General features: G+C 56.6%; 55 protein-coding genes, 3 tRNA genes, 1 pseudogene and 1 other annotated feature (2 of these 60 only partly in view). Of the genes and pseudogenes, 35 read left to right on the forward strand and 24 right to left on the reverse strand.

The features are described from left to right. Positions 1-917: the 3' portion of a methyl-accepting chemotaxis protein gene (tsr, locus tag C2U54_RS08020; RefSeq protein ID WP_103178149.1), read on the forward strand. Its footprint begins 748 nt before the window's first position; the window shows 917 of its 1,665 coding nt (coding positions 749-1,665); its start codon lies beyond the left edge, outside the window; its stop codon occupies positions 915-917. A 112-nt stretch (positions 918-1,029) separates the two neighbouring features. On the opposite strand, the gene C2U54_RS08025 is transcribed toward tsr, so the two are convergent. Together C2U54_RS08025 and C2U54_RS08030 are read right to left on the reverse strand one after the other, a co-directional pair. Next, a complete protein-coding gene (locus C2U54_RS08025; protein ID WP_103178150.1) occupies positions 1,030-2,391 on the reverse strand; it encodes an MFS transporter in 1,362 nt (453 codons plus the stop codon). 207 nt (positions 2,392-2,598) lie between these two features. Then, positions 2,599-3,513, reverse strand: coding sequence for a GntR family transcriptional regulator (locus C2U54_RS08030; RefSeq protein WP_103178151.1), 915 nt, complete (start codon positions 3,511-3,513; stop codon positions 2,599-2,601). Positions 3,514-3,661: 148 nt separating this feature from the next. Here C2U54_RS08030 and C2U54_RS08035 point away from each other — a divergent pair. Further along, positions 3,662-4,684: pseudogene (locus C2U54_RS08035) on the forward strand (zinc-binding alcohol dehydrogenase family protein). Positions 4,685-4,763: 79 nt separating this feature from the next. Here C2U54_RS08035 and opgB read toward each other — a convergent pair. From opgB to C2U54_RS08075, 8 genes are all read right to left on the reverse strand, one after another. Then, positions 4,764-7,055, reverse strand: a complete 2,292-nt coding sequence (opgB, locus tag C2U54_RS08040; RefSeq protein ID WP_103181024.1) for a phosphatidylglycerol--membrane-oligosaccharide glycerophosphotransferase — start codon at positions 7,053-7,055, stop codon at positions 4,764-4,766. Between the two features lie 215 nt (positions 7,056-7,270). Next, the gene (locus C2U54_RS08045; RefSeq protein ID WP_103178152.1) at positions 7,271-7,777 is read right to left on the reverse strand and encodes a DUF2501 domain-containing protein; all 507 of its coding nucleotides are present in this window, start codon (positions 7,775-7,777) and stop codon (positions 7,271-7,273) included. A gap of 83 nt (positions 7,778-7,860) precedes the next feature. Next, positions 7,861-8,598: a DNA replication protein DnaC gene (gene dnaC, locus C2U54_RS08050; protein WP_103178153.1), complete on the reverse strand. Its 738-nt coding sequence runs from the start codon at positions 8,596-8,598 to the stop codon at positions 7,861-7,863. Further along, positions 8,595-9,140, reverse strand: coding sequence for a primosomal protein DnaT (gene dnaT / locus C2U54_RS08055; protein WP_103178154.1), 546 nt, complete (start codon positions 9,138-9,140; stop codon positions 8,595-8,597). Before dnaT ends, dnaC begins: the two co-directional genes overlap by 4 nt. A gap of 105 nt (positions 9,141-9,245) precedes the next feature. Continuing rightward, positions 9,246-9,674, reverse strand: coding sequence for an organic hydroperoxide resistance protein (locus tag C2U54_RS08060; protein WP_103178155.1), 429 nt, complete (start codon positions 9,672-9,674; stop codon positions 9,246-9,248). A gap of 30 nt (positions 9,675-9,704) precedes the next feature. Further along, positions 9,705-10,346 (reverse strand): TetR family transcriptional regulator, encoded by a 642-nt coding sequence (locus C2U54_RS08065; RefSeq protein ID WP_103178156.1) that lies wholly within the window; start codon positions 10,344-10,346, stop codon positions 9,705-9,707. A gap of 66 nt (positions 10,347-10,412) precedes the next feature. Further along, positions 10,413-10,886 carry a threonine/serine exporter gene (locus C2U54_RS08070; protein WP_103178157.1) on the reverse strand — a complete coding sequence of 158 codons (474 nt, stop codon included), beginning with the start codon at positions 10,884-10,886 and terminating at the stop codon, positions 10,413-10,415. Continuing rightward, the gene (locus C2U54_RS08075) at positions 10,877-11,653 is read right to left on the reverse strand and encodes a threonine/serine ThrE exporter family protein (protein WP_103178158.1); all 777 of its coding nucleotides are present in this window, start codon (positions 11,651-11,653) and stop codon (positions 10,877-10,879) included. Before C2U54_RS08075 ends, C2U54_RS08070 begins: the two co-directional genes overlap by 10 nt. A gap of 435 nt (positions 11,654-12,088) precedes the next feature. Between C2U54_RS08075 and C2U54_RS08080 the strand changes: the two genes are divergently transcribed. Both C2U54_RS08080 and bglJ read left to right on the forward strand, forming a co-directional pair. Beyond that, positions 12,089-12,820, forward strand: coding sequence for a helix-turn-helix transcriptional regulator (locus C2U54_RS08080; RefSeq protein ID WP_103181025.1), 732 nt, complete (start codon positions 12,089-12,091; stop codon positions 12,818-12,820). Next, entirely contained in the window at positions 12,820-13,455 is a 636-nt protein-coding gene (bglJ, locus tag C2U54_RS08085; protein WP_103178159.1) for a DNA-binding transcriptional activator BglJ, read from the forward strand. Before C2U54_RS08080 ends, bglJ begins: the two co-directional genes overlap by 1 nt. 41 nt (positions 13,456-13,496) lie before the next feature. Here bglJ and C2U54_RS08090 read toward each other — a convergent pair whose 3' ends face one another. After that, on the reverse strand, positions 13,497-13,955 hold the full coding sequence (locus tag C2U54_RS08090) for a YbaK/EbsC family protein (protein WP_103178160.1): 459 nt from the start codon (positions 13,953-13,955) through the stop codon (positions 13,497-13,499). A 328-nt stretch (positions 13,956-14,283) separates the two neighbouring features. Here C2U54_RS08090 and C2U54_RS08095 point away from each other — a divergent pair, with 328 nt between their 5' ends. After that, the gene (locus C2U54_RS08095) at positions 14,284-15,627 is read left to right on the forward strand and encodes a PTS sugar transporter subunit IIC (protein WP_103178161.1); all 1,344 of its coding nucleotides are present in this window, start codon (positions 14,284-14,286) and stop codon (positions 15,625-15,627) included. A 55-nt stretch (positions 15,628-15,682) separates the two neighbouring features. On the opposite strand, the gene fhuF is transcribed toward C2U54_RS08095, so the two are convergent. After that, positions 15,683-16,471, reverse strand: coding sequence for a siderophore-iron reductase FhuF (gene fhuF, locus C2U54_RS08100; protein ID WP_103178162.1), 789 nt, complete (start codon positions 16,469-16,471; stop codon positions 15,683-15,685). A gap of 156 nt (positions 16,472-16,627) precedes the next feature. On the opposite strand from fhuF, the gene C2U54_RS08105 reads away from it, so the two are divergent. Then, positions 16,628-16,858 carry a DUF1435 domain-containing protein gene (locus tag C2U54_RS08105; RefSeq protein WP_103178163.1) on the forward strand — a complete coding sequence of 77 codons (231 nt, stop codon included), beginning with the start codon at positions 16,628-16,630 and terminating at the stop codon, positions 16,856-16,858. A gap of 39 nt (positions 16,859-16,897) precedes the next feature. On the opposite strand, the gene C2U54_RS08110 is transcribed toward C2U54_RS08105, so the two are convergent. From C2U54_RS08110 to rsmC, 4 genes are all read right to left on the reverse strand, one after another. After that, a tRNA-Leu gene (locus C2U54_RS08110) sits at positions 16,898-16,983 on the reverse strand. Between the two features lie 31 nt (positions 16,984-17,014). After that, positions 17,015-17,101: transfer RNA gene (locus C2U54_RS08115), tRNA-Leu, on the reverse strand. 29 nt (positions 17,102-17,130) lie between these two features. Further along, a tRNA-Leu gene (locus tag C2U54_RS08120) sits at positions 17,131-17,217 on the reverse strand. A 141-nt stretch (positions 17,218-17,358) separates the two neighbouring features. Next, positions 17,359-18,387: a 16S rRNA (guanine(1207)-N(2))-methyltransferase RsmC gene (rsmC, locus tag C2U54_RS08125; protein WP_103178164.1), complete on the reverse strand. Its 1,029-nt coding sequence runs from the start codon at positions 18,385-18,387 to the stop codon at positions 17,359-17,361. A gap of 102 nt (positions 18,388-18,489) precedes the next feature. On the opposite strand from rsmC, the gene C2U54_RS08130 reads away from it, so the two are divergent. From C2U54_RS08130 to C2U54_RS08165, 8 genes are all read left to right on the forward strand, one after another. Continuing rightward, positions 18,490-18,903 carry a DNA polymerase III subunit psi gene (locus C2U54_RS08130; RefSeq protein ID WP_103178165.1) on the forward strand — a complete coding sequence of 138 codons (414 nt, stop codon included), beginning with the start codon at positions 18,490-18,492 and terminating at the stop codon, positions 18,901-18,903. Then, the gene (gene rimI, locus C2U54_RS08135; protein WP_103178166.1) at positions 18,872-19,315 is read left to right on the forward strand and encodes a ribosomal protein S18-alanine N-acetyltransferase; all 444 of its coding nucleotides are present in this window, start codon (positions 18,872-18,874) and stop codon (positions 19,313-19,315) included. The genes C2U54_RS08130 and rimI overlap by 32 nt, the downstream gene beginning before the upstream one ends. 18 nt (positions 19,316-19,333) lie before the next feature. Beyond that, positions 19,334-20,011 carry a pyrimidine 5'-nucleotidase gene (gene yjjG, locus C2U54_RS08140; RefSeq protein WP_103178167.1) on the forward strand — a complete coding sequence of 226 codons (678 nt, stop codon included), beginning with the start codon at positions 19,334-19,336 and terminating at the stop codon, positions 20,009-20,011. A 90-nt stretch (positions 20,012-20,101) separates the two neighbouring features. Continuing rightward, the gene (gene prfC, locus C2U54_RS08145; RefSeq protein ID WP_103178168.1) at positions 20,102-21,691 is read left to right on the forward strand and encodes a peptide chain release factor 3; all 1,590 of its coding nucleotides are present in this window, start codon (positions 20,102-20,104) and stop codon (positions 21,689-21,691) included. A gap of 304 nt (positions 21,692-21,995) precedes the next feature. After that, positions 21,996-22,613 (forward strand): molecular chaperone OsmY, encoded by a 618-nt coding sequence (gene osmY, locus C2U54_RS08150; RefSeq protein ID WP_103178169.1) that lies wholly within the window; start codon positions 21,996-21,998, stop codon positions 22,611-22,613. Between the two features lie 126 nt (positions 22,614-22,739). After that, entirely contained in the window at positions 22,740-22,901 is a 162-nt protein-coding gene (locus C2U54_RS08155) for a DUF1328 domain-containing protein (RefSeq protein ID WP_002887716.1), read from the forward strand. A gap of 147 nt (positions 22,902-23,048) precedes the next feature. Beyond that, positions 23,049-24,119, forward strand: a complete 1,071-nt coding sequence (locus tag C2U54_RS08160) for a patatin-like phospholipase family protein (protein ID WP_103178171.1) — start codon at positions 23,049-23,051, stop codon at positions 24,117-24,119. Continuing rightward, on the forward strand, positions 24,116-24,898 hold the full coding sequence (locus tag C2U54_RS08165; RefSeq protein WP_103178172.1) for a TatD family hydrolase: 783 nt from the start codon (positions 24,116-24,118) through the stop codon (positions 24,896-24,898). Before C2U54_RS08160 ends, C2U54_RS08165 begins: the two co-directional genes overlap by 4 nt. Here the strand turns inward: C2U54_RS08165 and C2U54_RS08170 are convergent. Beyond that, the gene (locus C2U54_RS08170) at positions 24,893-25,753 is read right to left on the reverse strand and encodes a YjjW family glycine radical enzyme activase (RefSeq protein WP_103178173.1); all 861 of its coding nucleotides are present in this window, start codon (positions 25,751-25,753) and stop codon (positions 24,893-24,895) included. The two genes, C2U54_RS08165 and C2U54_RS08170, sit on opposite strands and share 6 nt — an antisense overlap. Beyond that, the gene (locus C2U54_RS08175) at positions 25,725-27,275 is read right to left on the reverse strand and encodes a YjjI family glycine radical enzyme (RefSeq protein WP_103178174.1); all 1,551 of its coding nucleotides are present in this window, start codon (positions 27,273-27,275) and stop codon (positions 25,725-25,727) included. The genes C2U54_RS08170 and C2U54_RS08175 overlap by 29 nt, the downstream gene beginning before the upstream one ends. A gap of 261 nt (positions 27,276-27,536) precedes the next feature. Between C2U54_RS08175 and deoC the strand changes: the two genes are divergently transcribed. The 5 genes from deoC to yjjJ all read left to right on the forward strand — a co-directional run bounded on the left by deoC (position 27,537) and on the right by yjjJ (position 33,331). Then, positions 27,537-28,316, forward strand: coding sequence for a deoxyribose-phosphate aldolase (gene deoC / locus C2U54_RS08180; RefSeq protein WP_168192000.1), 780 nt, complete (start codon positions 27,537-27,539; stop codon positions 28,314-28,316). Positions 28,317-28,440: 124 nt separating this feature from the next. Then, positions 28,441-29,763, forward strand: coding sequence for a thymidine phosphorylase (gene deoA, locus C2U54_RS08185; RefSeq protein ID WP_103178176.1), 1,323 nt, complete (start codon positions 28,441-28,443; stop codon positions 29,761-29,763). Between the two features lie 51 nt (positions 29,764-29,814). Continuing rightward, entirely contained in the window at positions 29,815-31,038 is a 1,224-nt protein-coding gene (gene deoB / locus C2U54_RS08190) for a phosphopentomutase (RefSeq protein WP_103178177.1), read from the forward strand. A 105-nt stretch (positions 31,039-31,143) separates the two neighbouring features. Beyond that, the gene (gene deoD, locus C2U54_RS08200; protein ID WP_103178178.1) at positions 31,144-31,866 is read left to right on the forward strand and encodes a purine-nucleoside phosphorylase; all 723 of its coding nucleotides are present in this window, start codon (positions 31,144-31,146) and stop codon (positions 31,864-31,866) included. Between the two features lie 136 nt (positions 31,867-32,002). Further along, entirely contained in the window at positions 32,003-33,331 is a 1,329-nt protein-coding gene (gene yjjJ, locus C2U54_RS08205) for a type II toxin-antitoxin system HipA family toxin YjjJ (RefSeq protein WP_103178179.1), read from the forward strand. A 70-nt stretch (positions 33,332-33,401) separates the two neighbouring features. Here the strand turns inward: yjjJ and lplA are convergent, their stop codons facing one another. Both lplA and C2U54_RS08215 read right to left on the reverse strand, forming a co-directional pair. Next, positions 33,402-34,418: a lipoate--protein ligase LplA gene (gene lplA / locus C2U54_RS08210; RefSeq protein WP_103178180.1), complete on the reverse strand. Its 1,017-nt coding sequence runs from the start codon at positions 34,416-34,418 to the stop codon at positions 33,402-33,404. A gap of 35 nt (positions 34,419-34,453) precedes the next feature. Further along, entirely contained in the window at positions 34,454-35,101 is a 648-nt protein-coding gene (locus C2U54_RS08215; protein WP_103178181.1) for a YtjB family periplasmic protein, read from the reverse strand. Between the two features lie 122 nt (positions 35,102-35,223). On the opposite strand from C2U54_RS08215, the gene serB reads away from it, so the two are divergent. From serB to nadR, 3 genes are read left to right on the forward strand one after another with little or no spacing between them, the layout of a single operon-like run. After that, the gene (gene serB, locus C2U54_RS08225) at positions 35,224-36,192 is read left to right on the forward strand and encodes a phosphoserine phosphatase (RefSeq protein ID WP_103178182.1); all 969 of its coding nucleotides are present in this window, start codon (positions 35,224-35,226) and stop codon (positions 36,190-36,192) included. An 11-nt stretch (positions 36,193-36,203) separates the two neighbouring features. After that, entirely contained in the window at positions 36,204-37,589 is a 1,386-nt protein-coding gene (radA, locus tag C2U54_RS08230) for a DNA repair protein RadA (protein ID WP_103178183.1), read from the forward strand. Between the two features lie 35 nt (positions 37,590-37,624). After that, a complete protein-coding gene (gene nadR, locus C2U54_RS08235) occupies positions 37,625-38,857 on the forward strand; it encodes a multifunctional transcriptional regulator/nicotinamide-nucleotide adenylyltransferase/ribosylnicotinamide kinase NadR (protein WP_103178184.1) in 1,233 nt (410 codons plus the stop codon). 107 nt (positions 38,858-38,964) lie between these two features. On the opposite strand, the gene ettA is transcribed toward nadR, so the two are convergent. Continuing rightward, entirely contained in the window at positions 38,965-40,632 is a 1,668-nt protein-coding gene (ettA, locus tag C2U54_RS08240; protein WP_103178185.1) for an energy-dependent translational throttle protein EttA, read from the reverse strand. Between the two features lie 220 nt (positions 40,633-40,852). On the opposite strand from ettA, the gene sltY reads away from it, so the two are divergent. Together sltY and trpR are read left to right on the forward strand one after the other, a co-directional pair. After that, positions 40,853-42,790, forward strand: a complete 1,938-nt coding sequence (sltY, locus tag C2U54_RS08250; RefSeq protein ID WP_103178186.1) for a murein transglycosylase — start codon at positions 40,853-40,855, stop codon at positions 42,788-42,790. Positions 42,791-42,845: 55 nt separating this feature from the next. Then, a complete protein-coding gene (gene trpR, locus C2U54_RS08255; protein ID WP_103178187.1) occupies positions 42,846-43,172 on the forward strand; it encodes a trp operon repressor in 327 nt (108 codons plus the stop codon). Between the two features lie 60 nt (positions 43,173-43,232). Here trpR and yjjX read toward each other — a convergent pair whose 3' ends face one another. Further along, complete coding sequence (gene yjjX, locus C2U54_RS08260) at positions 43,233-43,748, reverse strand: inosine/xanthosine triphosphatase (RefSeq protein WP_103181026.1); 516 nt, start codon at positions 43,746-43,748, stop codon at positions 43,233-43,235. Between the two features lie 49 nt (positions 43,749-43,797). On the opposite strand from yjjX, the gene gpmB reads away from it, so the two are divergent. Further along, positions 43,798-44,445, forward strand: coding sequence for a 2,3-diphosphoglycerate-dependent phosphoglycerate mutase GpmB (gene gpmB / locus C2U54_RS08265; RefSeq protein WP_103178188.1), 648 nt, complete (start codon positions 43,798-43,800; stop codon positions 44,443-44,445). Here the strand turns inward: gpmB and robA are convergent. Next, the gene (gene robA / locus C2U54_RS08270; RefSeq protein ID WP_103178189.1) at positions 44,442-45,311 is read right to left on the reverse strand and encodes an MDR efflux pump AcrAB transcriptional activator RobA; all 870 of its coding nucleotides are present in this window, start codon (positions 45,309-45,311) and stop codon (positions 44,442-44,444) included. The two genes, gpmB and robA, sit on opposite strands and share 4 nt — an antisense overlap. 212 nt (positions 45,312-45,523) lie before the next feature. Between robA and creA the strand changes: the two genes are divergently transcribed. The 4 genes from creA to creD are packed head-to-tail and all read left to right on the forward strand — an operon-like array spanning position 45,524 to position 49,530. Beyond that, a complete protein-coding gene (creA, locus tag C2U54_RS08275) occupies positions 45,524-45,994 on the forward strand; it encodes a protein CreA (protein WP_103178190.1) in 471 nt (156 codons plus the stop codon). Positions 45,995-46,008: 14 nt separating this feature from the next. Beyond that, entirely contained in the window at positions 46,009-46,698 is a 690-nt protein-coding gene (gene creB / locus C2U54_RS08280; protein WP_103178191.1) for a two-component system response regulator CreB, read from the forward strand. Then, positions 46,698-48,122 carry a two-component system sensor histidine kinase CreC gene (gene creC, locus C2U54_RS08285; RefSeq protein ID WP_103178192.1) on the forward strand — a complete coding sequence of 475 codons (1,425 nt, stop codon included), beginning with the start codon at positions 46,698-46,700 and terminating at the stop codon, positions 48,120-48,122. Before creB ends, creC begins: the two co-directional genes overlap by 1 nt. A gap of 58 nt (positions 48,123-48,180) precedes the next feature. Next, the gene (creD, locus tag C2U54_RS08290; protein ID WP_103178193.1) at positions 48,181-49,530 is read left to right on the forward strand and encodes a cell envelope integrity protein CreD; all 1,350 of its coding nucleotides are present in this window, start codon (positions 48,181-48,183) and stop codon (positions 49,528-49,530) included. Positions 49,531-49,575: 45 nt separating this feature from the next. Here the strand turns inward: creD and arcA are convergent, their stop codons facing one another. Next, positions 49,576-50,292: a two-component system response regulator ArcA gene (gene arcA, locus C2U54_RS08295; RefSeq protein WP_039030451.1), complete on the reverse strand. Its 717-nt coding sequence runs from the start codon at positions 50,290-50,292 to the stop codon at positions 49,576-49,578. A gap of 95 nt (positions 50,293-50,387) precedes the next feature. On the opposite strand from arcA, the gene yjjY reads away from it, so the two are divergent. From yjjY to thrC, 6 genes are all read left to right on the forward strand, one after another. Further along, on the forward strand, positions 50,388-50,528 hold the full coding sequence (gene yjjY / locus C2U54_RS08300; protein WP_001541509.1) for a protein YjjY: 141 nt from the start codon (positions 50,388-50,390) through the stop codon (positions 50,526-50,528). Positions 50,529-50,927: 399 nt separating this feature from the next. Beyond that, positions 50,928-51,614 carry a tRNA/rRNA methyltransferase gene (locus tag C2U54_RS08305; RefSeq protein WP_103178194.1) on the forward strand — a complete coding sequence of 229 codons (687 nt, stop codon included), beginning with the start codon at positions 50,928-50,930 and terminating at the stop codon, positions 51,612-51,614. A gap of 212 nt (positions 51,615-51,826) precedes the next feature. Next, positions 51,827-51,895, forward strand: a complete 69-nt coding sequence (gene thrL / locus C2U54_RS08310; protein ID WP_103181027.1) for a thr operon leader peptide — start codon at positions 51,827-51,829, stop codon at positions 51,893-51,895. Next, positions 51,834-51,952 (forward strand) — a sequence feature (Thr leader region). It overlaps the preceding gene by 62 nt. Before the next feature lie 25 nt (positions 51,953-51,977). Then, positions 51,978-54,440, forward strand: coding sequence for a bifunctional aspartate kinase/homoserine dehydrogenase I (gene thrA, locus C2U54_RS08315; protein WP_103178195.1), 2,463 nt, complete (start codon positions 51,978-51,980; stop codon positions 54,438-54,440). A 1-nt stretch (position 54,441) separates the two neighbouring features. After that, positions 54,442-55,371: a homoserine kinase gene (thrB, locus tag C2U54_RS08320; protein WP_103178196.1), complete on the forward strand. Its 930-nt coding sequence runs from the start codon at positions 54,442-54,444 to the stop codon at positions 55,369-55,371. A gap of 3 nt (positions 55,372-55,374) precedes the next feature. Beyond that, on the forward strand, positions 55,375-56,435 hold the 5' portion of the coding sequence (gene thrC / locus C2U54_RS08325; RefSeq protein ID WP_103178197.1) for a threonine synthase. 226 nt of this gene lie beyond the right edge of the window; 1,061 of the gene's 1,287 nt are visible here — the first part of the coding sequence; it begins with the start codon at positions 55,375-55,377; its stop codon lies off the right edge, out of view.

Below are 56,435 nucleotides of genomic sequence, written 5' to 3' on the forward strand. Positions count from 1 at the left end.
GGCAGCTGGCCGATACGCTGCGTCACATGCAGGCTGAACTGATGCGTACCGTCGGCGACGTGCGTAATGGCGCTAACGCCATCTACAGCGGCGCGAGCGAAATCTCCATGGGTAACAACGATCTCTCCTCCCGTACCGAGCAGCAGGCGGCCTCGCTGGAAGAGACCGCAGCCAGCATGGAAGAGCTGACCGCCACCGTGAAGCAGAACGCCGAGAACGCCCGTCAGGCGAGCCATCTGGCGCTGAGCGCATCCGAAACCGCGCAGAAAGGCGGCAAAGTGGTGGATAACGTGGTGCAAACCATGCGTGACATCGCCGGAAGTTCGCAGAAGATTGCTGACATCATCAGCGTCATCGACGGTATTGCCTTCCAGACCAACATCCTGGCGCTGAACGCGGCGGTAGAAGCGGCGCGTGCCGGTGAGCAGGGGCGTGGTTTTGCGGTGGTCGCGGGTGAAGTCCGTAACCTGGCCCAGCGCAGCGCCCAGGCCGCACGCGAGATCAAGAGCCTGATTGAGGACTCCGTGGGTCGCGTCGAAGTGGGTTCCACGCTGGTGGAAAGCGCCGGTGAGACCATGGGTGAAATCGTCAGCGCGGTGACCCGCGTAACCGACATTATGGGTGAGATCGCCTCTGCCTCTGATGAGCAGAGCCGCGGGATCGACCAGGTGGGTCTGGCGGTGGCCGAGATGGATCGCGTCACCCAGCAGAACGCCTCGCTGGTGCAGGAATCTGCGGCTGCGGCAGCGGCACTGGAAGAGCAGGCGAGCCGTCTGACTCAGGCAGTGGCGGTGTTCCGCATTCAGCAGGAGCAGCAGAAAGCCCATGCACACGCGGCGGTGAAAACCGTGACGTCGCCGGTAACGACGCGCAAAGCGGCGGTTACCGACAGCGGTGACAACTGGGAAACCTTCTGATGTGAATAGCGCCCTGTTCAGGCAGGGCGCTGTTTTTGTGCCCGGCGGCGCTGCGCTTGCACGGGCCTACGATTTTGTAGGCCGGGTAAGGCGAAGCCGCCACCCGGCACTATTACTGCTGATGCGGATCGCTGATCGGCTGACGCACCAGGAAGATATAGGCTAACGCCCCCAGCGCCGTGACGCAGCCGCAGATGATCAGCGCCAGGCGGAACGAGTGGGTGGTGTCGACGATAAACCCGGTGACAATCGGGGCAAACGAGGCGCAGATGAAACTGGCGAAGTTTTGAATGCTGCCCACCGAGGCGGTCATTCGTGATGCCACGGCCACATGGATCAATCCCCAGCACGACGTGCCCGCAAAGTGGATGCAGAACAGCGCCATCCCAATCAGCAGTACCGCACTCATCGCCGTGGTCGCTTCCGGTACCACGAAGGTGAAGGCCGCCGAACAGAGCATCCCGCTGATAATGCACAGCTTACGGCTGCGTACCGGCGCCATGCCGCGTTTCACCAGCGCATCGGTGGTGAAGCCATTGACTAACATCCCCGCCGCACCAAACAGGAATGGAATGGCCGCCATCAGGCCGGTGCTTTTCAGATCCAGGTTATAGGCCGTTTGCAGATAGCCCGGCAGCCAGGCCAGATAGAGCCAGGCGGTATAGTTGATGCCGCTAAAGCCCAGCATCATTCCCCACATGGTGCGGTTGCGGAACAGGCTGCGCCATTCAGCAAAGCTTAAGGGATCGCGACGGGTGTTAACGCTACCGGCGTTGAGGTACGCCTGCTCGACGCCGCTCAGCTCGAGCTCCTCGCGGTTGCGATAGAGCATGTACCAGCCAATAGCGAGGAAAATACCCAATACGCCGATGGTGATAAACATCCCGCGCCAGCCCATCACCAGCATCATTGCCGCCAGCAGCGGCGGGCTGATGGCCACGCCGATGGTCGAGGCGGCGTTGAAAAAGCCCATCGGACGGCCACGCTCTTTGATGTTGAACCAGTCGTTAATTACCTTTACGCCACAGGGGTTCATCGGCGCTTCGCCAATCCCCATCCCGATGCGCACCAGCACGAACTGGGTAAAGCTGTGAACCATTCCGGACATCGCCTGGAACAGCGACCAGAAGAACATTCCCAGCCCCAGCATCAGGCGCGGGCCTTTGCGGTCCAGCAGCGGGCCGCAGGGCAGCTGGGCGATACCATACGCCAGCGAGAACACCGATAGCAGGGCGCCGATCTCGGTGGCGCTGAGACCCAGCTCCTCGCGAATGGTAAGATTTGCCACCGACAGCGAGCTGCGATCGAGATAATTAATGACCGCGGCAAAAAACAATAACAGCATCGCTGTCGTCTGGATGCGCTTTATTCGCGCGCTACGCTGAATAGCACCTGTTGGCGGCAGAGAAATATCTGTTGTCTTTTCTTTGTCAAAGGTGGTCTGCGGGTCGAGAGTTATATTGCTTTTTTCCACGCCGGACTCCTGAATTATTGTAGGGGTATTCTCTGATCTTTTATTAGAGAAATATCTATAACGATAAGTGATGGAATATCCGCATTCCTCACCGCGCAATAAAAAATTAAGTCGACTCCCGGTGAGCATAGGCAGCCGTTATTTTCCCGCGTGTGTCCGATCGCGGAAGCGTGCTGTCCGTAAAGATTTGCTGTTTTTAATCGGTACTTAATAAAAGACCGTCGCGCTCTGGTTAATGGAGCGGATCATCGACTGTTTCGCGGTATGCAGGTGATTACGCATCGCCAGATTGGCATCCAGATCGTTGCGGCAGATAAGCGCGCTAAGGATGGTCATATGCTCATCGATGGCGATGATATTGCGCTGCTTCAGGTCGCTCTCATCCCACTGGTAGTGGAAATGGAAGATGAATGAGATGATCTCCAGCGACTGGTTGAAAAAGATGTTGTTGGCGGCGGAGAGCAGCAGGGAGTGGAAGTCGCGATCCAGCCGGGAGAACTGGCGAAAGCTGTCGCCGATGCTGTCGCGCAGGGCGCGGTGCTCCTCCAGCAGGGTGCGGGCCTGGAGCCAGCGCGGGTCGCTGTCGGGCAGATTGAGGAAATGCTGCAGAGCGTGGGTTTCGAGCATTTCGCGCAGCTCGAATAGCTGCTCAGCCCACGACTGATCAAACTGCTTCATTCGCCACTGGCCGCGCTTTTCGCTCTCGATCAGGTTGTAGCGGCTAAATTTAAGTAAGTACTCCCTTACCACCACCGGGCTGACGCCTGCGCTACGCGCCAGCGCCAGCTCCGAAAAGGCCTCTCCGGCACGCAGAATGCGCTGGTTGATCATCGACAAAAAGCTCTGCTCAAAAAGCCGGGTCTGCTCGGCCAGCGGCGCGATCTCGCAGCTGAAGCCATCGCTGGCGTCGGGCTTGCGGGCAATCACGTAGTCATTGTTCACCCGCGTCAGTACGCCGCAGTCGCAGAGATGGGCCTGGATGTGGCGCACGGTGGTGCGACTGATGTTGTACATCTCCGCCAGCGCGCTTTGTGAGGGCAGCGGTGACGGAATGTGGCCCCTCGCCATGTCGTCGATCACCTGGTTAATCACGTTATGACGCAAATTTTGCGAACGGCTCATGAAAGATTCCTTCTGGCAGAAAAGGGGGCATTAAAACCCTATTTAAAACGGCTTTATGCGCGGCAATTCACAAATCCCTTTATTGCCCACCCGTTATTTTGCGTTTTCATCAATATCTGAAACCACGACAGAACGGGAGAAACAAAAAATGATGACGATGAATACGCTGGTATGTCAGGAACCGAAAAAATTACTCTGGACGCAGCGGGAAGTGCCCGTTCCCGGCGATGATGAGGCGCTGATAAAAATAAAAACGGTGGGCATTTGCGGGACCGATATACATGCCTGGGGCGGCAATCAACCCTTTTTTAATTATCCCCGCGTGCTTGGGCATGAAATATGTGGCGAGGTGGTAGGGATCGGCAAAAATATTCGCACGCTGCATCAAGGCCAGCAGGTAGCCGTCATTCCTTACGTCGCCTGCCAGCAGTGTCCGGCCTGCCTGAGCGGCAAAACCAACTGCTGCGAAGCTATCTCGGTGATCGGCGTACATCAGGACGGCGGTTTTAGTGAGTATCTGTCGGTGCCGGTGAGCAACCTGCTGCCCGCAGACGGGATCGACCCCGAGGCGGCGGCCCTGATCGAGCCGTTTGCGATAAGCGCCCATGCGGTACGCCGCGCAGCCATTCAGCCGTGAGAGCACCTGCTGGTTGTGGGGGCCGGACCGATTGGCCTGGGGGCGGCGGCGATTGCGCATGCGGATGGCGCGCAGGTGGTGGTCGCCGATACCAGTCCCGCCCGGCGAGAACATGTGCAGCGCTCTCTGGGCGTAGCGGCGCTCGATCCCTCGGCAGCCGATTTTACCGATCGGCTGCGGGCGCAATACGACGGGGCCCTGGCGCAGAAGGTAATTGATGCTACCGGTAATCCGCAGGCGATGAACAATACCGTCAATTTGATCCGCCACGGCGGCACCATCGTCTTTGTCGGGCTGCACAAGGGCGATCTGCAATTCTCCGACCCGGAGTTTCATAAGAAAGAGACCACCATGATGGGGAGCCGCAACGCCACCGGGGAGGATTTCGCCAAAGTGGGACGGCTGATGGCTGAAGGCAAATTGACGGCAGAGATGATGCTGACCCACCGCTACGCGTTTCGTGAGCTGGCGGAAGTGTATGAGGCGGAGGTGATTAATAATCGCGGTCTGATTAAGGGCGTGATTGGCTTTTAACGGTTGCCATGCAGCGCCCGGGGAGGTGTTGGGCGCTGTTTTTTTCTTGCGAAGCGGGAGAGGCGAGCCTCTCCCGGGTTTACCCTTCCGCGTTAACCACTTTGATCTCCACCATCCCGATCCCCAGCTGGCGCGGAGAGTGGCCGAGAATATTCCCCTCGTTAGTGGACTCCGGTGCAGGCGGAACAATCACCAGCGTGCTGCTGTGCGACGGGTTGTCGAAATGCAGCGTCGTGGTGGTGACCTCGTTCCCCAGCGTCAGGGTCTGCTCTTTATCGCCAATACGTACCGGAATCGGTTTGTTAGCGTTTGGTCCCCAGGCTTTGGCGGTGATCACCAGGTCGAATTTCGCCGGCAGCGGCTGGTTATATTCGATCTTCACCTCATCACCCAGTTGGGCGTTAGACCAGCGTCCCCAGGATTCCGGACGCGAGATCCCGCTGAACTGCTTCACCTCTTCGGGCGCCCCGGCCACGTTAAAGACAAAGCTGTCAGCCTTGTAGCGGATGTCGTTGTCGGACACCTTGAGCATGTCGACGTTGCGCTGATAGCGATCGGTGCTGATCACTGTATCTTTAAACGCCGTCTTGCCCTTCCACTGCGCTTTATCGACATGCTGCACGGTCTGCTCGCCGCCTAACTGGCCCTGAGAAACACACCAGTCGGTAGAGAGCGCCAGCGGCTGCGACCAGAGCTGACCCATCTTGTAGCAGCGATCGACCCAGACGAAGTTATCCCGCGGGGCGAAGTCGGCCAACTGGTAGCGCAGCGGAGCCGAGTATTCGCTTTCCGGCAGCGGTTCCACTCGCTTATCGGAAACGCGCAGCAGCAGCGGCAGGCGGAAGTGGCTGTCGGAGAAGGCCATCATGTTTTTCTGGCTGTCGATGGTGAATTCTTTCAGCTCTTTCGGGAAGTTCCACAGGCGAATGACGTCCGGTTTCCACGCCAGCACTTTTTCCTTCATGTTGAGGAACACTTCAGACAGCGACTGCCCGGAGAGGCTACTGCGGCCCAGGCCGATAAAGTTATCCCCGCCGAGAATATCCAGCACCGTTGCGCCGTTATCCATGGTGTTGCGCTTCACGGCCATCACCTCCTGCTGCGGCTTATCGCCACGCAGGATAAAGAACAGGTTGCTGCGATCGTGCTTGTTCAGCGCATCCCAGGCGGTGTTTTTCATCGCCAGATGGTCGGAAGAGACCACAATCACCGTGTTTTTGAAATACGGCGAGGCTTTGATTTTTTCGATCAGCGCCGCAATGTGCTCCTGACTACAGCCCACCGCGCTAAAGGATTGATTGGGCTTGCCGTCAAGGGCATAGCGCTTGCGCTGGCAGGTGCGGGAGATAAAGCCGTCCGGGTGGTGCGTATCCACCGTCAGGGCAAACAGCGAGAAGCGTTTGCCGGACTGTGACAGCGCCTCGAATTTTTTCCAGGTTTCATCCAGCACCGTATCGTCATAGAAGCCCCAGTCGTTACGGTAGGTCGGATCCGCGACGGTGGTTTTTAACTCTTCTGCACCGTAGAGATGGTCAAAACCGTGGGACTTCAGGAACACATCTTTCCCTGCGAAACGGAGGTTGGCGCCCTGCATGAAGTAGTTCTCGTACCCGGAGTTTTTCAGGATATCGCCGAGACAGATATTCTGCGGGAAGAAGCTCGACACCGATGCGGAAGCGTTACCTTCAAACGGGGCGAACAGCGGAATGCCACACTGGGAGGCGACCATGCCGGCGATGGTGTAATCGGTGCCAGGCAGCTGCGCGGTGTGGCTGAAATCGATCCCCTCATTTTTGATAGCACCCAGCTCCGGCGCGAGATCCGGGAAGGCGTCATTATCAAAGTAGGTGCGCTCCAGGCTTTCGCCATAGATATAGACCAGGTTGAGTTTCGGGTTTGGAATGGTTTTACCCGGCTCTTTGTAATACGCCGCAAAGTCGGGATCGCCATCGCGGGACTGGGATTTCACCAGCTCGGTGATCTGGTGAAACGCCGGGCTGGCATCCACCGAGGCGAGGGCCAGTACCAGCGCCAGCAGGCTATAACCGAGATGATGCGGATGATGACGGCGGCGGCGCAGGATCCAGCCCAGCAGGCCGAATACCGCCACCAGGGCAACCACCACACCAATACCTGGAAGTATGTACTTACTAACCCCGGCACCGGTCAGACTGTTGGTCAGGGTATAGAGAACAGCATCGTTAATGCCGTCGCCGGTAAAGTAGTCACTGGCGTAGAGGGTAATGTTCAGTACGACAAAAAGCCCCAGCACCAGCAGGGTGACAGCAAACCACCAGGTGTTACGACCCGCTTTGCGGGAATAGATAACCACCGAGGCGATAAACAGGGCAACAGAAATAAACTCTGACAACAGCTTATCCTCAACAAAGGCATCCGCCGATTGGCGGATTAACTGTTTAATTTTTGGGTGATCCAATGTAATGGCGATGCCATCAAGCTGCAATTGTAGTGTCACGCAATTGTGCTGTTGTTAGGATTTGGTTTAGAAAATCGAATGTTTGACGGGCGTCGCTTTCTGCGGGGAAGGGGAGAAACGCCGCGGCAGCCGTCGCGGCGTGTCGGGGATCAGGAGATAAAGCTCATTCCCTGTTTCAGGACAAAATCACAGGCCTGGGCTTTGACCTTCTTCGCCAGCGGAGAGTTGCCGATGGTTTCCAGATTCAGCTGTTCGCCGTTATTGGCATTCAGCAGACCCTGGATCCCTTCCAGATAGTTGGTGTCCTGCTGCTGCTCTTCCTGGGTGTCGAGACCCAGCTTACCCAGCACCTGATTTTTAATGTTGGTGGCGTCGGTCATCGAGGCCAGCTTCTCTTTGGCGCAGTACTCGAGAATCCCGGCTGCGTTATTCATGTTGCTGGCAGAGAGCGACTGGGTGCCGTTGTTGAGCAGACCGGTGAGCGAGGAGAGGGAGAGGCCACCGCTCTGGGAGGTTGTGGTGGTGCTGTTGCTGCTGCCCGCGCTGAGCTGGCTGGCGGCGCTGTTGAGCGTATCCTGCCAGGAGGAGGCCGCCTGGGCTGTACCGGTCATCAGGAGGGCGCTGACTGCGGCGCTAAGAAGAAAATGTGTTTTCATAAGACCTACTCTGTCGATTGCCCGCCGGGGCGGAATGGCAGCCAGTATAAACCTCGCGACAGTGCAGGACTTGGGTAAATATCCTAATACTCTTTACCGGTAACGCGGCTGCGATAGCTTTCCCAGTCAAAAATCACATACAGACTGTTACCCAGTTTCATGCGATCCATCACCCGCTCGCCCAGCAGACGGGTCATCTCTTCAACGTTATGGTTGGTCAGCATGCCGGTCGGGCGTTTGGAGGAGGAGCGGCGATCGACAATCTGGTTAATGATCACCTTTTCATAGCGCGATTCGGTCTGCACGCCGATTTCATCAATCACCAGCAGATCCACGTTACTCAGATCGTTCAACAGCTGTTCTTCGCTGGTCTCCCGGTTGCTGAAGGTATCTTTCATGGCGGACATGATGTCAGCCACGGTGATGATCAGCACCGATTTACCGCGCAGCAGCAGCTCGTTGCAGATGGCCGCCGCGAGATGATTTTTGCCGGTGCCCGGCTTGCCGCTGAAGATAAAGCTGGCGATGTTGCCGTCAAACTCTTCTACGTACTGGCGCGCCTGTTGCAGAGCCTGGAGTTGTCCCTGGGTCTCCACCTTGTAGTTGTCGAAGGAGCAGTTCTGATGCAGAGGACGAATGCCGGAGCGGTTAAAGGTGCGCTGCATCTTCATGGCGCGGTTCTCCCGCGCCAGCGCCGCCGCACGGATCTTACCCTGCTCTTTTTGCCACGCCAGCAGCTCTTCACCGGTGGTAAAGGCCGGTTTGACGTTAGCGGGCATGATCTTCTGCAGACGTTTCATCAGTTCGCCGAACTCTTTCATTTGGCACCTCGGAATCCGTGGGGGATCTGTTTATCCGGTTCTGAAAAGGTATTCACATCGCGTCTGGCCTGGTTGCCGCTGCTGGCCCGGTTGATCTGCACGCTGCGCGCCAGCTTCTGCTGCCACTGGATATGGTGAAAGACTTTCCCTTCCGCCTGCCAGTACGCGGTAAAGGCGGCCAGCTCCTCAGGGGCGACGGGCTGGGTGAGGGCAATGCCCCACAGCGCCGCCTGACGCTGGAAATCGGGGTCCGGCTGCCAGCCACTGTACATGGCGAATTTGCCCATCGGCACCGCAACCGGCGCGCTGGTAGGCTCCTCGAAGAATTGGGTATCCAGAGTGACGTCACTGGCCGGGCGCGCCAGGCGCGCTTCCAGCTCCAGCAGCTCGGCCAGACGCTGCGGCGTGATGGCGTAAAAAGCCGGTGCGTTATCGGCGAAAACGGCGACAGTACCGCCTTGCGCCCTGGACAGCACGCCGCGGGGATCGTGCATAAAGGCATCAATGCCAGTGACGCTGGTGGTCAGGATTCTGGAGGACATAATACTTCTCTACTGAGTTACTGCGGACGAGATATGGGCTTATGGTAGCACAGAGAGGAGGGGGCAGGCAGGGGTCTGAAACCCGCTCCCTGACCCCCTGAAAAATCAGGAGATAATATTCAGCGTCACATCGATATTGTTGCGGGTGGCGTTAGAGTACGGGCAGACAATGTGCGCCGCATCCACCAGCTTTTTCGCCTCACTGGCGTCCATCCCTGGCAGGTGAATATTCAGTTTCGCTTCGATGCCAAACCCGGTTGGCAGCGGCCCGATCCCCACTTCGCCCTCAATAAAGGCATCCTGCGGCATGGTGATTTTGTCGCGGTTAGCCACAAATTTCATGGCGCCGAGAAAACAGGCTGAGTAGCCCGCCGCGAACAGTTGTTCCGGGTTGGTGACTTCACCGCCCGCGCCGCCCATCTCTTTGGGGACGCCCAGTTTGACATCCAGCACGCCGTCGGACGAGGTGGCGCGACCATCACGGCCGCCGGTAGCTTTGGCTTTGGCGGTATAGACAACTTTTTCTAAAGACATGGTAGGTTCCTTATCTCAGGGGTGAAAGCGCTAAGGACAGGTATAACGCAAGGCAACCTGAACCGCCATTTTTCGATAGTGTTGCCGCTGGGCCTGTTCATCGGCGCCATCCTCAAACAGCAGGGTGAAGGTGTAGCTGTTGGCCACATAGTGAAAGCTGAAGCTGCTGATGAGGCGATGCAAATCCCGGGCGTTCACCGTCTGGTTAAAGAGTTGCTTCTCTTTGCCGCGTTTGAGGATGGTTTCCAGCAGATCCAGCGCGCTGCGGTTCACCTGGCGCAGCAAGGCCGACTGCTGCATAAACCGGCCCCGCTGCATGTTCTCCATACAGATAATGCGGATGTAGTCCGGATGGTCGGCGTGATAGTCAAAGGTGGTTTCCACCAGCTCTACCAGCGCTTCTACCGGCGGCATTGCATCCAGGCTGAGCTGCATCTCACTGGCGCGGATCTGCGTGTAGACATATTCCAGCACCAGCAGGTAGAGGTTCTCTTTGGTCTTAAAGTGATACACCACCATCCGTTTGGTGGTGCCCGCTTTCTCGGCGATCTGCTCCATGCGTGCGCCGTTAAGCCCGTACTCGGCAAACAGCGAGAGGGCGCTGAGGAAGATTTTGTCTTTCAGGCGGGAGCCGTCGTCGTTTTCCGCGTTTTCGCTGCCGGGGTTAGACACATCTGCTCCTTACTTAGCCACATGAGAGCAGAGGATTATCACCACGGCAGCGGGAGAACACAACTCTCAAACCCGGGGGCGTTTGCGGTAGAGCCATAGCCCGGGGATCGACAGCCCGATTGAGAGGGCGCCGACGATTGACGAGGCTTTCAGGAAGTTAGTCAGCAGCATGATCATCTGCGCTTCGCTGTAGCCAAAGTGGCTAATTTTCACCGCCGAGATCATCGCGGTATAGGCAGAGATGCCCGGAAACATGGGGATCACCGCCGCGACGGTAAAGACTTTCGGATGCGCCAGATACCAGCGCGACCACTGGATCCCAATGCTGCCCACCAGCATCGAGGCCATAAAGGTCGACCATTCGATATTCATCCCGGCGGTCATCATCGTCATACGCGAGCCGTGGCCGATCGCCCCCAACAGCGCACACCACGGCAGGGCGCGATGGGGTACGTTAAATACCATGGCAAAACCCACCGCCGGAATGGCCGACAACATCATGTCCTGGGCCAGCGCCCAGAGAAAATCGATTACGCCCATCCGCGAAGTCCCCATAACGTCATGGCCATCACCACCCCAATACAGGTGGCGAGGGTGAGTAAACTGGCTATCGCCCAGCGGGCAAGACCGGTATTGATGTGACCTTTGAACATATCGGCCACGGCATTAATCAGCGGAAAGCCCGGCACCAGCAGCAGCACGCTGGCGGCCATGGCGATGGTCGGGGTGGTGGCAAAACCCGGCAGCCGCAGCAGCAGGCCGGAAACCGTGGTGGCGACAAAGGCGGTGATGCAGAAGTTAATTTGCGGGTGCAGATGCCGGCCCGTCAGCACCTGACGCACGTACATGGCGAGGGTGCTGGCGATAAAGGTCACCATAGCGCCATCCCAGCCGCCGTTGTTAAGTTTACAGAAGCAGGCGCAGGAGAGGCCCACCATCAGCACCACCAGCCAGCGTGGATAGCGCAACGGCTTGATCTGGCTGAAGCGTTTTTCGACCCCCTGCGCATCCAGCAGCTTGTGTTCCGCCATGATCACGATGTGTTGCACCTCGGTGACGACGTGCATGTTGATCCCGCGATCGTGGTTTTTACGCGTTGAGGTCAGACACTGGCCCGCTTTAATGGTGGTCAGCACAATCGCGTTAGAGGAGATGGCGCTCTCTACGCTGTCCATACCCAGAGCCAGCCCCAGTCGGGTAGAGAGCTCCTCCACCAGGGCGCTTTCGGCACCGTGTTGCAATAAAAAAAGGCCGCACTGAATACACAGTCGCGTGACGGCGCGTTGTGAGGATTGATCTGCCTGCATCTTTTGCCCTGAGGAGAGAGTGACGGGTGGATAGCCGGAATGTCTACTTTTAGCACACAAGCCGGTAGCGTTTGCTCTGGGCCAGATCAAGGTTTGAGCAGATTGATGCGGTAAATATACTTTTCGTTGAGCGAATTAATTATTAATTTCTATGGTTTTTATATTTACATATTTATTAAATCTATATTTAGAATATCTAACTTTCTCTTTTTAAAAATATAATGCACTACAGGTTAACATTGAAGAGTTATTTTGCGATATTAATGCTGTTTTGGCGGTGTATATATTTGTGATGCTGGTTCTTATCGCACTCTCATTTCGCTCAGCTAATGAAAAAGGAAAGACATTACATTTTTACGTCGCCCTGTTAAACAAACAGGTAATTAAGTTAGATGAACGACGTGGAATGAACGTATGAATGGATTCGGAGCGCAAATGCCGTCATTGATCTGTAAAAGTGTAATAATAATTGGAAAATCACCCATAATGCAGACCGGCCTCGGTAGCATTATGTCACGCTATTTCCCGGACTACGATCGTTCTTACTGTCGGACCCATGAAGAACTGACGCTTCTCCAATTGCGTCGCGCAGTTGTGGTCATCGTTGATATTTCAGATGAACAGCGTAATCCGCTTAATATATGCAATCAGTATCACGCATTACAAAATCAGTATCGGGATATTCACTGGATATTTTTGGTTTCTCGGGCAATTTATCCCCTCGCTGTTGAGCACTTGATGCGTCCAGAAAGTACGTTGCTATCCAACATGGAGCCCGTCGAAAGTGTGGTTAAGGCTATCCAGGCGGGTAGCGAAAACGCTGAACGTATTAGCCAGACGCTATTAATACCCGATCCAGATGATTTATATGACAACCAGGATGAAGTCATGTTGACCTTCTCGGAGCGCAAAGTATTACGCTTACTGGGAAAAGGATGGGGAATTAATCAAATCGCCGCATTGCTGAAAAAGAGTAATAAAACGGTAAGTGCGCAAAAAAACAGTGCCATGAGAAGACTTGCTTTAACGAGTAATGCCGAAATGTACGCGTGGATTAACAGCACTAAGGGAATGAAAGAGCTGAGTTTATTCTCTGCCTATGGAGAGCAAGACGAATGGAAAAGAACGCGAACAAAAGACATATCGCTATCGTCGAAAAGTGCATGATGAGTGGTATGGGGCTTAAGCATCTTTTTGCCAGCCCCGCACTTAAAAATTATGAAGTCCACCTGTTTAATAACATTAATAGTTTCCAGTCCTCACTTAGTTTTGTTCCATACACGTCGTTAATTTACTCCCTCTCGGATGAGCGGGAAGAGCGGCGTAATTGCCTGGTCTGTATTAAGGAAGTGGCTGCCACATACGGCATGATTCAGCGAATCGTACTGGCATCAGATGAGGCAGAAGCGAGCCTGATTAATCAGCTTTCGCCGTCACGCCTGCATGGGGTGATTCTCAAATCTGAGCCGCTCGCCGACCTGCAGGAGCACCTGAGCAAAATATTGAGCGAGAACCGACGGGTTAATGACGGGCATAATAACCACTGGAATATTCATCGTGGAAGACTGCTTAGCCCAACCGAGCGCGCCATTTTGCAGTTTATGTCGTGCGGCTTCTCCATCCCGGAAATTGCCACCCGGCTCGATCGCAACATCAAAACCATTCGTGCGCATAAATTCAATGCCATGATTAAGCTCGGGGTGCGTTCCGACGTGGGATTACTGCACGCAGCGGATATCCTGACCCATTTTCCCGTCCCGGATCCCCGCAACTCGCGCTTCATTTCCCAACACTTTTCATAACCCATGCAAAAGTCTGCGCCAGAACGGTTCTGGCGCGGGACTTACAGACAAACGTCTACCCATGTTGCCTGAGTGAGCTCGGCCATTCTTTCCGGAGAAATACGCACCGCGCTGTGGATCGCACCGGCAGCGGGCAGCACTTCCGCATACTGTCTGAGAGAGATGTCGCAATAGACCGCCAGCGGCGTTTCCAGTCCGAAAGGGCAGACGCCACCCACAGGATGCCCTGTGATTGTCACCACCTCGTCACTGCTCAGCATTCGGGCCTTTGCGCCAAACGTCTGCTTCAGCTTTTTGTTATCAAGACGCGCATCGCCTTTGGCAACCACGAGGATCACCTCATCTTTAATTTTTAGCGACAGCGTTTTCGCTATCTGACCCGGCGCGACGTTGTGGGCCTCGGCAGCCAGCGCAACGGTAGCGATACTTTGACCCAGTTCGATGACTTCAACATCCGGGGCGTGGTCAGCGAAAAACTGGCGCACAGACTGCAAACTCATTGTTTCCTCCAGAAAAATATTCTGCGTTGTCGTTCATAAGAGATGATGCCCTTTAAATATTTACCAGGTCACACGCTTCTGATATCAGCGATTTCTGGATCATCTTCACAATCACGGAAACCGGTTACAGTAACCGGTTGCAGACCATGATGCGGAGATTAATACTGATTACGTCACTTCCCCTGTATCCAATAATAAGAGTCGATTATGAAACCTATCCGTTTGAGCAGTCCCGCTGGTAAGCGAGCCAGCAAGGTGGTGAAAGTGGTATATGGAACACCGTGCGGCGTCACAACGCCCGAAACGATCGTCTGACAGGAGAGCCGTTATGTCTGCCAACCATGCTGCGTTTAACCTGATATTCCGATTTGTTGAAAACTATGTCAGCCCCATTGCCGGACGCATCTCCTCCCAGCGTCACGTGATGGCGATCCGCGACGGTTTTATCTCCGCGATGCCGTTTATGATTGTGGGCTCGTTCTTATTAGTGTTTGCTTACCCGCCGTTTTCGCCGGACACCACATGGGGCTTTGCCCGCGCCTGGCTGGATATGGCAAAACAGTTTGAAGGCCAGATCCTCACCCCCTTCGATATGACGATGGGCGTGATGTCCCTCTATATCTGTGCCGCTATCGCCTACAACCTGGGCAAGCATTATGTAAAAGCGTATCAGCTCGATCCCTTCATGTGCGCCATGCTGTCGCTGATGGCCTTCCTGCTGATCGCCGCGCCAAAAACCAAAGGCGCATTGCCGGTGGACAGCCTCGGCGGGACGGGGATCTTCACCGCCATTCTGGTGGCGATCTACTGCGTGGAGATGATGCGTTTTCTGAAGGCGCACAATATCGGTATTCGCCTGCCCGACCAGGTGCCGCCGATGATCAAGAACTCCTTCGACCTGCTGATCCCGGTGCTGGTGGTGGTGCTAACCCTCTATCCACTGAGCCTGCTTATTCAGTCGCAGTTTGGCATGCTGATCCCGCAGGCGATCATGGCCATCTTTAAACCGCTGGTGGCGGCGGCGGACTCGCTGCCGGCAATCCTGCTGGCGGTGCTGATTGGTCACCTGCTGTGGTTTGCGGGCATCCACGGGGCGGCGATTGTCTCCGGTATGCTGCAGATGTTCTGGCTCACCAACCTGGGGATGAACCAGACCGCGCTGGCGCAAAGCGCGCCGCTGCCACACATCTTTATGGAGGCGTTCTGGACTTTCTTCATTGTGATTGGCGGCTCCGGGGCCACGATGGGGCTGGTGTTCTGCTATCTGCGTAGCCGTTCGGCGCACCTGCGTTCCATTGGACGGCTGAGCGTGGTGCCGAGTATTTTCAACATCAACGAACCGGTGATCTTCGGTACGCCTATCGTGATGAACCCGGTGTTCTTTATCCCGTTCCTGCTGGCGCCAATGGTCAACGCGGTGCTGGCGTGGGCGGCGATGAAGCTGGATCTGATTGGCCGCGTGATTTCGGTGGTTCCCTGGACCGCTCCTGCGCCGGTGGGGGCTGCCTGGGCGCTGGGCTGGGACTTCAGGGCGGCGATCCTGGTCCTGCTGTTAGCGATGGTCTCCGCCATCATCTACTACCCGTTCTTTAAGGTGTACGAGAAGCAGCTGCTGGCGCAGGAGGCCGAAGAGGCCCAGCGTGCAGAAGAAGAGAGTCAGCAGGTCGCGTAATAAAAGCAAAACGGCAACCCTTGGGTTGCCGTTTTCATCTATTGGACCTGACAAACTATTTCAGCGTGCAATCGCCGCACTGCTGAACGTCCGGCAGGCGATAGCGCTGACAGCAGGTACGACGCACCAGCAGGCCGTCGCGCGGGACGACGGTGCGATAAAGCGGGTTGTCACGCCCATCGGAGAGCTGGCGGGCAAAGAAAATCGCCTGACGCAGCGCGTCCACTTTCTCATCCCCCAGCAGGGGTTTCATTTCGGTCAAATACCAGTGAATTAAATAGCCGGTATTGCTCCAGATAAGTTTGCCGTTGATCTCACCCGTCGCTTCCAGGACGTCAACCACCGGGACCAGCGCGCGTGTCACCAGCATTTCCATACGCTGCCGGGCCGAAAGGGAGGTTGCCTGGCTGTCCTCCTGAACGTCGATCCAGAAGCAGGCTGCGCGCCCGGTTTCGTGAAACTCAACGTGGAAATGTTCCGGGGAAATATCCAGCGCCACATCCTGGGTCAGCAGGGCCAGCATCATCGGTGGGACCATCAGCCCGATATACCACTGTGCCCACAGCGACAGCAGCGGCTTGTTTTCCCGCGCCATCGTGGACTGGTTGCGGTAGATATGATCGGAGTAGGTCGCCAGCAAAGACTGCAGTTCGGCAGGACGCTGCCACTGCGCCAGCGTCATGGCGTGATGAGGATGGGGTTCATCCAGCTTGATGACATCCAGCAGATAGGCACGCGTCTGACCGATAGCCTCACGCATCGCGTCCGCAAGCCCTGAAGGCCCGGCCGACAGTGGCGTTTGCCAGATAATATTCTCAACAGCGTGTGCGGAACGTGTGGCCATAAGTTAGCTGGATAAAAATCTAAATGATAATGATTGCCAATCCTAACTATAGATAAATCCGTGCGCAAGGCTTTTTACACATTCAGGTTTAACGCTGACAAATGAGAAAATCTATCATATGATATTGGTTATCATTATCGGTTTGAGAGATGAATCATGTTGAGCAGAGCGTTGGGAAGTGGCTGGGGCGTGATACTGCCGGGAATGGTCATGGCCGGGCTGGCGTGTACCGATCTGTCGTTAGCGGTCTGGAAAGTGATTATCGCGTCGGGCTTGCTGATTTCATCCGCCATGATCTGGCATAAACAACTGCGGCATTTCGTGCTGCTGCCATCATGTGTTGCGCTGATTGCGGGAATGTGGGTGCTGGTAATGAATCTGAACTAACGGGAGAAAAAGAGAGAAAATCAGGAGAGATAAGATAATTGGTGCGAGGGGGGGGACTCGAACCCCCACATCCTAAGGACACTAACACCTGAAGCTAGCGCGTCTACCAATTCCGCCACCTTCGCACAGTCATCTTATTTTTTGATATCGCCTCGTTGGTGCGAGGGGGGGGACTCGAACCCCCACATCCGTAAGGACACTAACACCTGAAGCTAGCGCGTCTACCAATTCCGCCACCTTCGCCCAGTGCGAGCAATATCAATCATGGTTATTGGTGCGAGGGGGGGGACTCGAACCCCCACATTCGTAAGGACACTAACACCTGAAGCTAGCGCGTCTACCAATTCCGCCACCTTCGCAGACCATCGATACAGTAAAAGTATCGTAACCACGGAGGCGCATTCTAGATGTTTTCAGCTTTTCGTCAACAGATAATTGTGCGGGAGATATTATTTGCTGCAAAAATGGCCTGAACGGGCGGCTCAGGCCAGCGGGAGACGTTACTTCTTCGCCTGGCGAGTCATGATGGCGCGGTAGATCTTAAAGCGGCCAGTTTGCGCCAGCACTTCGTGGAAGCCGAAGACTTCATCCAGCACTTTCGGGTACGGCAGGAAGGCGTTCGCCACGATTCGCAGCTCACCGCCGCTGTTCAGATGGCGTACCGCGGTACGAATCAAGGTCTGCGCGGCTTCGAGGCTGGTTTCCACACCGTCATGGAATGGCGGATTAGAGATAATCATATCGAAACGGCCGGTCACGTCGGAGAGGACGTTGGAGGCAAAAACTTCGCCTTCAATGTTGTTGGCCGCCAGGGTCGCGCGGCTGGCTTCGATAGCGGATGCACCCACATCGGTGAGGGTTAAACGCACTTTCGGCGAGTGGCTTGCCAGCACAGCGGAGAGCACGCCTGCGCCACAGCCGACATCCAGCACTTTGCCTTTGGTGTGCGGCGTAAAGGTGGAGAGCAGCAGCTGGCTGCCCACGTCCAGACCATCACGGCTGAAGACGCCCGGCAGGGTTTTGATGGTCAGGCCATCCAGCTGATATTCGCCCCAGTATTTTTCCGCGTCGAAGGTGGGTTTTTTGTCCAGGCGGCCATGGTAGAGGCCGCAGCGGCGGGCGCTGTCGACTTTGTTCAGCGTGACGTACTCCGCCAGCATCTGCTCAGCGCTGCGCACGCCGCTGCGGTTTTCACCGATCACGAAGATATCGCAACCCACCGGCAGGAGGGAGAGCAGGTTCATCAGCTGGAACTGGGCTTCGGGTTTGTTCTTCGGCCAGTAGTAGATCAGCGTATCGCAGTCGGCCACGTCGGCCTGTTCCGCCACCAGGCTGAAACGGGCGCGCTCGCCCATCTGACGGCTCAGGACCTGCCAGTGGTGATACTGCTGGGTGTGCGCACGGCTGTCGGCGCACTCGAAACGGGCAGGCAGGTCATCCTGCATATCTCCGGCAAACAGAATACGGCTTTGTTCGAAATCATCACTGTGACGCAGCAAGACTTCACTTGCCGGGGTAAATGCAGACATGAATTGTTCCTCAATAAACACAGGCGGGGATTATAGTAGGTAGATGGCGCAGATTCGACACATTTGGTATATTTGCGCGCCTGACAAACAGGAGTTTTTGCAATGGCATCCCGACGAGACAGGCAACTACAGCAACTGGGCATCACCCAGTGGGCGCTGCGCCGCCCGGCGGCATTGCAGGGCGAAATCGCCATCTCGCTACCGGCGCATATTCGTCTGGTGATGGTGGCGCAAAGCCTGCCCGCCCTGAGCGAGCCGGTGATCGCCGACGTACTTCGGGCGCTGAGGCTGGGTGCCGATCAGGTGCTACAACTGACGCCCGATCGCGTGGCCATGCTGCCCGAGGGCAGCCGCTGCAACAGCTGGCAGCTTGGCGTAAGAGAAGAGATTGCTCTGGAGGGGGCGAGTATGGCCTCTCCGGCGCTGGACGAACTTAACGTAAACCCGGCGGCACGTCGCGCGCTGTGGCAACAAATCTGCGAACATGAACACAATTTCTTCCCTCACGACGACTGATTTAGCGCAGGCTTTTGAGATCGAAAAACGCGCCCACGCCTTTCCGTGGAGTGAAAAAACCTTTGCCAGCAACCAGGGTGAGCGTTACCTGAACTATCGGCTGGATGTCGATAATCAGCTGGCGGCATTTGCCATCACGCAGGTCGTTCTGGATGAAGCGACGCTGTTTAACATCGCTGTGGATCCTGCTTTCCAGCGCCGTGGGCTGGGCAGAGAACTGCTGGAACATTTAATTCGCGAGCTGGAAGCACGAGACGTGTTCACGCTGTGGCTGGAAGTACGGGCGTCGAACGTCGCCGCCATCGCACTCTATGAGAGCCTGGGCTTTAACGAGGCGACGATCCGCCGTAACTATTACCCCACCGCAGAAGGACGTGAAGACGCCATCATCATGGCTCTGCCGCTTGGATAACTAAAAAAGGTTGTAACAATGAACTGGGACTGGATTTTCTTTGACGCCGATGAAACGCTGTTTACCTTCGATTCGTACGGCGGCTTACAGCGGATGTTTCTCGACTACAGCGTGACCTTTACTGCTGAAGATTTCCAGGCTTACCAGACGGTGAATAAACCGTTGTGGGTGGATTACCAGAACGGCGCAATCACCGCGTTACAGCTGCAACACCAGCGTTTTCAGGGGTGGTCGGAGCGCCTGAACGTTCCGCCAGGCGATCTGAACGACGCCTTCCTTAATGCAATGGCTGAAATCTGCGCCCCGCTGCCGGGCGCCGCGTCGCTGCTCGCCTCCCTGAAAGGCAAGGCGAAGCTCGGGATCATCACCAACGGCTTTACCGCGCTCCAGCAGATCCGCCTTGAGCGGACCGGTTTCCGTGACTACTTTGATTTATTAGTGATTTCAGAACAGGTGGGCGTGGCGAAACCGGCCCCGCAAATCTTTGATTATGCGCTGGCCCAGGCCGGAAACCCTGACCGGGCGAAAGTGCTGATGGTGGGGGATACGGCGGAGTCGGATATCCTTGGTGGGATGAATGCCGGGCTCTCCACCTGCTGGCTGAACGCGCACAACCGCACCCTGCCGGAGGGGATCACACCGACCTGGACCGTGACCTCCCTGAGCGAACTGGAGCAACTCCTGTGTAAACATTGATTGCCTGCCCCCCATTGATGGGTAAAATAGCCGCATTTTCGTATTCATGATGCGCGGCCCGCTGCCGCGCTTTTTAAAGAAGATTGAATTATGACGTTGTCTCCTTATCTGCAAGAGGTGGCGAAACGCCGTACTTTTGCCATTATCTCTCACCCGGATGCCGGTAAAACCACCATCACCGAAAAGGTGCTGCTGTTCGGACAGGCGATCCAGACCGCCGGTACGGTAAAAGGCCGTGGCTCCAGCCAGCATGCAAAATCGGACTGGATGGAGATGGAAAAGCAGCGTGGGATCTCGATTACCACCTCCGTAATGCAGTTCCCGTATCACGACTGCCTGGTGAACCTGCTGGACACCCCGGGGCACGAAGACTTCTCCGAAGATACTTACCGTACCCTGACGGCGGTGGACTGCTGTCTGATGGTGATCGATGCCGCAAAAGGCGTTGAGGATCGTACCCGTAAGCTGATGGAAGTTACCCGTCTGCGTGACACGCCGATCCTGACCTTCATGAACAAACTCGACCGTGACATCCGCGATCCGATGGAGGTGATGGATGAGGTAGAGCGTGAGCTGAAGATCGCCTGTGCGCCAATCACCTGGCCAATTGGCTGCGGTAAGCTGTTTAAAGGCGTTTACCATCTCTACAAAGACGAAACCTACCTCTACCAGAGCGGTAAAGGTCACACCATTCAGGAAGTGCGCGTCGTTAAAGGGCTGGATAACCCTGATCTGGACGCGGCTGTCGGCGAAGAGCTGGCAGAACAGCTGCGTGAAGAGCTGGAGCTGGTCAAAGGCGCTTCCCACGAATTTGATAAAGAGCTGTTCCTGAGCGGTGAAATCACGCCGGTCTTCTTTGGTACCGCGCTGGGTAACTTTGGCGTGGACCATATGCTGGACGGTCTGGTGGAGTGGGCGCCGCAGCCGATGCCGCGTAATACCGACTCCCGTGAAGTAGTTGCCAGCGAAGAGAAGTTCACCGGCTTCGTCTTCAAGATTCAGGCCAACATGGACCCGAAACACCGCGACCGCGTGGCGTTTATGCGTGTGGTATCCGGCAAATATGAAAAGGGCATGAAGCTGCGCCAGGTGCGTACCGGTAAAGATGTGGTGATCTCCGACGCGCTGACCTTTATGGCCGGTGACCGTTCCCACGTGGAAGAGGCGTATCCGGGCGACATCATTGGCCTGCATAACCACGGCACCATCCAGATTGGCGACACCTTTACTCAGGGTGAGATGATGAAGTTCACCGGTATTCCGAACTTCGCACCGGAGCTGTTCCGCCGTATCCGCCTGAAAGATCCGCTGAAGCAGAAACAGCTGCTGAAAGGGCTTGTTCAGCTGTCGGAAGAGGGGGCGGTGCAGGTATTCCGTCCTATCGCCAATAACGATCTGATTGTCGGCGCCGTGGGCGTGCTGCAGTTTGACGTGGTGGTTGCCCGTCTGAAGAGCGAGTACAACGTTGAAGCGATTTACGAATCGGTCAACGTGGCGACGGCGCGCTGGGTAGAGTGTTCTGACGTGAAGAAATTCGAAGAGTTCAAGCGTAAAAACGAGGTTCAGCTGGCGCTCGATGGCGGTGATAATCTCACCTATATCGCCCCAACCATGGTTAACCTGAACCTGGCGCACGAGCGTTATCCCGATATTCAGTTCCGCAAAACCCGCGAGCATTAATCCCTTCCCGGAGCACGGCAGCCGCCGTGCTCTGCTTAAATCCCTGCCTTATTAATCCCTTGCGGAATGTTCTTAATTCAACGGCTTTTGCTGCTTATTGCTCATTTTTTGCCCAATTCTGAAAGCGGACCTGTGAGAGTGATCTATATTTAACTCAGTGTTTAACACCGGGCGCAGATGAAAGTTTCATTCAATGCGTGTTGATAAGGTTCTCATCTCGCCCGAGTGTTGATTGGTAGTACTAAAGACTACTTGCACGTGATGTTTGACGCTCGAATTCGGAGCAAACCACAGGAATACATCGATGAATACTAAAAAACTGAAGATTTCGAAAACTCTGCTGGCGGTAATGATGGGTAGCGCTCTGGTATGCGGTTCTGCAATGGCAGAAACCACTGCAACCGACAAAGCGCAATCCACCGCGAACACCGCAGGGGAAAAAATCGATAACTCTATGAATAAAGTCGGTAACTTCATGGATGACAGCTCTATCACAGCAAAAGTAAAAGCTGCGCTGGTAGACGCTGATGACATTAAAAGCACCGATATCTCTGTAGAAACCGATAAAAACGTCGTCACGCTGAGTGGCTTCGTTGAAAGCCAGGCGCAGGCTGAAAAAGCGGTCTCCGTGGCGAAAGGCATTGAGGGCGTAAAATCTGTCAGCGACAAACTGCATGTTCGCGACGGCAAGGAACAGTCTGCTAAAGGCTATGCCGGTGACGCTGCTACTACCAGCGAAATCAAAGCGAAACTGCTTGCCGATGACATCGTCCCTTCACGTAATGTGAAAGTGGAAACCACCGACGGCGTGGTACAGCTCAGCGGTGAAGTCGAGTCTAAGGCACAGAGCGACCGTGCTGAAAGTATCGCTAAAGCCATTGATGGCGTGAAAAGCGTTAAAAACGATCTGAAAGTGAAATAAAACTCCAAAATTCGTCCTTCTGGCTGAGGCCAGAAGGCGAGATAAGAATTACACATGTAGATATCGCCGTGAGCAACCTGAGCGCTCACCATGCGGTCGACATTAACTATGGTAAAGGAGAGTCATATGTTTCGTTGGGGCATCATTTTTCTGGTTATCGCGTTAATTGCCGCCGCTCTGGGTTTTGGTGGTCTGGCGGGTACCGCGGCGGGCGCGGCGAAAATTGTCTTCGTCGTCGGTATTATCCTGTTCCTGGTAAGCCTGTTCACCGGACGTCGTCGTCCATAGCTCAGGTAACCGTATGTTGATGAAAAGGCCCATGTTAAGCATGGGCCTTTTTCTTTGGCTGACCTTTTCGCATACATCCTGTTTGGGAAACCCGCCGGTGTAGGCTACTGTGTAGTGACATAACAAATAAAAAACAGGAAAGCAGAGGTGGGGCAGCGAATTCCGGTTACGCTCGGCAATATTGCGCCGTTAGCACTGAAACCCTTTCGGCCAGGCCAGATTGCGCTGGTTTGCGAAGGGGGTGGGCAGCGAGGGATCTTCACGGCTGGCGTGCTGGATGAGTTTATGCGCGCGCAATTTAACCCGTTCGATCTCTATTTTGGCACCTCCGCCGGGGCGCAGAACCTCTCGGCCTACGTCTGTAATCAGCCGGGCTACGCCCGCAAAGTGATCATGCGTTACACCACCTCCCGCGACTTCTTCGATCCGTTGCGCTTTGTGCGTGGCGGCAACCTTATCGATCTCGACTGGCTGCTGGATGCTACCGCAAGCAAAATGCCGCTGGCGATGGACAACGCCTCGCGCCTGTTCGATACCGGCAAAGCCTTCTGGATGTGCGCCTGCCGCGGCGACGACTACTCGGCGAGCTATTTTTCGCCGCAAAAAGAGACCTGGCTCGATATTCTTCGCGCCACCAGCGCCATCCCCGGCTTCTACCGGACGGGGGCGCTGCTGGATGGGATAAGCTATCTCGATGGTGGTGTCAGCGATGCGGTCCCGGTGCAGGAAGCGGCCCGGCGGGGGGCAAACACCATTGTGGTGATCCGCACCGTGCCCTCGCAGATGTACTATACGCCGCAGTGGTTTAAGCGGATGGAACGCTGGCTGGGTGAAAGCAGTCTGCAACCGATGCTCAATCTGGTGTCGCACCATGAGGCGAGCTATCACGCCATCCAGCAGTTTATTGAAAAACCACCGGGTAAACTGAGGATCTTTGAAATCTATCCGCCAAAGCCGCTCAACAGCATGGCGCTGGGCAGCCGCGTACCGGCCCTGCGGGACGATTACAAAACCGGGCGTCTGTGCGGACGCTATTTCCTGGCGACGGTGGGCAAAATGCTGGCCGAGCGTCCACCGCTGCGCCGCCATCAGCGGATCATCGCCCCTGCTACGGTGGTGGTTCCCCCGGCAAGCGTGGCCAACGATGTTGTTGCCACACCGTTAATCGATGCCCCGCAGGCGAACGACACTCTGTTTGATAATGAGGATCTGGCGTGACTTACCGCTTTATTGATACCCATTGCCACTTTGATTTTTCTCCCTTCACCGGCGATGAGCCCGCCAGCATCCAGCGTGCCGCCGGAGCGGGGGTTATGGCGATCGTGGTGCCGGCCATTGATGCGGCGAGCATCGATCGCGTGCTGGATCTCGGCGCGCGCTACCCGGCGCTCTATATGGCGCTGGGTCTGCATCCGATTGTGATCGAAAACCATCAGGATGCCGATCTGGAAAAGCTGGAGGCGGCGCTCGCGGCACGTCCGGAAAGGCTGGTGGCGGTGGGGGAGATCGGCCTCGATCTCTATCGCGAGGATCCTCACTTCGAGCGGCAGGAGACGATCCTCGATGCGCAGCTGAAGCTGGCCAAACGCTACGATCTGCCGGTGATCCTCCACTCCCGGCGCACCCATGACAAGCTGGCGATGCACCTTAAGCGCCACAATCTGCCGCGTACCGGGGTGGTACACGGCTTTGCCGGCAGCCTGCAACAGGCGCAGCGCTTTGTGGCGTTGGGCTATAACATTGGCGTCGGCGGCACCATTACCTATCCCCGCGCCAACAAAACCCGTGAGGTGATGGCGCAGCTCCCCCTCTCCGCGCTGGTGCTGGAAACCGATGCCCCGGATATGCCGCTCAACGGGTTTCAGGGGCAGCCGAACCGCCCGGAGCAGGCGGCAAGGGTCTTTACCACCCTGTGTGAACTGCGCCCGGAGCCCGCGGAGGAGATCGCCCAGGCGCTGCTGGACAATACCCGCGCGCTGTTCGGCCTGTCGCTATAGATAGAGCGCCGGGCGGATCACGCTGATCTGCTCGCGCTCCAGCAGCTGCGCCAGGGGCTCAACATCCTCAGCCGTTGCGCTGCGCCAGTGCCGGGCTTCACCATAGACGCCGTGCGCGTGAAAGGCGTTGATCCTGACGGGAACATCCCCCAACTGGCGGATAAATTTGATCAGTTCGCGACGGTGCGTCAGGTAATCACAGCGATCCGGGATCACCAGCAGGCGCAGCTCGCTCAGCCGGCTGTGCGCTGCCAGCCAGCGGATGCTGTGCTTGATGAGGGGGTTTTCGCGTCCGGTCAGATAGCGGTGGTGTTCATTACCCCAGGCCTTGAGATCCACCATCGCGCCATCAAACACCGGGAGCAGTTTCTGCCAGCCGGTTTCGCTTAGCAGGCCGTTGCTGTCCACCAGGCAGGTCAGATGCAGTAGCTGCGGATCGGCTTTTAGCCTCGAAAACAGCGCCACCAGAAACGGCAGCTGAGTGGTGGCCTCCCCGCCGCTGACGGTAATGCCGGAGATAAACGGCGCGACCTTGCGGATCTGCGCCACCATCTCTTCCACACTATAGCGCTGCGCCATAGGCGTCGCCTGCTGCGGGCACATTTGCAGGCAGGTGTCGCACTGCTGGCAATGCGCCTCATCCCACCAGACGCGCCCGGCCTGAACGTTCAGCGCCTCATGCGGGCAGTGCGGCACGCAGGCGGCGCAGTCGTTGCAACGCCCTATTGTCCACGGGTTGTGGCAGGTTTTGCAGCGCAGGTTACATCCCTGCAGAAACAGGGCCAGGCGGCTGCCGGGCCCGTCGACGCAGGAGAACGGGATAACCTTACTGACTAAAGCGCATCTGTTGTTCATGGCTTATCACGCGCGGCTGGCGCTCCAGAATGCGGGTGTTGCGGGCGGCCTCTTCTCCCAGCCAGGTGGTGTTGGTGCGGGAACCTTCTGCGCGATATTTTTCCAGCTCGGACAGCCGCACCATATAGCCCGTCACGCGAACCAGATCGTTGCCCGACACGTTGGCACTGAATTCACGCATTCCGGCGCGGAAGGCACCCAGACAGAGTTCCACCACCGCCTGCGGATTGCGTTTCACGGTTTTATCCAGCGTCAGGATGTCGCTGATCCCGGCGTGATAGTGACGGTGATGCGGGGCCACCGCCAGCAGGTGGTTGATGGGGTCGGGCTCGTCCCCATACGGCAGACGCGCCCCCGGCGTGGTGCCCACATCGGAACTGATCCCCGACTGGGCATGCAGCATGGCGCGTTTTTTCCAGCCATGTTTAACCGGGGTCGCTTCCACGAACGCTGCCAGCTGTTCGCTGATGCGATATCCCAGCGCATTAGCCTGGTCATCCTGGCCGTAGCGCCCGTTGATCCCGGCCTTTTCACACAGCATGTTCACCGCCTCAGCCAGGCCATACATACCGAACATCGGCACAAAGCTGTCGGGATCGATCAGCCCTTCTTTAACCAGGAAGCTATGCTCAAAGAAGCCGGAACGCTGGTACAGGAAGTCGCAGCGCGCATCGATAATGGCTATCTGCTGCTGGCAGTAGTGCGGCAGGGTGCAGGTAAAGAACGCCTCCACCGTCTCGCTCTGTTCGGCGATGGCTTTCAGGTTGAGGCGCACCAGGGTGCTGCCTCCGCCCGCCAGCGGCAGCGAGTTGTAACAGCTGACCACACCGTAGCCCTTTTTTGTGAAAATTTTATCATTCACCGGACCGTTGGCAATGTGCGGCTTGCTGCATTCGCAGATGTTTTTCGCCACCTCCAGCAGCAGGGAATCCGGGGTGATATCCGGATCATAAATAAAGGTAAGGTTGGGTGAAACCTGCTTAAGCTCTGCATCGGCACGTAAGATGGCGCGCGTGACTGGCCCCTCTGCCGGGCCGATATTGGCATGGACGAAGGCATCAGGCAGGGTGCGATCGAGGTAGCGCCAGAAACGTTTTATTCGAATATCGATTTCTTCTTGTGTTAGAATTTTAACATACGGCTGCAACAGCGTATCGAGATGGCCGAGAAAGACCGGCATGCCGGTGACGGAGGGAACATGGTGATAAAGGATTGTCAGCAGCGACAGCGCATCATCCAGATCCTGAGCGCCCTCCAGCTCCAGCCACGCCGAACCCTGTTTCAGGAACAGCGCATAGTCGGGCAACACGTAGCGCGGTTTGTAAGGCGCGTGGCCTTCAAACATATCGCAGATAAACCCCCCGGCCAGCGCCAGGCGCGCATCGTTATCCAGCGCGGGATAGGGCAGGTTGTTTTCCGCCTCCAGCGCCAGAAAATGGCGTTTTTGTTCGGGGCTTAACATCGGGCTTGTCACAATTTTCTGGCAACGTTGTTGCAGGGCGGCGGGTGTGGAGAGGGACATTGTCGCTTCCTTATTGTTCTGCATGGACAGAGGAAGAGTGTAAAAAGAGTCCCGCCTGCTGCCTTTGATCCTGCGCGGGTGCCTGACGCTTTAATCCGCAGTTGCAGCTTAATTATTTGAAGTTGATCGCATTACGGTAATGCAAATTTGTATGCATTTTTCATTAACTGTGATGAATGTCGAAGTGAGAATGCGGGTGAATGTTAGAATACTCACAGACCCGCAAGGTGAAATTTTACGGCTATACGCCCGGAGAATGTTATGACCGATTTAACCGCCAGCAGCCTGCGCGCACTGAAACTGATGGATCTGACCACCCTGAATGACGACGACACCAACGAAAAAGTGATCGCGCTGTGTCATCAGGCGAAAACCCCGGTGGGCACCACCGCGGCTGTCTGTATCTACCCGCGTTTCATTCCCATCGCGCGTAAGACCCTGAAAGAGCAGGGCACGCCGGAGGTGCGTATTGCCACGGTGACGAACTTCCCGCACGGCAACGACGACATCGAGATCGCGCTGGCCGAAACCCGCGCCGCCATTGCCTATGGCGCTGATGAAGTGGATGTGGTCTTCCCGTACCGCGCGCTGATTGCGGGTAACGAGCAGGTCGGTTTCGATCTGGTGAAAGCCTGTAAAGAGGCCTGCGCCGCGGCAAACGTACTGCTGAAAGTGATCATCGAAACCGGCGAACTGAAAGAAGAGGCGCTGATTCGCAAAGCGTCTGAAATCTCCATCAAAGCCGGGGCAGACTTCATTAAAACCTCCACCGGTAAAGTGCCGGTGAACGCCACTCCGGAAAGCGCACGCATCATGATGGAAGTGATCCGCGACATGGGCGTGGAAAAAACCGTGGGCTTCAAACCGGCGGGCGGCGTGCGTACCGCAGAAGATGCGCAGCAGTTCCTGGCGATTGCCGATGAGCTGTTCGGTGCCGACTGGGCCGATGCCCGTCACTACCGTTTTGGCGCATCCAGCCTGCTGGCGAGCCTGCTGAAAGCGCTGGGTCACGGCGACGGTAAGAGCGCAAGCAGCTACTAATAGCACTACTCGTTGTAAGCCGGATAAGGCGTAGCCGCCCTCCGGCGTTATTCCGCTTCGCCGGGTGGCGCTACGCTTACCCGGCCTACGGTTAGCCTTCGACTCACTTCCTCAGGGGGTTATTTTGTTTCTCGCACAAGAAATTATTCGTAAAAAACGTGATGGTCATGCTTTAAGCGACGAAGAGATCCGTTTCTTTATCAACGGCATTCGCGACAATACCATCTCTGAAGGGCAGATTGCCGCCCTGGCGATGACCATTTTCTTCCACGATATGGCGATGCCGGAGCGCGTGTCGCTGACCATGGCAATGCGGGATTCAGGAACCGTTCTGGACTGGAAAGGCCTTAACCTTAATGGCCCAATCGTGGACAAACACTCCACCGGCGGCGTGGGTGATGTCACCTCGCTGATGCTGGGGCCAATGGTCGCTGCCTGCGGCGGCTACATTCCTATGATTTCCGGGCGCGGCCTCGGTCATACCGGCGGCACGCTCGACAAACTGGAAGCCATTCCGGGCTTCGATATCTTCCCGGATGACAATCGCTTCCGCGACATTATTAAAGATGTGGGTGTGGCGATTATCGGCCAGACCAGCTCCCTTGCCCCGGCGGATAAGCGTTTTTACGCCACGCGTGACATTACCGCGACCGTCGATTCCATCCCGCTGATCACCGCCTCGATCCTCGCCAAGAAGCTGGCCGAAGGGCTGGATGCGCTGGTGATGGACGTCAAAGTGGGCAGCGGCGCCTTTATGCCGACTTACGAACTCTCAGCCCAGCTTGCCGAAGCGATTGTTGGCGTGGCTAACGGCGCTGGGGTGCGCACCACCGCGCTGCTTACCGATATGAACCAGGTGCTCGCCTCCAGCGCGGGTAACGCGGTCGAAGTCCGCGAAGCGGTGCAGTTCCTGACCGGTGAGTACCGTAACCCGCGTCTGTTTGACGTCACCATGGCGCTGTGCGTCGAGATGTTGATCTCCGGTAAGCTGGCGAAAGATGACGCCGACGCCCGCGCGAAGTTGCAGGCGGTGCTGGACAACGGCAAAGCGGCGGAGATCTTTGGCCGCATGGTGGCGGCGCAAAAAGGCCCGACCGACTTCGTGGAAAACTACGCCAAATACCTGCCTACCGCGATGCTCAGCAAAGCGGTCTATGCGGATACCGAAGGCTTTGTCTCGGCAATGGACACCCGCGCGCTGGGGATGGCGGTGGTGTCGATGGGCGGCGGTCGTCGTCAGGCTTCCGACAGCATTGATTACAGCGTCGGCTTCACCGATATGGCCCGTCTGGGCGACAGCGTTGACGGTCAACGTCCGCTGGCGGTGATCCATGCGAAGGATGAAAACAGCTGGCAGGAGGCGGCGAAAGCGGTGAAAGCGGCCATTACCCTGGCAGATAATGCCCCAGAAAGCTCGCCTTCGGTCTATCGTCGTATTACCGAATAGCGGTATACTGATCTGATCGCTTTTTTATGAAGCACTGAGTACGGAGAACATATGAAACGTGCATTTATTATGGTGCTGGACTCTTTCGGCATCGGCGCTACAGAAGATGCAGATCGCTTTGGTGACAACGGTGCAGACACCATGGGTCACATTGCTGAAGCCTGTGCAAAAGGCGAAGCGAACAACGGTCGTCAGGGCCCTCTGAATCTGCCAAACCTGACCCGCCTGGGTCTGGTTAAGGCCCACGAAGGTTCTACCGGCAACGTTGCCGCCGGTATGGACGCTAACGCGGAAGTGGTGGGCGCGTACGCCTGGGCGCACGAGCTCTCTTCCGGGAAAGACACCCCGTCAGGTCACTGGGAAATCGCCGGTGTGCCGGTTCTGTTTGACTGGGGCTATTTCTCCGATCACGAAAACAGCTTCCCGCAGGAGCTGCTCGATAAGCTGGTTGAGCGTGCGAACCTGCCGGGTTACCTCGGCAACTGCCACTCTTCCGGTACCGTCATTCTGGATCAGCTCGGCGAAGAGCACATGAAAACCGGGAAGCCGATTTTCTACACCTCCGCTGACTCTGTGTTCCAGATTGCCTGCCACGAAGAGACCTTTGGTCTGGATCGCCTGTACGAGCTGTGCGAAATCGCCCGTGAAGAGCTGACCGAAGGCGGCTACAACATTGGCCGCGTGATCGCGCGTCCGTTTGTGGGTGACAAGCCGGGCAACTTCCAGCGTACCGGTAACCGTCACGACCTGGCCGTTGAACCGCCAGCGCCGACCGTGCTGCAGAAACTGGTTGATGAGAAAGGGGGCCAGGTGGTCTCTGTCGGTAAAATCGCCGATATCTACGCTAACTGCGGCATCACCAAAAAAGTGAAAGCCACCGGTCTGGATGCGCTGTTCGACGCCACCGTCAAAGAGATGAAAGAGGCGGGTGATAACACCATCGTCTTTACCAACTTCGTGGACTTCGACTCCTCCTGGGGCCACCGTCGCGACGTTGCGGGTTATGCTGCCGGTCTGGAGCTGTTCGACCGCCGTCTGCCGGAGCTGATGGAGCTGGTGGGTGAAGATGACATTCTGATCCTGACCGCCGACCACGGCTGCGACCCAACCTGGACCGGTACCGACCACACCCGCGAGCACATTCCGGTGCTGGTCTACGGTCCGAAAGTGAAACCAGGCTCTCTGGGCCATCGTGAAACTTTCGCGGATATCGGCCAGACGATTGCAAAATACTTTGGTACGTCTGACATGGAATATGGCAAAGCCATGTTCTGATGACGCTGCCCGGCGGCGCGTGGCTTGCCGGGCCTACGTTTTTTGTAGGCCGGGTAAGGCGCAGCCGCCGCCCGGCAAAACAACATACTAATAAGGGAACTGAAGATGGCAACTCCTCACATTAATGCAGAGATGGGTGATTTCGCTGACGTCGTATTGATGCCGGGCGACCCGCTGCGCGCGAAGCACATCGCCGAAACCTTCCTCGAAGATGTGCGTGAAGTGAACAACGTTCGCGGCATGCTGGGCTTCACCGGTACCTACAAAGGCCGCAAAATTTCCGTTATGGGTCACGGCATGGGTATCCCATCCTGCTCCATCTACACCAAAGAGCTGATCACCGATTTCGGCGTGAAGAAAATCATCCGCGTCGGCTCCTGTGGTGCCGTGCGAATGGACGTTAAGCTGCGTGACATCGTGATCGGCATGGGCGCCTGCACCGACTCCAAAGTTAACCGCATGCGTTTCAAAGATCATGACTTCGCGGCGATTGCCGACTTTGATATGGTGCGTAACGCCGTTGACGCCGCCAAAGCGCTGGGCGTGGACGCGCGCGTGGGTAACATCTTCTCTGCGGACCTCTTCTACGCGCCAGACGGCGGCGAGATGTTCGACGTGATGGAGAAATATGGCATCCTGGGCGTGGAGATGGAAGCGGCGGGTATCTACGGTGTGGCGGCTGAGTTCGGTGCGAAAGCCCTGACCATCTGCACCGTGTCTGACCACATCCGTACTCACGAGCAGACCACTGCCGCTGAGCGTCAGACCACCTTCAACGACATGATCAAGATCGCGCTGGAATCCGTCCTGCTGGGCGATAAAGAGTAAGATTTACTGCGGGGGCGTTCTGCCCCCGTTTTTTTATCTATTCACCTTTCACATCCAACCTCCGCATTTTTCTTTACATTTCATCTGAATATGCTATGAAATTTATTCAAGTATCTATTCATGAAACCATTCACTGATGACAGCGATTAATGATCTGCTGCTACAGGGCCCGCGTGGAGCGCCTGAGCTTCGCCAGCATCTGGGCATCAGCCAGGCGACATTTTCGCGTCTGGTGGCTACCCAGCAACAGGTGATCCAGTTTGGAAAAGCGCGCGCCACGCGCTACGCCCTGCTGCGCCCTGTGCGGGGCATCAGCGTATTTCCTTTCTGGCAAGTGAATGCTGAGGGTCGGGCCATCAAAGGCGGGGAGATTTACCCCACCTGGCCGCAGGGAAGCTGCCTTGTGCTACAGGCTGATGGGCAATGGCAATGGTTTGATAGTCTTCCCTGGTATCTGACCGACCTTCGCCCTCAGGGTTTTTTAGGACGGGCGTGGGGCCGCCGCCTGGCACAGCAATTCTCGCTGCCGGAAGATATTCGTCTCTGGCAGGAAAGCGATGTGCTTTATGCCCTTAGCCAGTTTTCTGGTGAGCATTCCGGCGGTTGGCTGGTGGGTGAGAAGAACTACCAACGTTGGCTCTGTGCAACCCCTCCGCAGCCCATTACCGACTTTCAAAAAAACCGGGTCTATGCGCAGCTATCCCGGGAGGCGCTGGCAGGGGAGATCGTAGGTTCTTCTGCGGGTGGGGAACAACCCAAGTTCTCCTGCTTTGTCCAAACGGCAACGGGTGACGAGCATATGCTGGTCAAGTTTACTGCGCCACAAAGTAGCGCAGTCTCTGTACGATGGGGCGATCTGCTGTTTGCCGAGGCTATCGCGCACAGCACGCTTACCCGGGCAGGGCTCGCGGCAAGCGATGCCATCGCGCTACAAGGGGAAAGCGGCCAGGTTTTTCTTGAGGCTAAACGCTTTGACTGCGAAGGCGTCACGGGCAGACGCGCCATCCTCTCCCTTGAGGCGGTACAAAGTGAATTTGTCACCGCGAGCGGAGCATGGCCGCACACGGTTGAGAAGCTCGTGCAGGCTGGCATCGTAGAGGCAACCGCTGCGGGACAGGTCGAAAAGATATGGGCGTTTGGGCGCCTTATCGCTAACAGCGATATGCACGCGGGGAACCTCTCTTTTTACTATTCCGCGTTCCCGTTATCCCTTGCCCCGGTTTATGACATGTTGCCCATGGCGTTTGCGCCTTCCAGCGCGGGTATGATGCGGGAAGAAGCGTGCGAGTTGCGTTTCGATAGCACAATATCGCGTCAGGCATGGGAATTTGCCCTGCCACTGGCGGCACAATTCTGGCAGCAGGTGATGGATGAAAAGCGGATAAGTGAAAATTTCCGCACGATCGCCGCGGGGATGAAAACGCGGTTAAGCGATATTGCGGTAATGGTCCAGAGAATGGCGTGAATGTTCTGCCGGGTGGCGGCTTCGCCTTACCCGGCCTACGGTTACAGGCCCGCGCAAGCGGGCTTTTTTATTACCGTACCGCCCGTGCAATCCAGGCTGACAGCTCCCGCAGCTCTTTTTCCTGTTCCGGGAAATCGCCGATCAGGGCATCGCACTCTTGTTGCAGCCTATCCGCACGGTACAAACAGCCCTGCAGACGCGCCGCCAGCGCCTCTAGCGGCGCCGGGTTCAGGCTGTCGGTAAAGACCTGGGTACGCGAGATATGGCCCTTCTCGACGTCGAAGTGCAGCTCCACGCCGCCCCACGTAAAGCGCTCATCCAGCAGGTGCGAGAAGGCAGGCGCCTGACCGAAGTTCCACTCCCAGCTGCTCTGGCGGGCAAAGGTTTCGGCAAAGTTCGGCAGATCCGGCGTCTTGTCAGGTGAAATGAGTTCGGCTTCAACCCGCTCGCCGTAATGGGCAAAAAACGCCTCGCGGATAGCATCGCAGATCCGCTCATGGGTGATGCCCGGCAGCAGATCCACCAGATTGGCAACCCGCCCGCGCACGGAGGTAATGCCCTTGGCCTGCAACTTTTTCTGGTCGGGATTGAGGTAGTTCGCCAGGCGGCTGAGATCGGCATTTAATAACAGGGTGCCGTGATGGAAACCCCGGTCCATCGTTTCGCGATAGGCCGAGCCGGAGACCTTCCGGTCACCTTCATCTGTTTTTACCACCAGGTCGTTGCGCCCGGAGGCTTCCGCCGTGGCCCCCAGCGCCTGCAGCGCGTTCAGTACGATGCTGGTGGAGATGGTTTTGTCGTACTCCGGCTTTCCGGCCATAAAGGTAAAGCAGGTGTTGCCGAGGTCGTGGAATACCGCGCCGCCGCCGCTGCTGCGACGGGCCAGGCGCACGTTGTCCTCTTCCATGCGTCGTGTGTTGCACTCTTTCCACGGGTTTTGCGCCCGGCCAATGACCACCGTGTCGGCGTTGCGCCACAGGAACAGCACCCGCTGCGTGGCGGGCATCTGGCGGAAGATGCACTCTTCTACCGCAAGGTTAAACCAGGGATCGTATGAATCTGAGATAAGCAGACGCAATGTAGACATGCAGATTTCCTTTCCTGAAACGGTTATCGACTCAATCACTCGCTTTTCTTTTCGCTCTCTTCCTCTTCAGGCACCGATTTACTGGCGGTGAGCAGGAATGGCGACTGCTGCCAGCGGGTGCGTTTGCCCTGCAGCAGCGTGCGGGTCAGCACCACGCCGATCGCCAGCGACAACAGCAGCATCAGGCGCAGAATATTGGTGGTGTTATCCACCTGCTTGGCCTCGGTGGCCAGGGTATGGGTGTCGAGCGTCAGACGCAGATAGCCGAGCGGGCCGTTTTTACCCTGAATCGGCTCCACCAGCTGCTGGTTAAAGTAGCCGCCCGCTTTTTTACCATCCAGCGCCAGCCTGTCGCGCACGTCGACATGCTCGCCGGAGCGGGCAATGAGGGCTCCTTCTTCATCGTAAACGCTGGCATCCAGGATGCGGCTCTCTTCCGTCAGAAGATGCAGCACCTGGGTGATGCGCTTTTCATCCGGCGTTTCGGTGCGCATCAGCGGGGCGATGTTGAGCGACACCTGACGCGCAAGGGTGTGCGCCAGCTCTTCAAGCTGCGGATTACGCTGCCGTTGATGATTCTGGCTGAACCACGATGCGCCCTGCATCAGCGCCACTAACAGGGCGAGACAGGAGAGGACAATCACGGCACGATGAAGCCGGAATTTCAGTTTTGCACGAGCCATATTCCACCTGCTGAAAATTTTCGGGGTTAATGTTGCCAGAAGTGATGGTTACAAGGTAGCCTCATGCGTTATTTTCCCTCCCCTGGATGATTCCCGGCGCGAACGATTTTACAGGAGCTTTAATGCCAAACATTACCTGGTGCGACCTGCCCAATGATCTCTCTCTCTGGCCAGGATTGCCGCTCTCATTAAGTGGTGATGAGGTAATGCCACTGGATTACCATGCTGGTCGTAGCGGCTGGCTGCTGTATGGACGCGGCCTGGATAAACAGCAGTTAACGACGTATCAGCGCAAGCTGGGCGCGGCAATGGTGATCGTGGCAGCCTGGTGTGTGGAAGATTATCAGGTGATTCGTCTGGCCGGTTCTCTGACCCAGCGTGCCACCCGTCTGGCGCATGATGCGGGTCTCGATGTCGCGCCGCTGGGTAAAATCCCACATCTGAAAACGCCGGGCTTGCTGGTGATGGACATGGATTCAACCGCCATCCAGATCGAGTGCATCGACGAAATTGCTAAACTGGCGGGTACTGGCGAGATGGTGGCCGAAGTGACCGAACGGGCCATGCGCGGCGAACTGGACTTCACCGCCAGCCTGAAACAGCGCGTGGCGACCCTGAAAGATGCCGACGCAAATATCCTGATGCAGGTCCGGGAAAAGCTCCCCCTGATGCCGGGGCTGGTGCAGCTGGTGCTGAAGCTGGAAACCCTGGGCTGGAAAGTGGCCATCGCGTCGGGCGGGTTCACCTTCTTTGCCGAGTATCTGCGTGACAAGCTGCGCCTGGACGCGGTGGTCGCCAACGAGCTTGAGATCCGCGACGGCAAACTGACCGGAAACGTGGTTGGCGATATCGTTGATGCCCAGTTCAAGGCCAACACCCTGACGCGTCTGGCGGAAAAATATGAGATCCCGGTTGCCCAGACGGTGGCCATTGGCGACGGCGCGAACGATCTGCCGATGATTAAAGTGGCCGGGCTTGGCATCGCCTACCATGCCAAACCGACCGTGAACGAAAAGACGGAAGTCACTATCCGTCATGCTGACCTGATGGGGGTGTTCTGCATTCTCTCTGGCAGCGTAAACCAGAAATAAAGAGGTAAAACGTGGCGAAAGCTCCAAAACGCGCATTTGTCTGTAATGAATGTGGTGCGGATTATCCGCGCTGGCAGGGGCAGTGCAGCGCCTGTCATGCCTGGAACACCATCACCGAAGTGCGCGGAGTTGCCGCTTCACCCACCGTTGCCCGTAACGAGCGTCTGAGCGGTTATGCGGGCAACGCAGGTGTATCGAAAGTCCAGAAGCTCTCAGACATCAGCCTTGAAGCCCTGCCGCGCTTCTCAACCGGTTTTAAAGAGTTTGACCGGGTGCTGGGCGGCGGCGTGGTGCCGGGCAGCGCCATTCTGATTGGCGGAAACCCGGGCGCCGGGAAATCGACCCTGCTGCTGCAAACCCTCTGCAAGCTCGCGGCGCAGATGAAAACACTCTACGTCACCGGGGAGGAGTCGCTGCAGCAGGTGGCGATGCGTGCCCACCGGCTGGGGCTGCCCACCAGCGAGCTGAATATGCTCTCCGAAACCAGCATCGAGCAGATCTGCATGATTGCTGAAGAAGAGCAGCCGAAGCTGATGGTGATCGACTCCATTCAGGTGATGCACATGGCCGATATCCAGTCGTCGCCGGGGAGCGTCGCCCAGGTGCGCGAAACTGCCGCCTACCTGACGCGCTTTGCGAAAACGCGCGGCGTGGCGATCATCATGGTCGGCCACGTCACCAAAGATGGCGCCCTGGCGGGGCCGAAAGTGCTGGAGCACTGTATCGACTGCTCCGTGATGCTGGATGGCGATGCCGATACCCGTTTACGTACCCTGCGCAGCCATAAGAACCGCTTTGGCGCGGTGAATGAGCTGGGCGTCTTTGCCATGACCGAGCAGGGGCTGCGTGAAGTGAGCAACCCGTCCGCCATCTTCCTGAGCCGCGGCGACGAAGTCACCTCCGGCAGCTCGGTAATGGTGGTCTGGGAAGGGACGCGCCCGCTGCTGGTGGAGATCCAGGCTCTGGTCGATCACTCGATGATGGGCAATCCCCGTCGCGTGGCGGTGGGGCTGGAGCAAAACCGTCTGGCAATTTTGCTGGCGGTGCTGCACCGTCACGGCGGCCTGCAGATGGCGGATCAGGATGTGTTTGTCAACGTGGTCGGCGGCGTGAAGGTCACCGAAACCAGTGCCGACCTGGCGCTGCTGCTGGCGATGGTCTCCAGCCTGCGCGACCGTCCGTTGCCGCAGGATCTGGTGGTCTTTGGCGAGGTCGGTCTGGCTGGCGAAATCCGCCCGGTACCGAGTGGTCAGGAGCGCATCTCCGAGGCGGCAAAACATGGCTTCCGCCGGGCGATTGTCCCCGCCGCCAACGTGCCGAAAAAGGTGCCGGAAGGGATGAAGGTCTTTGGCGTGAAAAAACTTGCTGATGCGTTAAATGTCTTTGACGACTTATAATTATCTGATCGATGTTGCAGGAGGCACCATAATTTATGTCGTCATTTGACTATATCAAGACCGCGATCCGCCAGAAAGGCTGCACCTTGCAGCAGGTGGCGGAAGCCAGCGGTATGACCAAGGGCTATTTAAGCCAGCTGCTGAATGCCAAAATCAAAAGCCCCAGCGCGCAGAAGCTGGAAGCGCTGCACCGCTTTCTGGGGCTTGAGTTTCCACGTATGCAGAAGAACATCGGCGTGGTGTTCGGCAAGTTTTATCCGCTGCATACCGGACATATCTACCTCATCCAGCGCGCCTGTAGCCAGGTGGACGAGCTGCACATCATCATGGGCTACGACGACAAGCGCGACCGCGAGCTGTTTGAAGCGAGCGCCATGTCCCAGCAGCCCACCGTCCCGGACCGCCTGCGCTGGCTGCTTCAGACCTTCAAGTACCAGAAAAACATCCGCATTCATGCCTTTAACGAAGAGGGGATGGAGCCCTATCCCCACGGCTGGGATGTCTGGAGCAACGGTATAAAAGCCTTTATGGAAGAGAAAGGGATCCAGCCAAACTGGATCTACACCTCTGAAGAGTCTGACGCCTCGCAATATCCCGAACATCTGGGCACGGAAACGGTGCTGATCGACCCTAAACGTACCTTTATGAATATCAGTGGCGCCCAGATCCGCGAAAACCCGTTCCGCTACTGGGAATACATCCCGACGGAAGTGAAGCCGTTCTTCGTGCGCACCGTGGCGATCCTCGGTGGTGAGTCCAGCGGTAAGTCCACGCTGGTCAACAAGCTGGCGAACATCTTCAACACCACCAGCGCCTGGGAGTATGGCCGGGATTACGTCTTCTCGCACCTCGGCGGCGACGAGATGGCGCTGCAATATTCCGACTACGACAAGATTGCACTGGGGCACGCCCAGTACATTGATTTTGCGGTGAAATACGCCAATAAAGTGGCGTTTGTCGATACCGATTTCGTCACTACCCAGGCGTTCTGTAAAAAATATGAAGGGCGCGAGCACCCGTTTGTGCAGGCGCTGATCGACGAGTACCGCTTCGACTTAGTGATCCTGCTGGAGAACAACACCCCCTGGGTGGCGGACGGGATGCGCAGCCTGGGCAGCTCGGTGGACAGGAGAGAGTTCCAGACCATGCTGGTGGAGATGCTTGAAGCGAATAATATCGACTTTGTGCATGTGGAAGAGGCGGACTATGACAACCGATTCCTGCGCTGCGTGGAGCTGGTGAAAGAGATGATGGGCGAGAAGGGGTAAGCCCTCTGCCGCTCTGCTTGCCGGGACTACGTTTTTGTAGGCCGGGTAAGGCGAAGCCGCCACCCGGCACACATAAAAACGGCAACCCGTGGGTTGCCGTTTTGCCTTTACTTGGCGATACGCTTGTACTTGATACGCTTTGGCTCCAGCGCGTCAGCGCCCAGCGTGCGTTTCTTGTACTCTTCGTATTCGGTGAAGTTACCTTCGAAGAACTCCACTTTACCCTCATCCTGATAATCCAGAATGTGGGTTGCGATACGGTCGAGGAACCAACGGTCGTGGGAGATCACCATGGCGCAGCCCGGGAACTCCAGCAGGGCGTTTTCCAGCGCGCGCAGGGTTTCGATGTCGAGGTCGTTGGTCGGTTCATCGAGCAGCAGCATGTTACCGCCAACCTGCAGCAGTTTTGCCAGATGCAGACGACCACGCTCACCGCCGGACAGCTCGCCCACGCGTTTACCCTGATCAACCCCTTTAAAGTTAAAGCGGCCCACATAGGCGCGGCTTGGCATTTCGGTGTTGCCGATACGCATGATATCCAGGCCGCCCGAAACTTCTTCCCAGACGGTTTTGCTGTTATCCATTGCGTCGCGGAACTGATCCACGGAGGCCAGCTTCACGGTTTCGCCGAGGGTGATGGTGCCGCTGTCAGGCTGTTCCTGACCGGACATCATGCGGAACAGGGTCGATTTACCCGCGCCGTTCGGACCGATGATGCCGACGATCGCGCCTTTCGGTACCGAGAAGCTCAGATCGTCGATCAGCACGCGATCGCCGTAGGATTTACGCAGGTTGCTGACTTCAACCACTTTGTCACCCAGACGGGCTCCAGGTGGAATAAACAGTTCGTTGGTTTCGTTACGTTTCTGGTATTCGGTGTTGTTCAGCTCTTCGAAGCGCGCCAGACGGGCTTTGCCCTTAGACTGACGGCCTTTAGTGCCCTGACGAACCCACTCCAGCTCTTTCTCAATGGATTTGCGACGGGCCGCTTCCTGAGAGGCTTCCTGCGCCAGACGCTGGTCTTTCTGCTCCAGCCAGGAGGAGTAGTTACCTTCCCACGGAATACCTTCCCCGCGGTCCAGCTCCAGGATCCAGCCGGCAACGTTATCAAGGAAGTAACGGTCGTGGGTGATCGCCACCACGGTGCCTTCGAAGTCGTGCAGGAAGCGTTCCAGCCACGCCACAGATTCCGCATCCAGGTGGTTGGTGGGTTCGTCGAGCAGCAGCATGTCTGGCTTTTCCAGCAGCAGACGGCACAGCGCCACGCGGCGGCGCTCACCACCGGAGAGGTTGGCGATTTTTGCATCCCAGTCTGGCAGGCGCAGGGCATCGGCCGCACGCTCCAGCTGCACGTTCAGGTTATGACCGTCGTGTGCCTGGATGATCTCTTCATATTTACCCTGCTGGGCCGCGAGCTTATCGAAGTCTGCATCCGGCTCTGCGTACTTCGCGTACACCTCGTCCAGACCTTTCAGCGCGTTAACCACTTCGGAAACGGCTTCTTCAACAGATTCACGAACGGTGTGCTCCGGGTTCAGCTGCGGTTCCTGGGGCAGGTAACCGATTTTGAGGCCAGGCTGCGGACGGGCTTCACCTTCGATCTCTGTATCGATGCCCGCCATGATGCGCAGCAAGGTGGACTTACCGGCACCGTTGAGACCCAGCACACCAATTTTTGCGCCCGGGAAGAAGCTCAGCGAGATATTTTTAAGAATATGACGTTTCGGCGGTACCACTTTGCCGACACGATGCATGGTATAAACGAATTGAGCCACGTTGGACTTCGCCTCTTTTATCGTGATGAGAATAGTGGCGAAGTGTAGCCTTTTTCCCCGCCTAATCCCAGCCATCGACGGCAGGAGTGTTAAAACGCGCAAGAAAGGTAAAAATGTGTCGGTAACGTGGCGCGTTGCGGGATGCCTGGTTAGCATAAGTTAATTACGTTTTTGCGCGGCACGATGCTGCATTTAATGACGATTAACAGAGGATGAGCGTGTGGTAAAAGCCAAACAAGTGGGCTGGCGACTGTTGGCTGCCAGCGTCTGCGTGCTGACCATTAGCAGCGCGGCGCGAGCCGATTCACTGGATGAACAACGTAACCGCTATGCCCAGATCAAACAGGCATGGGATCAGCGACAGATGGAGACGGTGCAGGCCCTGATGCCGACGTTGAAAGATTACCCGCTCTACCCCTATCTGGAATACCGCCAGCTCACCGACGATCTGATGAACCAGCCGACGATCACCGTCCAAAACTTTATCCAGGCCAACCCGACGCTGCCTCCGGCGCGTACCCTACAGTCGCGCTTTGTCAACGAGCTGGCCCGCCGTGAAGACTGGCGCGGCCTGCTGGCCTTTAGCCCTGAAAAACCCGGTACCACCGAAGCGCAGTGTAACTACTACTACGCGAAGTGGGCGACAGGCCAGCAGGAAGAGGCCTGGAACGGCGCCAAAGCGCTATGGCTCACCGGTAAAAGCCAGCCCAACGCCTGCGACTCGCTGTTCGGCGCCTGGCGCGCCTCCGGCAAGCAGGATCCTTTAGCGTATCTGGAGCGCATCCGTCTGGCGATGAAAGCGGGCAACACCCGTCTGGTGACCGCGCTCGCCGGACAGATGCCGCCGGAGTATCAGACCATCTCCAGCGCGCTGATCCAGCTGGCGAACGATCCGAAGACGGTGATGGACTTTGCCCGCACCACGGGCGCCACCGATTTTACCCGCCAGATGGCGGCAGTGGCGTTCACCAGCGTGGCGCGGGACGACGTGGAAAACGCCCGGTTGATGATCCCATCCCTTGCCCAGGCGCAGCAGCTCAATGAGGATCAGACCCAGGAGCTGCGCGATATCGTGGCGTGGCGACTGATGGGCAGCGATGTCACCGATGAACAGGCGCGCTGGCGCGATGACGCCATCATGCGTTCCCAGTCCACCTCGCTGGTGGAGCGCCGCGTGCGCATGGCGCTGGGCAACGGCGATCGCCGCGGCCTGAATACCTGGCTGGCGCGCTTGCCGATGGAGGCGAAAGAGAAGGATGAATGGCGCTACTGGCAGGCGGATCTTCTGCTGGAGCGGGGGCGTGAGGAGGAGGCGAAATCCATTCTGCACAGCCTGATGCAGCAGCGCGGTTTCTATCCGATGGTCGCGGCCCAGCGACTCGGCGAGGAGTACACCTTAAAGATTGATAAAGCGCCGTCCGGCGTCAACGCGGCTCTGGTAAATGGGCCGGAGATGGCGCGGGTGCGCGAGCTGATGTACTGGAATCTGGACAACACCGCCCGCAGCGAATGGGCGAACCTGGTCACCAGCCGCACCGTCGACGAAAAAGCGCAGCTGGCGCGCTATGCCTTTGATAATCACTGGTGGGATCTCAGCGTCCAGGCGACGATCGCCGGTAAGCTGTGGGATCATCTTGAGGAGCGTTTCCCGCTGGCCTATAAGGATCTGTTCGAACGCTATACCCGCGGCAAAACTATCCCGCAGAGCTATGCGATGGCGATTGCCCGTCAGGAGAGCGCCTGGAACCCGAAAGTGCGCTCGCCGGTGGGGGCCAGCGGTCTGATGCAGGTGATGCCCGCCACCGCCGCCCATACGGTGAAGAAGTTTAGTATCCCGGGTTACACCAGCCCGTCGCAGCTGCTGGATCCGGAGACCAATATCAATATTGGCACCACCTATCTGCAGAGCGTCTACGATCAGTTCGGCGATAACCGTATCTTCGCCTCGGCGGCCTATAACGCCGGTCCGGGCCGCGTGCGCACCTGGCTTGGCAACAGTGCCGGCCGCATTGACGCGGTGGCGTTTGTCGAGAGCATTCCGTTCTCAGAAACCCGCGGCTATGTGAAGAACGTCCTGGCGTATGATGCTTACTATCGCTACTTCATGGGAGAGAAAGATACCCTGATGAGCGACAGTGAGTGGCAGCGACGTTACTGATCGGTGGGGTTATGTTATGCTTGTACTCGTTTAAGAGTACGAAAGGCGGCATAACATGACCCAGCATTCCCCTTATTCATCGGCGATGGCCGAGCAACGTCATCAGGAGTGGCTTCGTTTTGTGGAGCTGCTTCGTCAGTCTTATGAACAGGATCTGCATCTGCCGCTGCTGCAGCTGATGCTGACCCCCGACGAGCGCGAGGCGCTGGGCACCCGGGTGCGGATCATCGAGGAGCTGCTGCGCGGTGAGATGAGCCAGCGCGAGCTGAAAAGCGAGCTGGGGGCGGGGATCGCCACCATCACCCGCGGATCGAACAGCCTGAAATCGGCGCCGGTTGAATTGCGCCAGTGGCTGGAGCAGGTGCTGCTGAAAAACGCCTGATGGCGCTGCGCTTATCAGGCCTACACAAGAGGTGTGTACCGTAGGCCGGATAAGGCGTAATTACCTGTATATCGCGTTATGAAACGGACTTAACGCCAGGATCACCGCCTGATGGTAAACGCTTGAGCGCGTCAGCGCCCCGGCGGTAAAGACCCCAATCGCCCCCTCTTTGCGCCCAATCTCATCAATGCCGGTGTATTTCGACATCACCGGCCCAAGGGCTTCCCCTTCGCGCACTTTATCCAGGATGATCTCCGGAAGGGGCAGGGTAGCGGAACGGGCTTCGCCGCGCTGCTCCCGGCTCTCGATAACCACCCAGCTAAAAGTTGCGCCTTCGTCAATGCCCGCTTCAATCGCCACCCAAAAGTCCGCATCTGGACAGGCGGCCTTCGCATTGGCTACGCGGTTCCGTGCGCCAGCGCGGGTTTCTTCGCTGCCGATTGGCTGTTCCGGGACGCCGCTCTCGACGTTGAGGGATTCAATATGGCAGGATCCTTCGCCGAAGATCTCGTCAAATGCCCTTAGAATTGCCTGAATTTTGGCAGGATTAGTGGTAGCAGAGACAACCTGGTGCATAATTAAGCCTAACTCTAAAAATATCATCGCAGTATAACGGAAAAAAAGCATGTTACAGGTATACCTTGTTCGCCACGGTGAAACGCAGTGGAACGCCGAGCGACGTATTCAAGGCCAGTCAGACAGTCCACTCACTGCCAAGGGCGAACATCAGGCCTGGCAGGTTGGCGAACGTGCCAAAACATTGGGCATCACCCACATCATCGCCAGCGATTTAGGTCGCACGCGACGCACAGCGGAGATTATCGCGCAGGCCTGCGGCTGCGATGTCACCGTGGATGCCCGCCTGCGTGAGCTGGATATGGGCGTGCTGGAACAGCGTCTTATCGATACCCTGACGGAAGAAGAAGAGTCCTGGCGTCGTACGCTGGTCAACGGCAGCGAAGATGGCCGAATTCCACAAGGCGAATCCATGCTGGAGCTGAGCGAGCGGATGCATGCGGCGCTGGCAGCCTGTCTGGATCTTCCCGAGGGCAGTCGGCCATTGCTGGTGAGTCACGGGATGGCGTTGGGTTGTCTGGTCAGCACCATCCTTGGGCTTCCGGCCTGGGCTGAACGCCGCCTGCGTCTGCGTAACTGCTCGCTTTCCCGCATCGACTATCAGCAAAGTCCGTGGCTGGCTTCAGGCTGGATTGTGGAGATGGCAGGGGATATCTCGCATCTCGATGCCCCTGCGTTAGATGAGCTACAGCGTTAACGGCGGATAGGAATCAGGTATTCGCAGCGCAGGTCGATTGGGCGTTCTTCCGGTCTCACATCCGTTGACGGATAGTAACGCTCAATATCCTGCCCCTTTCTGCGGTTCAGGTTCAGCATCGGCATACAGGTGCCGTACACCGTCATGATAAAGTCCTGCACGCCGGTACCCAGCCCTTCATAGGTGAACATCACATATTCGCCGCCTTCCAGCACGACCGGTTTCGACCCCTGAATATAGCCATTGGCCATTTCCGGCGTTAATGCGGTGGTATAGAACACTTCCTGCTCGTCATCTTTTTCCAGGCTTGGACGCGTCTCGTTCAGGCCATACAGCAGCGGCGGAATGGCCGGCGCATGGCTGAGGAAATCACGCCAGAACTGAACCCGCATCTGATGACGGAATTCGGAGATCTGTTCCAGCGAGCAGGAGTAGCTTTGCGTCGTGCCGACCAGATGCGTCTCTGGCAGAGTGACGAACTCATGCTGAGGCAGGGTGAACTCGCCAAGGCGCAGCGGCGGGCACATACCGAATGAACTCCAGTCCGGGGAGCGGCGGTAGAGCGCAGGGGTCAACGAGAACTGTTTTTTGAACGCGCGGGTAAAGGTCTGCTGTGAATCAAAGCGGTACTGTAAGGCGATATCCAGAATTGGACGCGCAGTCAGGCGAAGCGCCACGGCGGACTTGGAGAGGCGACGTGCGCGGATATAGGCGCCAATGGCATGACCGGTGACATCCTTAAACATCCGCTGTAAATGCCACTTAGAATATCCCGCTTTTGCCGACACATTATCGAGTGACAACGGCTGATCCAGATGGCCTTCCAGCCAGGTAAGAAGATCGCGAATAATTCCAGCCTGATCCATATACTATCCTCATCCTTTAAACAGCAGATACCCTGCTAACAGGTTAGCGGATAATAGCATTTTTTGATGTTTTAGCATTCAGTGTTTTTTTTGCGCTTAAATGCGATTTTCCTTGTTATCCAGGGAGATATTTTCTAATGCTGTGATCTTGCTGCTTTTTTTATATCATTGTTGAATAATTACGCGGTTCAATCTTCAAATATGGTAACAATATGAAATACAAGACATTGATCGTTATGACGCTGCTGTTATTAGTGGGGCGCGCCGTGCAGGCCGAGGAGATTGGCTCTGTCGATACCGTATTCAAAGTTTTCGGGCCGGACCATAAAATTGTTGTCGAAGCTTTTGACGATCCCGATGTAAAGAACGTGACCTGCTATATCAGCCGGGCAAAAACGGGCGGGATAAAAGGGGGCCTTGGGCTGGCGGAAGACACCTCCGACGCGGCGATCTCTTGTCAGCAGGTGGGGCCAGTTGAGCTGAGCGACAAGATCAAAAACGGTAAGGCACAGGGCGATGTAGTATTCCAGAAACGCACCTCGCTGGTGTTCAAAAAACTGCAGGTGGTGCGTTTCTATGATGCGAAACGTAACGCGCTGGCTTACCTGGCCTACTCGGATAAGGTCGTTGAAGGTTCACCTAAGAACGCGCTGAGCGCGGTGCCCATTATGCCGTGGCATTAATTCAGGGACACGCCATGCAGCAACCTGTGGTCTGGCTGGTTGAAGACGAAATCAGCATCGCCGATACGCTGATCTACATGCTCCAGCAGGAGGGATTTGCGGTAAAGGCCTTTGAACGTGGCCTTCCGGTGCTGGAGGAAGCGCGCCGACAAAGCCCGGCGCTCGCCATCCTGGACGTGGGGCTGCCGGATATCAGCGGTTTTGAGCTCTGCCGTCAGCTGCTGGCCCGGCATCCTTCGCTACCGGTGCTGTTCCTGACGGCCCGCAGCGATGAAGTGGACAAGCTGCTCGGTCTGGAGATTGGCGCAGATGATTACGTCGCCAAACCCTTCTCGCCCCGTGAGGTATGCGCCCGGGTGCGGACCATTTTACGGCGCATGCAAAAGTCCGCTGCGCCTTCAGAGATTGTCCGTATCGGCGAGTTTGAACTGAATGAACCTGCCGCCAGGATCAGCTGGTTTGGTGAGCCATTACCCCTGACACGCTACGAGTTCCTGCTGCTTAAAACGCTGCTGAACGCGCCGGGCCGCGTCTATTCCCGCCAGCAATTGATGGATAAAGTCTGGGGAGAGGAGGGCGACAGCTTCGATCGCACCGTGGATACCCATATTAAAACCCTGCGCGCCAAACTGCGGGCCGTGAATGACCAGCTTTCCCCTATCAGCACCCACCGCGGCATGGGTTATAGCCTGGGATTATATTAATGCGCATAGGCATGCGGCTGTTGCTGGGATACTTCCTGATTGTGGCCATCGCCGCGTGGTTTGTGCTGTCGATCTTTGTTCAGGAGATCAAGCCCGGCGTGCGCAGGGCAACCGAAGGCACGCTGATTGACACCGCGACGCTGCTGGCGGAAGTGGGGCGAGACGATCTGCTCGCAGGCAACCCGCAGGAGGGCAAGCTGGCGCAGGCCTTTTCCCGGCTCCACCAGCGCCCGTTTCGCGCCAATATTGGCGGCATTCATAAAGTGCGTAACGAATATCACGTCTACATGACCGATGCCCGCGGCCGGGTGGTATTTGATTCCACCGGCCTGGCCGTGGGGAAGGATTACGCGCGCTGGAATGACGTCTGGCTGACGCTGCGCGGGGAGTATGGCGCCCGCAGTACGCCGAGCGATCCGCAGGATCCGGAGAGTACGGTCATGTACGTTGCCGCGCCGGTGGTCGATCGGGGCAAGATTATAGGCGTATTGTCGGTAGGAAAGCCCAATAGCGCGATGGCGCCGGTGATCCAGCGCAGCGAGCGACGGATCCTGTGGGCCGGCGGCGCGCTGCTGGGGATTGCGTTGCTCATTGGTCTGGCGGTGGCCTGGTGGATCAACCGCTCGATTAACACCCTGTCGCGCTATGCCGACTCGGTGACCAATGATACCCCGCTGCCGTTGCCCGATCCGGGCAGCAGTGAACTGCGCAAACTGGCGCAGGCGCTGGAGAACATGCGTGTTCGTCTGGAGGGAAAAAATGATATCGAAAATTATGTGCATGCGCTCACCCACGAACTGAAAAGCCCGCTGGCCGCGATCCGCGGTGCGGCCGAGATCCTGGCAGAGCAGCCCCCGCCGCAGGTGGCGGCGCGGTTTATTGATAATATTCTGGCGCAAAACGCGCGCATGCAGTCGCTGGTTGAAAAACTTCTCGCTCAGGCCAGGCTGGAAAACAGGGTCGAGATCGTTCCGGTCAGTGTCAGCATTGATGAGCTGTTCACACGCCTTGCCGATGCGCGCGCGGCGACGCTCGCCTCCCGAAACATCACTCTGAACTGGCAAAGGAGCGGGTGCTGCGTGGAGGGCGATGCCGATCTGCTTGAGCAGGCGCTGGGCAATTTACTGGATAACGCTATCGACTTTACCCCGCCGGGTGGGGCGATCCAGCTTGCCGCTACGCAGGCGTTCAGGCAGGTCACCATCACCGTGACGGATAACGGAAGCGGCATCCCGGATTATGCGCAGGCGCGAATCTTTGAGCGCTTCTACTCCCTCCCGCGCGAGAACGGGTTGAAAAGTAGCGGGCTGGGGCTGGCCTTTGTGCTGGAGGTGGCGCGTCTGCATCAGGGGAGCATCGATCTGCGAAACCGGACTGACGGCGGCGTGACGGCCACCCTGATACTTCACCGTCCCTTCACATAACTTCAAACTGACCCCACATAGCCTGGTTAGGCTCTCCTCATCACAAAGGAGACCTGATATGAAATCCCCCCTGTTCTGGAAAGTCAGCACCCTGTTAGGGTGCATTCTGCTGTTACTCATCCCACTGATGCTGGTGGGCAATCTGATTTCGGAGCGTGAGAGCTATCGCAACGAGGTCGAAAACACCCTTCGCCAGAGTACCAGCGGCCCGCAGCAGCTGGTGGGCCCGCTGATCGCCATTCCGGTAACGGAGATCTATTACAAACAGGAAGAGGCGAAAAAGGTGGAGTATAAGAAGCGTTATATGCACTTCATTCTGCCGGAGACGCTACTGGTTGAGGGCAATCAGCACGTGCAAACGCGCAATATCGGCATCTATGACGGACAAATCTGGAATACCGATCTCAACATTAAGGCGCAGTTTACGACGGAAAAACTGGCGGAGTTGCAGGGTGAGACGATGACGCTCGGCAAGCCGTTTATCGTGGTCGGCGTCGGGGATGCGCGCGGGATAGGGGCAGTGAGCATCTCAAAAATCAATGGTGAGACGTTAAGCATCGAGCCTGGCGCCGGGGTGTACGGGGCGTTATCCGGCATTCACATCCCACTGACCGACAACGCGCTGGCGGCAAAAACCGTCTCGCTGGAGATGTCGCTCAATCTGGCCGGTACCGGCAGCTTTGCCGTGGTTCCAGTGGGACGTAACAGCGAAATGACCCTGAACAGTAACTGGCCGCACCCGAGCTTTATGGGCAATTACCTGCCGGTTAAGCACGAGATTAGCGCGTCTGGTTTCCAGGCAAACTGGAAAAGTAGCTGGTTTGCGAACAATCTTGCGGGCTGGTTCAACGACAACGAGATCCCTGAATGGAGTGCGATCCCGGCGTTTAGCGTCACGGTGGCGACCCCCGCGGATCAGTATCAGCTGACCGACCGCGCGATTAAGTACGCCATTTTACTGATTGCTTTGACGTTTATGGCCTTCTTCGTCTTTGAAACTTTAACCGGATTGCGGCTGCACCCGATGCAGTACCTGCTGGTGGGACTGGCGCTGGTGCTGTTCTATCTGGTGCTACTGGCGTTGTCTGAGCATGTGGGCTTTACACCCGCATGGATTATCGCCAGCCTGGTAGGGGCGCTAATGAACGGCGTCTATCTGCAGGCAGTGCTGAAAAGCTGGAAACGCAGTGGCCTGTTTGTGCTGGCGCTGCTGGGGCTGGACGTGGTGATGTGGTTCCTGCTGCGTTCAGAAGAGAGTGCGTTGCTGCTGGGCTCTGCGGTGCTGGTGCTGGCCCTGTTCGCGGTAATGTATCTCACGCGCCACTTTGACTGGTACTCGCTCTCCCAGCCGAAGCGCACGGCGCCATCCGGGTCATCGGATAAAGATACGATGCGGTTATGGAAATAAAAAAAACGGCGCCAGGGCGCCGTTTTTTATGACTTATGTGCAGAATTATTCCTGCAGGTCGCCGCAGAAACGATAGCCTTCACCATGAATGGTGGCGATAATTTCTGGTGTATCCGGCGTGGATTCGAAATGTTTACGAATACGGCGGATAGTCACGTCAACGGTACGGTCGTGTGGCTTCAGCTCACGGCCGGTCATTTTTTTCAGCAGTTCTGCACGGGACTGGATCTTGCCCGGGTTTTCGCAGAAGTGCAGCATGGCGCGGAATTCGCTGCGCGGCAGTTTGTACTGGTCGCCCTGCGGGCTCACCAGAGAACGGCTATTAATATCCAGTTCCCAGCCGTTGAATTTGTAGCTCTCTACGCTACGACGCTCTTCGCTGACCGTGCCCAGGTTCATGGTGCGGGACAGCAGATTGCGTGCACGAATGGTTAACTCGCGTGGGTTAAACGGTTTGGTGATATAGTCATCCGCGCCGATTTCCAGGCCAAGAATTTTATCAACTTCGTTGTCGCGGCCGGTCAGGAACATTAACGCAACGTTCGCCTGTTCACGCAGTTCACGTGCCAGCAGAAGGCCGTTTTTACCCGGCAGGTTGATGTCCATGATAACCAAGTTGATATCATTTTCAGAAAGGATCTGATGCATCTCTGCGCCATCGGTAGCTTCAAAGACATCGTAGCCTTCTGCTTCGAAAATGCTCTTTAACGTGTTGCGTGTTACCAACTCGTCTTCAACGATAAGAATGTGCGGGGTCTGCATGTTTGCTACCTAAATTGCCAACTAAATCGAAACAGGAAGTACAAAAGTCCCTGACCTGCCTGATACATGCCACAAATTAACATGACCGGCGTAACGTGACTAAAGTACGTAATTGCGTTCTTGATGCACTTTCCATCAACGTCAACAACATCATTAGCTTGGTCGTGGGTACTTTCCCTCTGGACCCGACAGTGTCAAAAACGGCTGTCATCCTAACCATTTTAACAGCAACATAACAGGCTAAGTGACACCAGACACCCAATAAAACTACGCTTCGTTGACATATATCAAGTTCAATTGTAGCACGTTAACAGTTTGATGAAATCATCGTAGCGGATCGCTAGCCTTTGTCACAAATTTTCAACAAACCAACTAGTTGCGACCGTTAATTAATAAACAAGGTGAATCCAATGTCAACATTGAACCTGAGAAATCATTATCATTATTAAACATAGGGATAAGTATTGTTCATTAACATTATCGCTTAAAGTTCATTCACGAAATAGTTTAGTATTTTTAATTTGTAGTGAAATGCTATTTCAGTGATTTCTGTTACGAATTTGTAAATTCGTGATGCGTAATATGATGATGTGTATCACATTTTTATCGGCTAACTGCCTAAAAAGAGAGCATAAATGCATTTGTCTATCGTACTGGTATCCCCAGCAAGAGCAGAAAATATCGGTGCCGCCGCACGGGCAATGAAGACCATGGGGTTTACCGATTTACGAATCGTTGCCAGCGACGCGCACAACGAACCTGCGGCGCGTTGGGTTGCCCATGGATCTGGAGATATCTTAGATAATTTAACGACTTACGAAACGCTGGCCGACGCGCTGCACGATATCTCTTATACCGTCGCTACCACCGCACGCAGCCGATCTAAGTTTCATTACTACGCCACGCCCGCTGAACTGGTGCCGTTACTGGCAGAAAAAAGCCAGTGGCTGCCCAACATGGCGCTGGTTTTTGGCCGGGAAGATTCCGGCCTGACGAACGAGGAACTGGCACTCGCAGACGTGCTGACCGGCGTGCCGATGGTGGCAGATTATCCGTCGCTAAATTTAGGTCAGGCCGTGATGGTGTACTGCTATCAATTAGCATCCTTGATGCAAAATCCTGCTCCACCTCCGGCTGAGGTGGATGAAAACCAGCTTTCTGCTCTGCGTGCGCGTACCGAACGCCTGCTGACCTCGCTGAATGTCGCCGACGATCAAAAAATGGCGGAGTGGCTACAGCAGCGGTTAGGTCTGTTAGGTCAGCGAGACACGGCAATGTTGCACCGATTACTGCACGATATCGAAAAAAAACTGGCAGAGTAAAATTCTGTCATACTTTTTTGTTATGGTTGAATGCGCCAAAAAGCGTACTGTGTACGGTCCGATCCGGACGGAAATAAAAACTCAGGCAGAGATACGTGAAAGGGCCGGAAAATGTGATCAAATTAGAAATTCGTTGACTTACCGGCACGTATGCTTTAACCAATAGGGTCAGACAGCACAGACAGATAATAATGACAGAGTACACAACATCCATGAAACGCATCAGCATCACCACCATTACCACCACCATCATCATTACCACAGGTAACGGTGCGGGCTGACGCGTACAGGAAAGAAAAGAAAAAAGCCCGCACCTGAACAGTGCGGGCTTTTTTTTCGGCTAAAGATCACGAGGTAACAACCATGCGAGTGTTGAAGTTCGGCGGTACATCAGTGGCAAATGCAGAACGATTTCTGCGTGTTGCCGACATCCTGGAGAGTAATGCCAGGCAGGGGCAGGTGGCGACGGTTCTCTCTGCCCCGGCTAAAATTACCAATCACCTGGTGGCGATGATTGAAAAAACCATCGGGGGTCAGGATGCACTGGTGAACATCAGCGACGCTGAGCAGATCTTTGCCAGCCTGCTGCAGGGCCTGGCGGATGCACAGCCTGGCTTTCCTCACGCCCAGCTGAAAGCCTTCGTTGAGCAAGAATTCGCTCAGATTAAACACGTTCTGCATGGTATCAGCCTGTTGGGGCAGTGCCCGGACAGCATCAACGCGGCGCTGATTTGCCGCGGTGAGAAACTCTCTATCGCCATTATGGCGGGTCTGCTGGAAGCCCGTGGTCATAACGTCACGGTGATCGATCCCGTCGAAAAACTGCTCGCTGTTGGCCATTACCTCGAATCAACTGTAGATATCGCCGAATCTACCCGTCGCATTGCGGCAGGCAAAATTCCTGCCGACCATATGATCCTGATGGCGGGCTTCACCGCCGGGAATGAAAAAGGGGAGCTGGTGGTGCTGGGCCGTAACGGCTCCGACTATTCCGCTGCCGTGCTGGCCGCCTGCCTGCGCGCCGACTGTTGTGAGATCTGGACTGACGTCGACGGCGTCTATACCTGCGACCCGCGCCAGGTGCCCGATGCCCGCCTGCTGAAGTCGATGTCTTATCAGGAGGCGATGGAGCTCTCCTACTTCGGGGCCAAAGTGCTTCACCCGCGTACTATCGCCCCTATCGCCCAGTTCCAGATCCCCTGCCTGATTAAAAACACCGGTAATCCACAGGCGCCAGGCACGCTGATTGGCGCCAGCAGCAATGAAGATGGCCTGCCGGTAAAAGGTATCTCCAACCTCAATAATATGGCGATGTTCAGCGTCTCCGGGCCAGGCATGAAAGGGATGGTTGGCATGGCGGCGCGCGTGTTTGCGGCCATGTCGCGCAACGGCATCTCGGTGGTGTTAATCACCCAGTCCTCTTCTGAATACAGCATCAGCTTCTGCGTCCCGCAGGTGGACTGCCTGCGCGCCCGCCGTGCGCTGGAAGAGGAGTTCTATCTTGAGCTGAAAGAGGAGCTGCTGGAGCCGATGGCGATTCAGGAGCATCTGGCGATCATCTCCGTGGTCGGTGACGGTATGCGCACCCTGCGTGGTATCTCCGCGAAGTTCTTTGCGGCGCTGGCGCGGGCGAACATCAATATTGTCGCCATTGCCCAGGGCTCATCGGAGCGCTCCATCTCCGTGGTAGTGAATAATGATGATGCGACCACCGGCGTGCGCGTCACCCACCAGATGCTGTTTAACACTGACCAGGTGATCGAGGTGTTCCTGATTGGCGTCGGCGGCGTCGGCGGTGCGTTACTGGAGCAGCTGAAGCGCCAGCAGGAGTGGCTGAAGAAAAAGCATATCGATCTGCGCGTCTGCGGCATCGCTAACTCAAAAGCCCTGCTGACTAACGTCCACGGACTGAATCTGGAGAACTGGCAGGCAGAGCTGGCGGAAGCGAAAGAGCCGTTTAACCTTGGCCGCCTGATCCGCCTGGTCAAAGAGTACCATCTGCTGAACCCGGTGATCGTCGACTGTACCTCCCACCAGGCGGTGGCCGATCAGTATGCCGACTTCCTGCGTGAAGGCTTCCACGTGGTGACGCCAAATAAAAAGGCCAATACCTCGTCGATGGATTACTACCATCAGATGCGCCACGCGGCGGCAAAATCCCGCCGTAAGTTCCTGTACGACACCAACGTCGGCGCCGGGCTGCCGGTTATCGAAAACCTGCAAAACCTGCTCAATGCCGGGGATGAACTGCAGCGTTTCTCCGGCATCCTGTCGGGCTCGCTCTCCTTTATCTTTGGCAAGCTGGACGAAGGCATGAGCCTGTCGGAAGCGACCAAAATGGCGCGTGAGCTGGGCTACACCGAGCCCGATCCGCGTGACGATCTCTCCGGCATGGATGTGGCGCGCAAGCTGCTCATCCTCGCCCGCGAAACGGGGCGTGAGCTGGAGCTGTCGGATATCGTCATCGAGCCGGTGCTGCCGGAGAGTTTTGACCACGCTGGCGATGTCGCCACCTTTATGGCGAATCTGCCGCAGCTGGATGACGCTTTCGCCTCCCGGGTGGCAAAAGCCCGTGATGAAGGCAAGGTATTGCGCTATGTTGGCAACATTGAAGAAGATGGCGTCTGCCGTGTCAAAGTGGCGGCGGTAGACGGTAACGATCCGCTCTTCAAAGTGAAAAACGGCGAAAACGCCCTCGCGTTTTACAGCCACTATTATCAGCCTCTGCCGTTGGTCCTGCGCGGCTATGGCGCGGGAAATGATGTGACGGCGGCGGGCGTATTTGCCGACCTGCTGCGTACCCTGTCATGGAAGTTAGGAGTTTAATATGGTCAAAGTTTATGCCCCGGCTTCCAGCGCCAATATGAGCGTCGGGTTTGATGTGCTGGGTGCGGCGGTGACGCCAGTGAATGGCGCATTGCTGGGTGATACGGTTACGGTAGAAGCGGCGGATAGCTTCAGTCTGAACAACGTCGGGCGTTTCGCCAGCAAGCTGCCGAGCGAACCGCGCGAAAATATTGTCTATCAGTGCTGGGAGCGTTTTTGTCAGGAGATCGGTAAAAACGTCCCGGTCGCCATGACGCTGGAAAAAAGCATGCCGATTGGCTCCGGGCTGGGTTCCAGCGCCTGTTCCGTCGTCGCTGCGCTGGTGGCGATGAACGAACATTGCGGCAAGCCGCTGAATAACACCCGCCTGCTGGCCCTGATGGGCGAGCTGGAAGGGCGCATCTCCGGCAGCATTCATTATGATAATGTCGCCCCCTGTTTCCTGGGCGGCATGCAGTTGATGATCGAAGAGAACGGCATTATCAGCCAGCAGGTGCCAGGCTTTGATGAGTGGCTATGGGTGCTGGCCTATCCGGGCATCAAAGTGTCGACCGCGGAAGCGCGCGCTATTCTGCCGGCGCAGTATCGCCGTCAGGACTGCATCGCCCATGGCCGTCATCTGGCAGGCTTTATTCATGCCTGCTATACCCGTCAGCCAGGGCTTGCAGCAAAACTGATGAAAGATGTTATTGCCGAGCCGTACCGCACTAAACTGCTGCCTGGCTTTGACGAGGCACGCAGTGCCGCACTGGATATTGGCGCACTGGCCTGCGGCATCTCCGGTTCCGGACCGACCCTGTTTGCGCTGTGCGACAAACCGGATACGGCTGAGCGGGTGGCAGGTTGGCTGGAGAAAAATTACCTGCAAAATCAGGAAGGCTTTGTTCATATTTGCCGTCTGGATACGGCGGGCGCACGAGTACTGGGATAAACGATGAAACTCTACAATCTTAAAGATCATAACGAGCAGGTAAGCTTTGCACAGGCAGTAACGCAGGGGCTGGGCAAAAACCAGGGGCTGTTCTTCCCGCACGATCTGCCGGAATTCGGTTTGACCGAAATTGACGAGATGCTGAAGCAGGATTTCGTCACGCGCAGCACCAAAATTCTCTCGGCGTTTATCGGCGACGAGATCCCACCAGAGCTGCTCGAAGAGCGCGTTCGTGCGGCCTTTGCCTTCCCGGCACCGGTAAGCCAGGTCGAGCCGGATGTCGGCTGCCTTGAGCTGTTCCACGGTCCGACGCTGGCGTTTAAAGATTTTGGCGGCCGCTTTATGGCGCAGATGCTGACTCACATCAGCGGCGATAAGCCAGTAACCATCCTGACGGCTACCTCTGGCGATACCGGGGCGGCGGTCGCGCATGCCTTCTACGGCCTGAAAAACGTCCGCGTCGTGATCCTCTACCCGCAGGGTAAAATCAGCCCGCTGCAGGAAAAACTCTTCTGTACGCTCGGCGGCAACATTGAAACCGTCGCTATCGACGGGGATTTCGATGCCTGTCAGGCGCTGGTTAAGCAGGCCTTCGATGATGAAGAGCTGAAAGTGGCGCTGGGTCTGAACTCTGCCAACTCCATCAACATTAGCCGCCTGCTGGCGCAGATCTGCTATTACTTCGAAGCGGTGGCGCAACTGCCGCAGGAAGCGCGTAATCAGCTGGTGATCTCGGTGCCGAGCGGCAACTTTGGCGATCTGACAGCCGGCCTGCTGGCGAAGTCTCTGGGCCTGCCGGTGAAACGCTTTATCGCGGCCACCAACGCCAACGACACCGTTCCCCGCTTCCTGAAAGAGGGCAAGTGGACGCCAAATGCGACGCAGGCCACCCTGTCTAACGCGATGGATGTGTCACAGCCTAATAACTGGCCGCGTGTGGAGGAGCTGTTCCGCCGTAAAATCTGGCGTCTGAATGAGCTGGGCTACGCTGCGGTGACTGACGAAACCACCAAAGAGACAATGCGTGAGCTGAAGCAGCTGGGCTACGTCTCTGAACCGCATGC

This window comes from Leclercia sp. LSNIH1, from assembly GCF_002902985.1.
GTDB lineage: Bacteria > Pseudomonadota > Gammaproteobacteria > Enterobacterales > Enterobacteriaceae > Enterobacter.

What these genes read in the sequence shown, in the direction of transcription:
- creC (WP_103178192.1), top strand. Translation starts at nt 46,698, where the DNA reads ATGCGCATAGGCATGCGGCTGTTGCTGGGATACTTCCTGATTGTGGCC.
- C2U54_RS08215 (WP_103178181.1), bottom strand. Translation starts at nt 35,101, where the DNA reads ATGGCTCGTGCAAAACTGAAATTCCGGCTTCATCGTGCCGTGATTGTC.
- C2U54_RS08170 (WP_103178173.1), bottom strand. Translation starts at nt 25,753, where the DNA reads ATGAACAACAGATGCGCTTTAGTCAGTAAGGTTATCCCGTTCTCCTGC.
- C2U54_RS08080 (WP_103181025.1), top strand. Translation starts at nt 12,089, where the DNA reads ATGCCGTCATTGATCTGTAAAAGTGTAATAATAATTGGAAAATCACCC.
- yjjX (WP_103181026.1), bottom strand. Translation starts at nt 43,748, where the DNA reads ATGCACCAGGTTGTCTCTGCTACCACTAATCCTGCCAAAATTCAGGCA.
- rsmC (WP_103178164.1), bottom strand. Translation starts at nt 18,387, where the DNA reads ATGTCTGCATTTACCCCGGCAAGTGAAGTCTTGCTGCGTCACAGTGAT.
- prfC (WP_103178168.1), top strand. Translation starts at nt 20,102, where the DNA reads ATGACGTTGTCTCCTTATCTGCAAGAGGTGGCGAAACGCCGTACTTTT.
- trpR (WP_103178187.1), top strand. Translation starts at nt 42,846, where the DNA reads ATGACCCAGCATTCCCCTTATTCATCGGCGATGGCCGAGCAACGTCAT.
- arcA (WP_039030451.1), bottom strand. Translation starts at nt 50,292, where the DNA reads ATGCAGACCCCGCACATTCTTATCGTTGAAGACGAGTTGGTAACACGC.
- C2U54_RS08155 (WP_002887716.1), top strand. Translation starts at nt 22,740, where the DNA reads ATGTTTCGTTGGGGCATCATTTTTCTGGTTATCGCGTTAATTGCCGCC.
- C2U54_RS08090 (WP_103178160.1), bottom strand. Translation starts at nt 13,955, where the DNA reads ATGAGTTTGCAGTCTGTGCGCCAGTTTTTCGCTGACCACGCCCCGGAT.
- thrA (WP_103178195.1), top strand. Translation starts at nt 51,978, where the DNA reads ATGCGAGTGTTGAAGTTCGGCGGTACATCAGTGGCAAATGCAGAACGA.
- gpmB (WP_103178188.1), top strand. Translation starts at nt 43,798, where the DNA reads ATGTTACAGGTATACCTTGTTCGCCACGGTGAAACGCAGTGGAACGCC.
- dnaC (WP_103178153.1), bottom strand. Translation starts at nt 8,598, where the DNA reads ATGAAAGAGTTCGGCGAACTGATGAAACGTCTGCAGAAGATCATGCCC.
- yjjG (WP_103178167.1), top strand. Translation starts at nt 19,334, where the DNA reads ATGAACTGGGACTGGATTTTCTTTGACGCCGATGAAACGCTGTTTACC.
- C2U54_RS08305 (WP_103178194.1), top strand. Translation starts at nt 50,928, where the DNA reads ATGCATTTGTCTATCGTACTGGTATCCCCAGCAAGAGCAGAAAATATC.
- nadR (WP_103178184.1), top strand. Translation starts at nt 37,625, where the DNA reads ATGTCGTCATTTGACTATATCAAGACCGCGATCCGCCAGAAAGGCTGC.
- deoD (WP_103178178.1), top strand. Translation starts at nt 31,144, where the DNA reads ATGGCAACTCCTCACATTAATGCAGAGATGGGTGATTTCGCTGACGTC.
- C2U54_RS08175 (WP_103178174.1), bottom strand. Translation starts at nt 27,275, where the DNA reads ATGTCCCTCTCCACACCCGCCGCCCTGCAACAACGTTGCCAGAAAATT.
- C2U54_RS08045 (WP_103178152.1), bottom strand. Translation starts at nt 7,777, where the DNA reads ATGAAAACACATTTTCTTCTTAGCGCCGCAGTCAGCGCCCTCCTGATG.
- C2U54_RS08105 (WP_103178163.1), top strand. Translation starts at nt 16,628, where the DNA reads ATGTTGAGCAGAGCGTTGGGAAGTGGCTGGGGCGTGATACTGCCGGGA.
- thrB (WP_103178196.1), top strand. Translation starts at nt 54,442, where the DNA reads ATGGTCAAAGTTTATGCCCCGGCTTCCAGCGCCAATATGAGCGTCGGG.
- rimI (WP_103178166.1), top strand. Translation starts at nt 18,872, where the DNA reads ATGAACACAATTTCTTCCCTCACGACGACTGATTTAGCGCAGGCTTTT.
- creB (WP_103178191.1), top strand. Translation starts at nt 46,009, where the DNA reads ATGCAGCAACCTGTGGTCTGGCTGGTTGAAGACGAAATCAGCATCGCC.
- osmY (WP_103178169.1), top strand. Translation starts at nt 21,996, where the DNA reads ATGAATACTAAAAAACTGAAGATTTCGAAAACTCTGCTGGCGGTAATG.
- bglJ (WP_103178159.1), top strand. Translation starts at nt 12,820, where the DNA reads ATGAGTGGTATGGGGCTTAAGCATCTTTTTGCCAGCCCCGCACTTAAA.
- serB (WP_103178182.1), top strand. Translation starts at nt 35,224, where the DNA reads ATGCCAAACATTACCTGGTGCGACCTGCCCAATGATCTCTCTCTCTGG.
- C2U54_RS08030 (WP_103178151.1), bottom strand. Translation starts at nt 3,513, where the DNA reads ATGAGCCGTTCGCAAAATTTGCGTCATAACGTGATTAACCAGGTGATC.
- C2U54_RS08070 (WP_103178157.1), bottom strand. Translation starts at nt 10,886, where the DNA reads ATGGGCGTAATCGATTTTCTCTGGGCGCTGGCCCAGGACATGATGTTG.
- lplA (WP_103178180.1), bottom strand. Translation starts at nt 34,418, where the DNA reads ATGTCTACATTGCGTCTGCTTATCTCAGATTCATACGATCCCTGGTTT.
- C2U54_RS08095 (WP_103178161.1), top strand. Translation starts at nt 14,284, where the DNA reads ATGTCTGCCAACCATGCTGCGTTTAACCTGATATTCCGATTTGTTGAA.
- deoC (WP_168192000.1), top strand. Translation starts at nt 27,537, where the DNA reads ATGACCGATTTAACCGCCAGCAGCCTGCGCGCACTGAAACTGATGGAT.
- creA (WP_103178190.1), top strand. Translation starts at nt 45,524, where the DNA reads ATGAAATACAAGACATTGATCGTTATGACGCTGCTGTTATTAGTGGGG.
- C2U54_RS08075 (WP_103178158.1), bottom strand. Translation starts at nt 11,653, where the DNA reads ATGCAGGCAGATCAATCCTCACAACGCGCCGTCACGCGACTGTGTATT.
- C2U54_RS08060 (WP_103178155.1), bottom strand. Translation starts at nt 9,674, where the DNA reads ATGTCTTTAGAAAAAGTTGTCTATACCGCCAAAGCCAAAGCTACCGGC.
- robA (WP_103178189.1), bottom strand. Translation starts at nt 45,311, where the DNA reads ATGGATCAGGCTGGAATTATTCGCGATCTTCTTACCTGGCTGGAAGGC.
- creD (WP_103178193.1), top strand. Translation starts at nt 48,181, where the DNA reads ATGAAATCCCCCCTGTTCTGGAAAGTCAGCACCCTGTTAGGGTGCATT.
- yjjJ (WP_103178179.1), top strand. Translation starts at nt 32,003, where the DNA reads ATGACAGCGATTAATGATCTGCTGCTACAGGGCCCGCGTGGAGCGCCT.
- C2U54_RS08130 (WP_103178165.1), top strand. Translation starts at nt 18,490, where the DNA reads ATGGCATCCCGACGAGACAGGCAACTACAGCAACTGGGCATCACCCAG.
- deoB (WP_103178177.1), top strand. Translation starts at nt 29,815, where the DNA reads ATGAAACGTGCATTTATTATGGTGCTGGACTCTTTCGGCATCGGCGCT.
- fhuF (WP_103178162.1), bottom strand. Translation starts at nt 16,471, where the DNA reads ATGGCCACACGTTCCGCACACGCTGTTGAGAATATTATCTGGCAAACG.
- dnaT (WP_103178154.1), bottom strand. Translation starts at nt 9,140, where the DNA reads ATGTCCTCCAGAATCCTGACCACCAGCGTCACTGGCATTGATGCCTTT.